General features: G+C 71.0%; 54 protein-coding genes (2 of these 54 running past the window's edge). 25 read left to right on the top strand and 29 right to left on the bottom strand.

Annotation, left to right across the window (positions count from 1 at the left end; all coding sequences use genetic code 11):
* A protein-coding gene (locus GPA03_RS18075) for a cation diffusion facilitator family transporter (RefSeq protein WP_156253447.1) crosses the window boundary here: on the top strand, positions 1–526 show its 3' portion. It extends 203 nt beyond the left edge of the window; 526 of the gene's 729 nt are visible here — the last part of the coding sequence; its start codon lies beyond the left edge, outside the window; its stop codon occupies positions 524–526.
* A gap of 14 nt (positions 527–540) precedes the next feature.
* Positions 541–882 (top strand): YnfA family protein, encoded by a 342-nt coding sequence (locus GPA03_RS18070; RefSeq protein WP_156253446.1) that lies wholly within the window; start codon positions 541–543, stop codon positions 880–882.
* Positions 883–1011: 129 nt separating this feature from the next.
* On the opposite strand, the gene GPA03_RS18065 is transcribed toward GPA03_RS18070, so the two are convergent.
* The 15 genes from GPA03_RS18065 to GPA03_RS17995 all read right to left on the bottom strand — a co-directional run bounded on the left by GPA03_RS18065 (position 1012) and on the right by GPA03_RS17995 (position 18254).
* Positions 1012–2457, bottom strand: coding sequence for an ATP-binding protein (locus GPA03_RS18065; protein ID WP_156253445.1), 1446 nt, complete (start codon positions 2455–2457; stop codon positions 1012–1014).
* Between the two features lie 117 nt (positions 2458–2574).
* A complete protein-coding gene (locus GPA03_RS18060) occupies positions 2575–4356 on the bottom strand; it encodes a beta-L-arabinofuranosidase domain-containing protein (protein WP_162458422.1) in 1782 nt (593 codons plus the stop codon).
* A 32-nt stretch (positions 4357–4388) separates the two neighbouring features.
* Positions 4389–5075: a YesL family protein gene (locus tag GPA03_RS18055; protein ID WP_156253443.1), complete on the bottom strand. Its 687-nt coding sequence runs from the start codon at positions 5073–5075 to the stop codon at positions 4389–4391.
* Positions 5075–5980: a carbohydrate ABC transporter permease gene (locus tag GPA03_RS18050; RefSeq protein ID WP_156253442.1), complete on the bottom strand. Its 906-nt coding sequence runs from the start codon at positions 5978–5980 to the stop codon at positions 5075–5077. Before GPA03_RS18050 ends, GPA03_RS18055 begins: the two co-directional genes overlap by 1 nt.
* A gap of 5 nt (positions 5981–5985) precedes the next feature.
* Positions 5986–6933 (bottom strand): ABC transporter permease, encoded by a 948-nt coding sequence (locus GPA03_RS18045; protein ID WP_241681372.1) that lies wholly within the window; start codon positions 6931–6933, stop codon positions 5986–5988.
* Between the two features lie 85 nt (positions 6934–7018).
* Positions 7019–8653, bottom strand: coding sequence for a type 2 periplasmic-binding domain-containing protein (locus tag GPA03_RS18040; protein ID WP_156253441.1), 1635 nt, complete (start codon positions 8651–8653; stop codon positions 7019–7021).
* Between the two features lie 43 nt (positions 8654–8696).
* Entirely contained in the window at positions 8697–10577 is a 1881-nt protein-coding gene (locus tag GPA03_RS18035; RefSeq protein WP_156253440.1) for a glycoside hydrolase family 127 protein, read from the bottom strand.
* A gap of 270 nt (positions 10578–10847) precedes the next feature.
* Positions 10848–11861 carry a LacI family DNA-binding transcriptional regulator gene (locus GPA03_RS18030; protein WP_156253439.1) on the bottom strand — a complete coding sequence of 338 codons (1014 nt, stop codon included), beginning with the start codon at positions 11859–11861 and terminating at the stop codon, positions 10848–10850.
* Positions 11858–12811, bottom strand: a complete 954-nt coding sequence (locus GPA03_RS18025; protein ID WP_241681371.1) for a LacI family DNA-binding transcriptional regulator — start codon at positions 12809–12811, stop codon at positions 11858–11860. Before GPA03_RS18025 ends, GPA03_RS18030 begins: the two co-directional genes overlap by 4 nt.
* A 20-nt stretch (positions 12812–12831) precedes the next feature.
* Positions 12832–13644 (bottom strand): ABC transporter permease, encoded by an 813-nt coding sequence (locus GPA03_RS18020; RefSeq protein WP_156253438.1) that lies wholly within the window; start codon positions 13642–13644, stop codon positions 12832–12834.
* Positions 13641–14546, bottom strand: a complete 906-nt coding sequence (locus GPA03_RS18015) for an ABC transporter ATP-binding protein (RefSeq protein ID WP_156253437.1) — start codon at positions 14544–14546, stop codon at positions 13641–13643. The genes GPA03_RS18020 and GPA03_RS18015 overlap by 4 nt, the downstream gene beginning before the upstream one ends.
* Positions 14543–14848 (bottom strand): transcriptional regulator, encoded by a 306-nt coding sequence (locus GPA03_RS18010; RefSeq protein WP_156253436.1) that lies wholly within the window; start codon positions 14846–14848, stop codon positions 14543–14545. Before GPA03_RS18010 ends, GPA03_RS18015 begins: the two co-directional genes overlap by 4 nt.
* A complete protein-coding gene (locus tag GPA03_RS18005; protein ID WP_156253435.1) occupies positions 14845–15501 on the bottom strand; it encodes a hypothetical protein in 657 nt (218 codons plus the stop codon). Before GPA03_RS18005 ends, GPA03_RS18010 begins: the two co-directional genes overlap by 4 nt.
* 93 nt (positions 15502–15594) lie before the next feature.
* Complete coding sequence (locus tag GPA03_RS18000; RefSeq protein ID WP_156253434.1) at positions 15595–17265, bottom strand: alpha-amylase family protein; 1671 nt, start codon at positions 17263–17265, stop codon at positions 15595–15597.
* Between the two features lie 29 nt (positions 17266–17294).
* A complete protein-coding gene (locus GPA03_RS17995; protein WP_156253433.1) occupies positions 17295–18254 on the bottom strand; it encodes a TIGR03885 family FMN-dependent LLM class oxidoreductase in 960 nt (319 codons plus the stop codon).
* A 127-nt stretch (positions 18255–18381) separates the two neighbouring features.
* Between GPA03_RS17995 and GPA03_RS17990 the strand changes: the two genes are divergently transcribed.
* The 5 genes from GPA03_RS17990 (at position 18382) to GPA03_RS17970 (ending at position 23876) form a co-directional block, all read left to right on the top strand.
* Positions 18382–19743 carry a BNR-4 repeat-containing protein gene (locus GPA03_RS17990; RefSeq protein ID WP_156253432.1) on the top strand — a complete coding sequence of 454 codons (1362 nt, stop codon included), beginning with the start codon at positions 18382–18384 and terminating at the stop codon, positions 19741–19743.
* 4 nt (positions 19744–19747) lie between these two features.
* A complete protein-coding gene (locus GPA03_RS17985; protein ID WP_156253431.1) occupies positions 19748–21091 on the top strand; it encodes an alpha-L-fucosidase in 1344 nt (447 codons plus the stop codon).
* Between the two features lie 29 nt (positions 21092–21120).
* A complete protein-coding gene (locus GPA03_RS17980) occupies positions 21121–22284 on the top strand; it encodes a GNAT family N-acetyltransferase (protein WP_206673628.1) in 1164 nt (387 codons plus the stop codon).
* A complete protein-coding gene (locus GPA03_RS17975) occupies positions 22281–23087 on the top strand; it encodes a CPBP family intramembrane glutamic endopeptidase (RefSeq protein ID WP_156253430.1) in 807 nt (268 codons plus the stop codon). The genes GPA03_RS17980 and GPA03_RS17975 overlap by 4 nt, the downstream gene beginning before the upstream one ends.
* 96 nt (positions 23088–23183) lie before the next feature.
* Positions 23184–23876, top strand: a complete 693-nt coding sequence (locus GPA03_RS17970; protein WP_156253429.1) for a histidine phosphatase family protein — start codon at positions 23184–23186, stop codon at positions 23874–23876.
* 95 nt (positions 23877–23971) lie between these two features.
* On the opposite strand, the gene GPA03_RS17965 is transcribed toward GPA03_RS17970, so the two are convergent.
* From GPA03_RS17965 to GPA03_RS17950, 4 genes are all read right to left on the bottom strand, one after another.
* Positions 23972–25216 (bottom strand): RNA polymerase sigma factor, encoded by a 1245-nt coding sequence (locus tag GPA03_RS17965; RefSeq protein WP_156253428.1) that lies wholly within the window; start codon positions 25214–25216, stop codon positions 23972–23974.
* 17 nt (positions 25217–25233) lie between these two features.
* A complete protein-coding gene (locus GPA03_RS17960) occupies positions 25234–25596 on the bottom strand; it encodes a YciI family protein (RefSeq protein WP_162458421.1) in 363 nt (120 codons plus the stop codon).
* Positions 25593–25970, bottom strand: coding sequence for a YciI family protein (locus tag GPA03_RS17955; RefSeq protein WP_162458420.1), 378 nt, complete (start codon positions 25968–25970; stop codon positions 25593–25595). The genes GPA03_RS17960 and GPA03_RS17955 overlap by 4 nt, the downstream gene beginning before the upstream one ends.
* Positions 25971–26268: 298 nt before the next feature.
* Complete coding sequence (locus GPA03_RS17950; RefSeq protein WP_206673627.1) at positions 26269–27165, bottom strand: DMT family transporter; 897 nt, start codon at positions 27163–27165, stop codon at positions 26269–26271.
* Positions 27166–27205: 40 nt separating this feature from the next.
* Between GPA03_RS17950 and GPA03_RS17945 the strand changes: the two genes are divergently transcribed.
* The 4 genes from GPA03_RS17945 to GPA03_RS17930 are packed head-to-tail and all read left to right on the top strand — an operon-like array spanning position 27206 to position 32418.
* Positions 27206–27736 carry a MarR family winged helix-turn-helix transcriptional regulator gene (locus tag GPA03_RS17945; RefSeq protein WP_156253425.1) on the top strand — a complete coding sequence of 177 codons (531 nt, stop codon included), beginning with the start codon at positions 27206–27208 and terminating at the stop codon, positions 27734–27736.
* 55 nt (positions 27737–27791) lie between these two features.
* Complete coding sequence (locus GPA03_RS17940; protein ID WP_156253424.1) at positions 27792–28448, top strand: Pr6Pr family membrane protein; 657 nt, start codon at positions 27792–27794, stop codon at positions 28446–28448.
* 60 nt (positions 28449–28508) lie between these two features.
* Positions 28509–31205 (top strand): lysylphosphatidylglycerol synthase transmembrane domain-containing protein, encoded by a 2697-nt coding sequence (locus tag GPA03_RS17935; RefSeq protein ID WP_156253423.1) that lies wholly within the window; start codon positions 28509–28511, stop codon positions 31203–31205.
* 58 nt (positions 31206–31263) lie between these two features.
* Positions 31264–32418 carry a PP2C family protein-serine/threonine phosphatase gene (locus GPA03_RS17930; RefSeq protein ID WP_156253422.1) on the top strand — a complete coding sequence of 385 codons (1155 nt, stop codon included), beginning with the start codon at positions 31264–31266 and terminating at the stop codon, positions 32416–32418.
* Here GPA03_RS17930 and GPA03_RS17925 read toward each other — a convergent pair.
* Positions 32408–33778, bottom strand: coding sequence for an LssY C-terminal domain-containing protein (locus GPA03_RS17925; RefSeq protein ID WP_156253421.1), 1371 nt, complete (start codon positions 33776–33778; stop codon positions 32408–32410). The two genes, GPA03_RS17930 and GPA03_RS17925, sit on opposite strands and share 11 nt — an antisense overlap.
* A 138-nt stretch (positions 33779–33916) precedes the next feature.
* On the opposite strand from GPA03_RS17925, the gene GPA03_RS17920 reads away from it, so the two are divergent.
* Complete coding sequence (locus GPA03_RS17920; RefSeq protein ID WP_156253420.1) at positions 33917–34996, top strand: DNA glycosylase AlkZ-like family protein; 1080 nt, start codon at positions 33917–33919, stop codon at positions 34994–34996.
* 1 nt (position 34997) lies between these two features.
* On the opposite strand, the gene GPA03_RS17915 is transcribed toward GPA03_RS17920, so the two are convergent.
* Positions 34998–36092, bottom strand: a complete 1095-nt coding sequence (locus GPA03_RS17915; RefSeq protein ID WP_156253419.1) for an LLM class flavin-dependent oxidoreductase — start codon at positions 36090–36092, stop codon at positions 34998–35000.
* A 51-nt stretch (positions 36093–36143) separates the two neighbouring features.
* Here GPA03_RS17915 and GPA03_RS17910 point away from each other — a divergent pair, with 51 nt between their 5' ends.
* Together GPA03_RS17910 and GPA03_RS17905 are read left to right on the top strand one after the other, a co-directional pair.
* Positions 36144–38117 (top strand): ABC1 kinase family protein, encoded by a 1974-nt coding sequence (locus GPA03_RS17910; RefSeq protein ID WP_156253418.1) that lies wholly within the window; start codon positions 36144–36146, stop codon positions 38115–38117.
* 167 nt (positions 38118–38284) lie between these two features.
* Positions 38285–38749 carry a MarR family winged helix-turn-helix transcriptional regulator gene (locus GPA03_RS17905; protein WP_206673626.1) on the top strand — a complete coding sequence of 155 codons (465 nt, stop codon included), beginning with the start codon at positions 38285–38287 and terminating at the stop codon, positions 38747–38749.
* A gap of 25 nt (positions 38750–38774) precedes the next feature.
* Here the strand turns inward: GPA03_RS17905 and manD are convergent, their stop codons facing one another.
* From manD to GPA03_RS17875, 6 genes are all read right to left on the bottom strand, one after another.
* Complete coding sequence (manD, locus tag GPA03_RS17900) at positions 38775–40010, bottom strand: D-mannonate dehydratase ManD (protein ID WP_156253417.1); 1236 nt, start codon at positions 40008–40010, stop codon at positions 38775–38777.
* 124 nt (positions 40011–40134) lie between these two features.
* Positions 40135–40521 carry a VOC family protein gene (locus GPA03_RS17895; RefSeq protein ID WP_156253416.1) on the bottom strand — a complete coding sequence of 129 codons (387 nt, stop codon included), beginning with the start codon at positions 40519–40521 and terminating at the stop codon, positions 40135–40137.
* The gene (locus GPA03_RS17890; RefSeq protein WP_156253415.1) at positions 40521–40829 is read right to left on the bottom strand and encodes a hypothetical protein; all 309 of its coding nucleotides are present in this window, start codon (positions 40827–40829) and stop codon (positions 40521–40523) included. Before GPA03_RS17890 ends, GPA03_RS17895 begins: the two co-directional genes overlap by 1 nt.
* A gap of 9 nt (positions 40830–40838) precedes the next feature.
* Positions 40839–41450 carry a methylated-DNA--[protein]-cysteine S-methyltransferase gene (locus GPA03_RS17885; protein WP_156253414.1) on the bottom strand — a complete coding sequence of 204 codons (612 nt, stop codon included), beginning with the start codon at positions 41448–41450 and terminating at the stop codon, positions 40839–40841.
* Entirely contained in the window at positions 41447–41923 is a 477-nt protein-coding gene (locus GPA03_RS17880) for an RNA polymerase sigma factor (RefSeq protein WP_156253413.1), read from the bottom strand. The genes GPA03_RS17885 and GPA03_RS17880 overlap by 4 nt, the downstream gene beginning before the upstream one ends.
* Before the next feature lie 61 nt (positions 41924–41984).
* Entirely contained in the window at positions 41985–42560 is a 576-nt protein-coding gene (locus GPA03_RS17875) for a 1-acyl-sn-glycerol-3-phosphate acyltransferase (RefSeq protein WP_241681370.1), read from the bottom strand.
* 48 nt (positions 42561–42608) lie between these two features.
* Between GPA03_RS17875 and GPA03_RS17870 the strand changes: the two genes are divergently transcribed.
* The 8 genes from GPA03_RS17870 to GPA03_RS17835 all read left to right on the top strand — a co-directional run bounded on the left by GPA03_RS17870 (position 42609) and on the right by GPA03_RS17835 (position 51343).
* A complete protein-coding gene (locus GPA03_RS17870; protein WP_156253412.1) occupies positions 42609–42914 on the top strand; it encodes a thiamine-binding protein in 306 nt (101 codons plus the stop codon).
* On the top strand, positions 42911–44923 hold the full coding sequence (locus tag GPA03_RS17865) for a DUF5107 domain-containing protein (protein WP_156253411.1): 2013 nt from the start codon (positions 42911–42913) through the stop codon (positions 44921–44923). The genes GPA03_RS17870 and GPA03_RS17865 overlap by 4 nt, the downstream gene beginning before the upstream one ends.
* Before the next feature lie 39 nt (positions 44924–44962).
* Positions 44963–45943 (top strand): aldo/keto reductase, encoded by a 981-nt coding sequence (locus GPA03_RS17860; protein ID WP_156253410.1) that lies wholly within the window; start codon positions 44963–44965, stop codon positions 45941–45943.
* Positions 45944–46394: 451 nt separating this feature from the next.
* A complete protein-coding gene (locus GPA03_RS17855) occupies positions 46395–47417 on the top strand; it encodes a siderophore ABC transporter substrate-binding protein (RefSeq protein WP_162458419.1) in 1023 nt (340 codons plus the stop codon).
* A 15-nt stretch (positions 47418–47432) separates the two neighbouring features.
* Positions 47433–48452, top strand: a complete 1020-nt coding sequence (locus GPA03_RS17850) for an ABC transporter permease (RefSeq protein WP_206673625.1) — start codon at positions 47433–47435, stop codon at positions 48450–48452.
* Positions 48442–49470: an iron chelate uptake ABC transporter family permease subunit gene (locus GPA03_RS17845; protein WP_156253408.1), complete on the top strand. Its 1029-nt coding sequence runs from the start codon at positions 48442–48444 to the stop codon at positions 49468–49470. Before GPA03_RS17850 ends, GPA03_RS17845 begins: the two co-directional genes overlap by 11 nt.
* A complete protein-coding gene (locus tag GPA03_RS17840) occupies positions 49467–50225 on the top strand; it encodes an iron ABC transporter ATP-binding protein (protein WP_156253407.1) in 759 nt (252 codons plus the stop codon). Before GPA03_RS17845 ends, GPA03_RS17840 begins: the two co-directional genes overlap by 4 nt.
* Before the next feature lie 122 nt (positions 50226–50347).
* Positions 50348–51343, top strand: coding sequence for an aldo/keto reductase (locus GPA03_RS17835; protein ID WP_156253406.1), 996 nt, complete (start codon positions 50348–50350; stop codon positions 51341–51343).
* Between the two features lies 1 nt (position 51344).
* Here the strand turns inward: GPA03_RS17835 and GPA03_RS17830 are convergent, their stop codons facing one another.
* Positions 51345–52241: a phosphotransferase gene (locus tag GPA03_RS17830; protein ID WP_156253405.1), complete on the bottom strand. Its 897-nt coding sequence runs from the start codon at positions 52239–52241 to the stop codon at positions 51345–51347.
* Positions 52242–52472: 231 nt separating this feature from the next.
* On the opposite strand from GPA03_RS17830, the gene GPA03_RS17825 reads away from it, so the two are divergent.
* Positions 52473–54035, top strand: coding sequence for an HNH endonuclease (locus GPA03_RS17825; RefSeq protein ID WP_156253404.1), 1563 nt, complete (start codon positions 52473–52475; stop codon positions 54033–54035).
* 20 nt (positions 54036–54055) lie between these two features.
* Here the strand turns inward: GPA03_RS17825 and GPA03_RS17820 are convergent, their stop codons facing one another.
* Positions 54056–54823: a sulfite exporter TauE/SafE family protein gene (locus tag GPA03_RS17820; protein ID WP_156253403.1), complete on the bottom strand. Its 768-nt coding sequence runs from the start codon at positions 54821–54823 to the stop codon at positions 54056–54058.
* 167 nt (positions 54824–54990) lie between these two features.
* Here GPA03_RS17820 and GPA03_RS17815 point away from each other — a divergent pair, with 167 nt between their 5' ends.
* Both GPA03_RS17815 and GPA03_RS17810 read left to right on the top strand, forming a co-directional pair.
* A complete protein-coding gene (locus tag GPA03_RS17815; protein ID WP_156253402.1) occupies positions 54991–55371 on the top strand; it encodes an SHOCT domain-containing protein in 381 nt (126 codons plus the stop codon).
* A gap of 59 nt (positions 55372–55430) precedes the next feature.
* Positions 55431–56215 carry the 5' end (the start) of an SLC13 family permease gene (locus GPA03_RS17810; RefSeq protein ID WP_156253401.1) on the top strand. Its footprint extends 1012 nt past the window's final position, so only the first 785 of its 1797 coding nucleotides appear in the window; the start codon lies at positions 55431–55433; the stop codon falls past the right edge of the window.

Genomic DNA, 56215 nt, shown 5'->3' with positions numbered 1-56215 from the left:
TGCCGCCGTCGCGTGGCAGTTCGCGGGCCCGGACCACGAGCGCCGCGAACGGCTCGCGATGCGACTGATCGCAGTCTCCTTCTTCGGGCTGGCAGCGTTCGTCTCGGTCGACGCCGCCCGGACACTGCTCGGCGCCGCCCAGCCGGACCACTCGATGGTCGGCATCGTGCTCGCGGCCGTCAGTCTGCTGGTGATGCCGTTCCTCTCCTGGTTCGAGCGGCGCACCGGCCGCGAGCTCGGCTCCGCCAGCGCCGTCGCCGACTCCAAGCAGACGCTGCTGTGCACGTATCTCTCCGCGGTGCTGCTCGTCGGGCTCGTGCTCAACTCCGCACTGGGGTGGACCTGGGCCGACCCGGTCGCGGCCCTGGTGATCGCCGTCGTCGCCATCAAGGAAGGCGTCGAGGCCTGGCAGGGAGAGGGCTGCTGCGCCCCGCCCCCGGGAACGATCACCCGAACCGAGGACGACGGCGCGTGCACCGATGGCTGCTGCACCGCATCAGGAGAATCGACGTCCGAGATCCGCTGACCCAGGAGCCACCCGTGACCCTCGCTCGCTCGATCGCGCTGTTCGGAGCCGCCGCCCTGTTCGAGATCGGGGGCGCCTGGCTGATCTGGCAGGGCGTCCGCGAGAACCGCGGCTGGGCGTGGATCGGCGCCGGGGTGGTGGCGCTCGGGCTCTACGGCTTCGCCGCCAGCCTGCAGCCGGATGCCCACTTCGGCCGCATCCTCGCGGCGTACGGCGGGGTCTTCGTGGCGGGCTCGCTCATCTGGGCGCGCCTGGTCGACGACTACAAGCCAGACCGCTGGGACATCACCGGCGCGCTGATCTGCCTCGCCGGCGTCGCCGTCATCATGTACGCCCCGCGCCCCGACGCCGACTGACCTCTCAGATGATCCGCGGGTCGTCGAGGTCGACCATCGCCCACGGCGTAAGCAGCGAGACCGGTGTCGGCCAGTCTGCGTTCTACGCCAGCACCATCGGACTTCTGCGACGAGGTCACGTGGCGAGCGCTACCGTTCCCACGCCGCCACGAGGTCGGCCGCTGAAAACGCCAGATCAGCTTGCTCGGGTGCCTCACCACTAGGGCAGATCGCAGCCAGAGCGGCGTCCGCTGCGCGTGGGACACGCGATCGGAGAGCGCCGAGCTCAGCCATCTCATGGCGACTGATGCCACCCACCTCGCGCCACTTGATCGTGCCGAGCACACGCGTCCGCGCGCGATCCGCAGCCACAACATCGACCTCGACCTGTCCGTCTCTGGTCCACCACGGCAGCACGGACTCGACACCTGCGAGCCGACCGTCTGTCGCACCTAGCAGCTCGATACCTCGACGCACCAGCGGCTCCACTGCACGACCGCGCCAGCTAGCCCAATCGCGATCAAACGCTGCGGTGGCGATGTCTCCCCGCCCCCTCACGATGACGTCGACCTGCCGTTCGACGTAGCGAAACCAGAACCGCAGGTAGGTGTCGGTCAGGCGGTAGCGGCGCAGCCGGGTCGATGTCGCCCACGCCGGCAGCTCTCGCTCCACGACGCGCTTGTCGTCGGCCAGCATCGCCAACGCCCTCAATGCCGCGGTCTCTACGCTCTTGGTGGCGCCCCCTGGGTCAGAGATCTCTGCCGCGATCTCACCGAGTCCGAGGCGAGCCGGTTCGGCTGCACCGATGGCCGAAAGCACTCGGTAGGCCGCCTCCCGGTCAGCGAACTCGGCATCCAGAGTCAACCGGCCCGTCGCCACCAAGGGGCTGAGGTCGTCGCCGAAGGAAGCACGCACCCAATCCCGCACACCCAGCCCACTTCGGCGAAGATCGGCGACGAGCCGCGGGTAGCCGCCTGTGACGAGATAAGCGTCGACCGCTTCGAACGCAGTCATCCCCGGCAGTGCTGCCGATACTTCAGCCGGGTTGAGTGCGGGAACGACGAGTTCTCGAAGCCTTCCGTACAGCGGGCGGTCATGCTGCGCAAGCCGCTCCATCATCGCGATATCTGAGCCGATCAGGATCAGTACCACCGGCAACTTCTCGAGTACCCGGTCCCACATCGCCTGCACGACACCTTCGAGACCGGCGCTGTCACCCGCCGCAATCCATGGGAACTCATCGAGGACGGCGATCACTGGCCCCTGCGACGCCGCCAGTGCGATCTGGCCGAACCAGTCGCGCCACGACCCCGGCACACCCGGAAGACCGGTAAGCACGGGATTGCGAGAGGAACCGAAGGCTTCGGCTGCCGCGTCCAGCTGCACGCGTTCTGGCATCCGATACATACCGGTGACATAGACATAGGGGACCCCGGAGGCCTCGACGAACGATTCGACCGCAGTCGACTTGCCCGCCTGACGGCGTCCGCGGACCGCGATTAACTGTCCTGTCCCCGTGGCTCGCACCTCCTCGAGCCGACTCGACAACCAGCTTTGCACCGGCGCCCGGACAAACCGAGCCGCGCCCTGCCTCACCGAGCATCACCCATATGCACAACACTATCGAGATGTAGCCAACATGCAAGTAGCCAACATCCGTGTGGGCTAATTCGACATGTCGGCGACTGGTTGTGCGTAAGCCGCTTGCGCCCCTCAGATGATGCGCGGGTCGTCGAGGTCGGTGTAGACCCGGTACGGGATCCGGTCGGGCACATCGGCGAGCGGGCGCAGGCTTCCCAGCGGCAGCCGTGCCGTCCCCACGCCGACCGGCCGATAGCCCAGCCCGTTCTCCTCCCGTGTGAACGCGGCGTCGAGGTCGACCATCGCCCACGGGGTCGGCAGCGAGAGCGGCATCGTCCAGTCGGCGTTCTGCGCCAGCACCACAGGACCGTGCGCGAACGCGACCCGGTTCGGGTGCCACCGGTCGACGGGAAGCACCTGCAGCCCGGCGCCGAGCGTGATCGTGACCTCGTCGCCGTCCGACCAGTCGCGATCCAGCTCTCGCCAGCCACCCTCGACCGTGCCGGCGTCGACGCGCCGGCCGTTGACGCGCACCTGGAAGTCGTTGCTCCACGGCGGCACCCGCAGCCGCAGCGAGAACGCTCCAGAGCCACTCACCGTCAACGCGGTCACGTCCTCAGCAGGGAAGTCGGTGCGCTGCGTCAAACCGTGCTCCGCCCCACCCTGGGACCACGTGACCTCGGAGGGGACGTACAAGGCGACCGCGATCCCGCCGTCGTGCTGGTGGTACACGAGATCCGGCAGGTGCGAGACACCCTGCACGTACGTGCCCGAGCAGCACGGCCAGTCGTCCCAGTGCGGCAGCTTGGTCGCGATCCCCAGCCGGTAGTCGTGGTAGTACGGCGACCGGCCACCGGGCTGCACGGGCGTCACCGCTCCCAGCCCGGAGAACACCAGCTGCTCCACCCAGTCCGCGTAGCGCGCCTCACCCGTGAACCGCAGCAACGCCGTCGAGAGCTTGAAGGCGGCCCAGCTGCCGCAGACGACCTCCGCGGTGTCGGTGCGCCACTCGAGGCTTCGCCCCAGCGCGCCGTCCTCGGGCAGCGTGAGCTCGCTGGGCCCATATCCGCCCGTGGCATAGGTCTGCGTGGTCGTCAGGTGCTCGTACGCGCTGCGCAAGACCTCGAGATGGTGCGGATCACCACTCACCTCGTAGGCCGCCGCTGCGGAGGCGAACGTGTTGACGTGCGAGTACGCGTGCAGCCAGACCGGCACGTCCCACGGCCGGCCTGGCTCCGGCCGTTGCGCGAAGGCGTCCCAGTAGGAGTCGTAGTGCCACACGCGGGCGAAGTCCTCGACCGCCGTGCTCGCCCCCGCCAGGTAGCCGCGGTGAAGGTTCTCCGCCAGCGTGTACCACTCGATCGTGCGCGCGTGCGAGTGCGGCGTGATCACGCCGCCGGCGAAGTTCGCGGCGTGCGCCGGGGGGCGATCACGCTCGAAGGTGCGCGCCGCCCACTCCGCGGTGCGCTCGAGCAGCGCTAGCGCCTCGTCCCGCCCCTGGGGCGCATAGCGGGCCACGTCCACCAGACCGCACACGAGCTTCTCGTAGCCGTACAGGCTCATCCGGGTGTCGCCGTCGGGGTCGACGGTCTCGGCGTAGCCGGCCACCAGCTCGACCGCGCGGGCACTCGCCTCAGCTACCCCGGCGGTCACGCCGAGCCTCGCCAGCCCGCTCACCCACTGCCCGAACGTCGGCTGCGTGGTGACGCTCGACCAGCCGGTCATCGCCTGCCCCGGCGAGGCCAGCCCCGCCTGGGTACGGAACCCGTGCAGCACGTCCTCGGGCGGCATGCCGAGGTAGGTCTCGACGGCATCCGCCACCCGTTCTCCGAGCGCGCCCGAGAGTCGTACCCGCCCCTCGTAGCCGAGGGACCGGAGCACGGGTTCGACAGCCGCGCGAGAGGGCGGAGGCATGCCCGCAGGGTGCGGCTGGCCGCGCTGCCCGGTCATGCTTGCGCCCTGTGGGGGACGGCCGCCGGGGCGGGGCCGCCGAGGCGAGGTGACGGTGCTCGCGCCATGAGCACCCCGGTGCGCCACAGGCAGGCCGTAGCGATCGCTGCCGTGGCAGGGACCCCGAACACCGGGACAAGGCCCGGCAGCAGGTAGTAGGCGCACAGCACCAGGCCCACCCCGGCACCGGCGAGCAGGCTGATCGCCGGCCGGCCGAGCACGAGCACGAGGGCGCGGCGCAGCAGTGCCGGTGCGCCATCGTCGAAGTGGGCCTGCAGGGGCCAGGCGAGCATCGTGACGAGCCCGAGCAGCACGCCCAGGATCGTGTGCCCGCCCGCCAGGAGCGGCCCCGGCGCGCCGAGGTCGACACGCTCCACCACCGCCCGCGAGGCCAGCAGCACGGACCACATCAGGCTGAGCAGCAGCCCGAGCCGGTTGGCGGGCCAGAGCTCGCGGCGCCAGTGCTCGGCGAACGCGGTGCGCAGCGGTCGCCACCGCGGCAGCTCGTCGTCGTCACCGTCGCGCTCCTGCTGACGCAGGACGGCGTGCACAGCGGCGGTGGCGGGGAAGATCCCCAGCACCACAGCGCCGCGCAGCGTGTAGCCCAGCCACAGCAGCTGCAGGAACAGCAGCCGCAGCCCGAGCCGGCCGAGACGCTGGTGAAGATCGAGCAGCTTCTGCATCAGCCCTTCACCGACCCGATCATGACGCCCTTCTCGAAGTACCGCTGCATGAAGGGGTAGAGGATGATCACCGGCAGCGTGGAGACGACGATGACGCCGTACTTGATCTGATCGGCGTACTGCTGCGCGTAGGAGCCGCCCGAGCCGCCTGCGCCGCCGGCGCCGCCCGCAAACGCTTGGTTGGAGATCAGGATGTCACGCAGCACGATCTGCAGTGGTTGCTTGTCGTATGTGCGGACGAACACGAGACCAGTGAAGAAGTCGTTCCAGTGCTGGACCAGGTAGTACAGACCGATGACCGAGATGATGGCCATCGACAGCGGCAGCGCCATCTTGATGAAGAACTGGAAGTAGCTCGCGCCGTCGATCGAGGCGGCCTCGTGCAGCTCCTCGGGCAGGGAGTGTTCGAAGAACGCCCTCGCGATGATGAGGTTGTAGACGTTCACGGCGCTGGGCAGCACGAACACCAGCCAGTTGTCCAGCAGGCTCAGGTCGCGCAGCAGCAGGTACATCGGGATGAGGCCGCCGTTGAAGAACATCGTGAAGGCGAAGAAGAACATGAGGATCTTGCGAGGCCGGAACTCGCGCCGGGACAGCGCGTAGGCAGCGGGCAGCGTGACCAGCAGGTTCACCGCGGTGCCCACGACCGTGTAGAGGATGGTGTTCCGGTAGCCGGTCCAGATCCTGGAGTCGCCCAGGATCTGCTCGTACCCGAAGAGCGAGATCCTCCGAGGGAAGGCCCACACCTGACCGGTGGCGACCATGGTGGCATCGCTGATCGAGGCGATCATCACGAAGTAGATCGGGTAGAGCGTCACGAACAGGATCGCGGCGCAGACCACGAACAGCCCGATCGTGAAGGCGAGGTCGGCAGGGCTCCGCCTGCGCAGTGCGTTGAGTCTCATCGAGGTCACCACAGGCTCGTGTTGGACACCCGCTTGGCCACCTGGTTCGTGACCACCAAGAAGGTGAAGTTGATGAGGGTGTTGAACAGCCCGATCGCGGTGCCGTAGCTGAACTGGTTCGAGAGGATGCCGATCTTGTACACATAGGTCGCGATCACCTCCGAGACCCCCAGGTTGAGGGGGTTCTGCATGAGGAAGATCTTCTCGAAGCCCGTGTTCAGCACGTTGCCCATGTTGAGGATCAGCAGCACGATCATCGTCGGCACGAGTGCGGGCACATCGATGTGACGGATGATCGTGAAGCGCCCTGCGCCGTCGATCCTCGCGGCCTCGTACAGCTGGGTGTCCACGCTCGCGAGCGCAGCCAGGTAGATGATGCTGTTCCACCCGCAGTGCTGCCACACCTCGGAGATCACGTACACCTGCACGAACGCCGAGCTGCCGAGCAGGTTGCCACCCGAGGCACCGAAGAACTCCGCCACCCGGGTGATCAGGCCTGAGCTCGGCGACAGGAACACCTGCAGCATGCCCACGATCACCACGATCGAGATGAAGTGCGGCAGGTAGGTCGCCGTCTGCAGGAACTTCTTCCGACTTCGATTGACCACCTGATTGACGATCAACGCGAGCGCGATCGGCGCCACGAAGCCCACCACCAGCGTGGTCATGCTGATCACCACGGTGTTGCGGATCAGCGTCCAGAACTGCGGGCTCTCGAAGAACTGCTGAAAGTACTTCAGACCCACCCACTCACCACCGGTCAGGCCGGCGGTGAAGTCGAACTCGCGGAACGCGAGCTGCAGGCCGTACATCGGTACGTAGGCGAACACCGCGACGAACGCGATCGCCGGGGCTGCCATCACCCACAGCTGCCAGTAGCGCCGCGCGTGCCGCGCGAGCTGTGCACCCGCACCGGGCCGGGGCCGCGCTTGTGTCGGCGAGGCTGCCGTCACGTCGATCTCCTTCGGTCGGGGTGCGGCTCACCCACCTGCGTGGGCGAGCCGCACCGGGATCAGCGCTGCGGGCTGACGAGTCGACTCAGCCCTGCGAGGCGCTGAACTCGTCGTAGTAGCCCTGGTGGATCTCGAGGTTCTGGGTCATGCCCGAGTTCTCGATCTCGGTGACGTAGCCGTCCCAGTCGTTCTCGACGCCGCCCTCGGTGATCCACGTGGCCCATCGCTGCATCGCGATGCTGAAGATCGCGGTGTTGTTGATCGACAGCGCGCTGAGATCCTCCTGGGACATCTTGATGAGAGCGCTCGGGAAGATGTCCGTGGCGGGGTCGACGTTCGCGATCGCCGCCTGGAGCGGCTCCGACTGCTCGACGGCTTCCGCGAGGTCGGCGGGCAGCGCCACCTCGATGTCGTCGCGGATCCAGCCCGGCCCGTTGTCGGCCAACGTGGTGGTCCATTTCCAGGTCGAGGGGTCCGTGGACTCGTCAGCGGGCGGCAGCACCTCATACGTGCTGTCATCGACCTTCGTGATGTTGTCCTCGAAGTCGCCCCACAGCACCTGGAGCGAGATGTCCTGGTCGTAGAAGGCGTTGATGACCGCGAGCGCCCCCTCCTTGTTGTCGCTCTGCGCCGACATGGTGATCGAGTTGACGCCGTAGTTGAGCAGGTAGGAGTCGTAGGACCACGTCAGGTCGGACTCAGCGATCGAGTCGTCGGCACGCAGCGGTGCCATGGCGGCGTACTGGCCCGCGAGCTGCGCACCCACGCGGTCCGAACCGGCCCAGCCCCAGGTGAAGCCGACCTTGGCGGTGTCGCCGTCACCACGAGCTACCGACTGGTAGGCCGAGTAGTCCTGGGTCATGACGTCCTGGCTGATCAGACCGTCGGCGTAGAGCTCGTGCAGGAAGGCGATCAGGTCGCGGTACCGCTCATCGACGAGGAAGTTCTTGACCTCACCGTCCTCGACGAAGTAGCCGTCACCGCCGCCGTCGGAGATCGGCAGGCCCAGGCTGCCCAGCAGCACGGTCGGCTGGAACAGACCGAAGCCGGCGTCGCCGGCGGGAGCCCAGTCCATCGGGATCTCGTCGTTCGGGTCGCCGTTGCCGTTCGCGTCCTCATCTCTGAAGGCCAGCAGCACCTCGTGCAGCTCGTCCCACGTGGTCGGCTGCTCGAGCCCCAGGTTGTCGAGCCACTGCTGGTTGATGAACTGCCGTGTACCGGTCTCGGGCCAGAACCGCCGGTAGCTCGGCAGCGAGAAGATCGTGCCCTCGGGCTGGGTGGCCATCGCCTCGGTCGCGGGGACCGCCTCGAACATGCCGGTCACGTTCGGCAGCGAGTCGAGATCGTCGCTGAGGTCCTCGAACAACCCCACGAAGGTGGCGAGGTCGGAGTTGGTGATCGTGTTGGTGCCCACGACGAGGTCGGGGATGTCACCAGCGGCGAGCATCGTCGACTTCTTCTGCTCCCAGTCGGCCGACACCTCTTCCCACTCGATGGTGACGCCCGCGGCCTCCTCGATCTGGCCCACCCAGGCCATGTCGGCCATCGGACCGGTCAGCGCGTGCTTGAGCACGAGGATCTGGATGGTGTCGTCGCCTCCGCCGCCACCTCCGTCGCCACCGTCTCCTCCACCGCCGCACGCGGTGAGCGCGAGCGCCCCCACGGTCAGCGCGGCAAGCGCCGGAACCGCGCGCCGCCGAATCTGTCCTGCTCGGGTCATGACTCCTCCTCGAGTCCGTGCACGACCGCTCGGTCGTGCAGGTCTAGACGACTGGCAACCACACCCGCATGGCGGTGCTGCCTCGGTTCCCCCAGGTCGCGAACGGGATGGCGACGATCGCCACCCCGTCCTTCTGCTCACCCGGGTCGTTCTCGGGCATGGCGTAGAGCCCGCCCGACGGCGACCGGACCGCACCCGTGAGGCTCACCGTGGGTGAGCCCTCCTGGGTGCGCAGGTCCAGCGCCGCGCCTTCGATGACGACGACGTCGTCAAGCGCCACGCCGTCGGGCAGGTCGACCTGCTCGACGCAGTAGACCCGCGGACCGACCTCGATCGCACGGGCGCCGCGGAGCGCGTCGACGCGGTGGTGCGCCTGCGTCCACCGCGGAGTCAGGTCGAGCGCGAGGGTGCGCGCCCCGCTCAGGTCGACGCGGAGGTAGCGATCCGCGTCCGGCTGGGCCGGTTCGCCGTCGAGCGTGGTGACGGCCGACCAGCTGGGCACCCGCAGAGCGAGCCGGAGCGGCGCGGGACCGTCGTACGAGAGCGCGACCTCGCCGTCGTCCGGGTAGCGGGTCTCCACCTTCAGCACTCCACCGCCCAGGTGGGCGGGGACGTCGATCTCGGCGTCGGCGTACAGGTGCAGCGCAAGCTCGGACTCGGTGCTGGTGGCGAGGTAGGCCGACATCTGCGCGAACAGCCGCGCGAGGTTGGGTGGGCAGCACGCGCAGGAGTACCAGTGCTGCCGCTCGCGAGGGGCGTTCTCCTCCGAGAACCGGTCCGGTCGCAGCTGCAGCGGGTTGGCGTAGAAGAACGTGGTGCCGTCATCGCCGACCGCGGCAGCGAGCGCGTTGTGCAGCTCCCGCTCGATCGTCTCGGCGTAGGTGGCCGGCTGGTCGCTGGCGAGCAGCATCCGCCAGGCCCAGTGGACGTCGGCGATGGTCGCGCAGGTCTCGGCATAGGCGCGGTCCGAGGGCAGCTCGTAGTCGGAGCCGAACGCCTCGTCACGGTGGCGGGAGCCGAACGCACCGGTGAGGTACATCTTGCGGTGGTGCGCGCTGTCCCACTGCGCGTGCATCGCGTCGAGGAGCGCGGGCTCACCGGTCTCGAGGTACACGTCGGTCGCGCCGGCGTTGAGGTAGAGCTGGCGCACGGCGTGCCCGGTGGCGTCCTTCGACTCGCGCACCGGGGCGTGGTCCTGGAAGTAGGAGGCCCCGAGGCCGCCGACCTTGAGCAGGCCCTTGCCACGCAGGTCGATCATGCGCTGCGCGAGGTCGAGATAGCGCTGCTCGCCGGTGTGTCGATAGAGCTCGACGAGCGCCGTCTCGATCTCCGGGTGCCCGCAGATGCCCTCCTCGCGACCGGGGCCGAAGCGACGGTCGACCAGGTCGGCGAAGCGGCGCGCGATGCCCAGCAGGTCGTCGCGGCCGGCCGCGCGGTCGAGGGCGACCGCGGCCTGGATCATGTGACCGAGGACGTACATCTCGTGCGTCCAGTCCAGTTCCGCGAACTTCTTCTCCGGGTGCAGGCCCTGGATCCAGGTCATGACGTAGCCCGAGGACTCCTGGACCCGGCCGACCAGGCCGATCACGTCGTCGAGCCAGGCGTCCCAGCGGTCGGCGCCGCTGCGCGCGATCTCCCAGGCGATCGCCTCGATCGTCTTGTAGAGGTCCGAGTCGGCGAACACGAAACCCCGGTAGCCGGCCCCCGACTCCCCGATCACGCGCCGGAAGTTGTCCAGCACGCCCGAGCTCTCGAGGTTGCTGATCAGGTGGTCGATCGTGGCGTCGGCGTTGCGCTGCTGCCAGGCGCCGAGCGGTCCGCCCTGCCCGAGGCGAACGGCGGGCACGCCGAGCGGGCGGTGCGATCCACGGCTGGCGCGCGGCAGCGCGGGGGTGACGCCCGATGCACTGGCTGAGTTGGTCAACGTCCGCTCCTTCGTGGGTGACGCGCCGAGGTTACGAGCCTTCGTTCAGCGTTGTCAATAGCAGGACATCGACTGGATGTGATCGTTAACAACCGCGCTGGCCCTCCGCGACCTGAGCCCCGCCGGCACTCGATGCCGCCGAACGCGCAGAATCCTGCCGCTCCGAGCCCGGGCCACCCGACGAGCACCACCCCGGCCCGGCCCGGATGGGGGCAGCACCCAGGCGAGGCGCGTGACCGGCGCCTGACCGGGGCTTGGCGGACCCGACCGTCAGGCTGGGGCAGGGGCGGCGCTGGAGGCGCGCGGCACCAGGTGGGCGCCGGTGCGGCGCACGCGCGCGGGGGCGGCAAGCCCGTCCAGGCGTTCGACCAGCATGTCGACGGCGTTGCTCACCATGTCCTCGCGCTCGGGGCTGACCGAGGTGAGGGGTGGCACGGTGAAGCCGGCCTCGTCGGTGTCGTCGAAGCCGGTGAGCGCGACGTCCTCAGGGACGCGGATGCCATGGCTGACGAGGGCCCGGAGCGCACCGACGGCGATCGCGTCGTTGACCGCGACCACGCCGTCGAAGTCGACGCCGGTGCGGATGAGCCCCGTCATCGCCTCGTACCCGGACGCGCGGCGGTCCCAGTCGGAGCCGGAGACCATCAGCGCCGGGTCGGGCTCGAGCCCGTGGGCGGCGTGCGCTGCGGTGAACCCCACGTACCGCTCGCCCTCGGGCTTGCCGCTGCTGGTCGAGTTCCACACGAGCGCCAGCCGGCGGCGGCCGGTGTCGAGCAGGTGGCGCGTGACCGCCTCGAACCCCTCGCGCTCCCCCATCACCACGGTGTCGACGACGCCGTTCGGGGCACCACCCAGCTGCACGATCGGGCGCTCGGGCGGGCTGGATCCGAAGAACGAGGCCACGAAGAAGTGCGGGCAGATGATCACCGCGTCGGCATCGGTGGTGGTGCGACCGAGGATGGCATCGCGCTCGGCCGCCTCGTCGGGGGCGATGCGCAGCGTGCTGGTGAAGCCGCGTGCGGAGAGCTCGAGGATGAGCCGCTCGGCCGTCTCGGCGAAATAGGGCTGGTGCAGGTTCGGGACCACGACGGCGATCCGCCCGCTGCGCCCGGAGGCCAGCCCGCGCCCCGCGTGGTTGACGCGGTAGCCCACGGTCTTCACCGCGGACAGCACCCGGTCCCGGGTCGCCTCTGCGACATGCGGCCGCTCGAGCAGCACGTTGGAGACCGTCTTGGCCGAGACGCCGGCGAGGGCCGCGACGTCGTCGAGGGTCGGGCGTCTCATCGCGCCCCCGCCCCGAGGGTCGACTCGCGGCGGATCAGTGTCACCGGCACGCGCACCTCTTCAGGACCACCGGCGACCTCACCGGACAGGCGCCGGGCGAGGAGGTCGACGGCGCTGCGTGCCAGTGCCCGCGGCTCGGGATCGATCGTGGTGAGCGAGGGGGTGGCGAACCAGCCGTCGTCGAGGGCCCCGAACCCGATCACCGCCACCTGGTCCGGGACCGTGAGCCCGGCGGCATGCAGACCAGCGAGCGCGCCGAGCGCGACCTCGTCGGTGCAGCAGACCAGCGCGTCCACGCCCGGGTTGGCGACGACCGCCCGCTGCGCGGCGCGGTACCCGGCCGTGCGCCCGACGTCGTCGCCGAGCTCCACCACGGGCGCCGCGGTCCGCCCCGTCAGCGGACCGGCGCCCACCTGGACGGGGTGGCTGCGGCCCATCACCGACAGGTGCCGCTCGATAAGGTCGGCCGCCTGCGCGAGGTCCGTGCTGACGCGATCGCAGCCATCGGTGGCCGATGCCTGGGTGACGTCGACGCGGACCACCGGGCCGCCGTCGGGGCCTACCTCCGGGAGGTGCGGCAGATCGACGGCGAGCAACGCGTCGAAGGTGTCCCCCCGCTGCGACCAGACCTGGGCGAGCCGGTCCGCGTCGTCGTGGACCGGCTCGACGGCTGCGTTGAGGCCGCGCGCGTTGACCTCGGTCACGAGAGTCTCCACCAGGGCCGCGAGCAGCGGTCGCCGCAGCTCGGTCACGACGATCCCGATGACGCCGGTGCGCCCGGTGCGCAGGCTGCGCGCGGAGGAGTTCGGGGTCCATCCGAGATCGCCGATCGCGGCGTTCACCGCCTCCTGGGTCTCGGGGCGGATGTGCGGCTCGCGATTGACCACGCGCGAGACGGTCTTCAGCGAGACGCCCGCACGAGCGGCAACGTCCCGCATCGTCACGCGCATGGGGAGCATCGTAGGGCCGCTCAGCGGAAGCGGCGCCCCTCGTCACGCCGGTAGGCCCAGACCGTGAGCGCAGCGAACAGCACACCCCATCCGATGAGCACCGGCAGCGCGTAGGCGTAGATGTCCGTGCCGGCGAACGCGCCGATCACGAGATCGCGGCCGGCACGGCTGGGGAGGAAAGTGCTGAGCGTGGCGAGCCAGCTCGGGAACATCTCGGCCGGCATGAACAGCCCACCTGCGAACGCCAGCGGGAACAGCACCACCTGCACGACGGCGATCGCCGCCTTGCTGCTCAGGCTGTAGCCGATGAACAGGCCGAGCATGAGGAACGGCACGCCCGCCGCGAGCAGCGTGCCCACACCGAGCAGCAGCCGCGGGAGCTGCGGCGCGGCGGCGGTGAAGATCGCGGCCACGAGCCCGAGCGGGATCAGGGCGACGAACGCGAACAGGAAGGCCGAGAGGAGCCGCCCCACCATGCGCGGCCCCGCACCGGCGGGCATCGTGCGCAGGTAGGGGTCGAACGGCAGCTGCCGGTCCTCGGCCACGCCCACGCCGAACGTGAACAGGAACGTGCTCATCACCGAGAACATCGCGAGCCCGGCCACGGAGATCAGCGACCACAGCGGGTCGCTCGTGACGCTCGACTGCGGCACCACGAAGAAGAACATGGCCAGCGTCGGGAACAGCATGTTCCCGACGACGGCGATCGGGATCCGGATCGTCTCAAGGATGTTGTACTTCGCGTGCAGCAGCGCGAGGCGCGTGAACCCGGGAACTCTCGCGGCTGCGATCGGGGGCGTGCGCACACGGTCGATCGTCTGGGGGGATGTCATGCTGCGACCTCCGAGTCGGTGTCGGTCAGGCTCAGGAAGGCCTCCTCGAGCGAGGCGCCACGCACCTCGAGACCGGAGAAGGGTGTGCCGCTGGTGACCAGGGCCCGCACGAGCGCATCCGAGTCACCGGTCAGCAGCGAGTAGCGCCCGCCGTCGCGCTCGACGGCGCTCACGGCGGGCAGGGCTGCCACCTCGCGCTCGGCGGCGTCGCTCCGGAACGTCACGCGGTGCGTCTGCACGCGAGCGACCACGGCGCCCAGGGTGTCGTCGGCGAGGATGTGCCCGCCGCCGATCACCACGACCCGCTCGGCGAGCGCCTCGATCTCCTCGAGGTAGTGGCTGGTCACGATGACCGTGGCGCCTTCGCGGTGGTAGTCCCGCAGCGCGGTCCACAGCGCCCGGCGGCCCTCGACGTCGAGCCCCGTCGTGGGCTCGTCGAGGAGCACGAGCCTCGGCCGCCCGGCCAACGACAGCGCGACGGCGAGGCGCCTCTTCTGCCCGCCCGAGAGCCCGCCGGTCTGGCGATGGGCAAGGTCGGTGAGCTCGAACCGCGCGAGCAGCTCGGCACGGGGCATCGGGTCCGGGTAGTGCCCGCTGACGAAGTCGACGACCTCGCCCACCTTCAGAGACGCGGGCAGGCCGGTCTCCTGCGGGGTGACGCCGAGCCCGATCCGAGCGCGCGGCGTACGGGGGTCCTGCCCGAAGATCTCGATCGTGCCGCCGTCGGGCCTGCGCTGGCCGTTGATCAGGGACAGCAGCGTGCTCTTGCCGGCCCCGTTGGGGCCGAGCAGGCCGACGATCTCGCCGGCGTCGACGGTGAGCGAGACGTCGTCGAGCGCGACGACCTCGCCGAACGTGCGGCGGGCGTGCGCAACTTTCACGACTGGTGCGGAGGTGCTCATTCAACAGCTCCCTTCAGGAGCGCCTCGAGCGAGGCGGTGTAGGTCTCGAATGCCTGGCGACCCTTGCTGGTCAGGGCCACGGACGTGACGGGGCTGCGCCCCTCGAATGCCTTCTCGACGGCGACGTACCCGACGTCCTCGAGCTTGCGCAGGTGCGTGGACAGGTTCCCGGCGGTCATGCCGAGCACTTTCTGCAGCCGAGTGAAGACGATCTGATCCCCGCTGGCGAGCCCTGCCAGCGTGGCGACCACGCGCAACCGGGCCTGGACGTGGATGACCGGGTCGAGCTGGAGGTCGGTCACGCCGACCGCCACCTCTCGATGACCCGAGCGGCCACCGCTCCGACGAGGAAGCCGCCACCGCCGGCGATCGCTTGCACCAGGTACCCGGCCGGCGGGGCGACGATCGCGGCGACCGAGCCGATCACGGCGAACCAGGCGCCGAGGGCGAACATCCGCCACTCCTGCCAGATCGCGCCGCCCGCCATGTAGAGCGCGGAGACGATCAGCAGGCTGACGGCGTTGGTGAGGATCGACATCGCGATCGGCGGTGCCCCGGCCGCACCGACGGCGCCGAAGATCACCATCGCGAACAGGAAGCACAGGCACCAGGCCCAGCCGTACATGGCCCCGACCCTCGCGCTCGTGCCGCGGATGCCTCGGGTACGGCGGCCGATGTGCACCCCGGTGAACACCATCGCGCCGACCACGCACACCGCGAGCACGAGCATCGACGCGCCCTGCGGCGTCTGTGCCTCCTCCGACCAGCCGAGGTAGAGGGCGGTGTAGGCGACGAGGAACGCGACGCCCCAGACCGCGAACATCGCGGGCGCGCTCGGCCGGGTCTGCTGCCGCACGGTCTCCTGCGAGGCCTTGATCGCCGCGAGCGCCGCGGCGGGCGATGCGGTCTCCTCGGCATCGTCCAGCGCGTCGTCGGGCTCACGCGGGTCGGTCATGGCAGCTCCTGGCGGCGGCAGAGTGGTTTGTACTGCAAACCACTCTGCCGTGGGCCTCCTCCCGTGTCAACCCCGAGCGCGCCCGGGGTCACCTCACGGGATAAGCGCCTCCCCCTCGGGCCGCAGTCGCAGCCATCGATGTCCGTAGCCGGCGAGCGCGATCTCCAGCGGCTCGGTCACGGGCCCCACACGCTCGTGGGTGAAGGCGTCGATCACCTCGTGGCCGTCGCTCTCGCGCGCCGCCGGGATCGTGACGACCACCGGGTCGGGGCTGAGGTTGTGCAGGGCGATCGTCGTCGCCTGCTCGAGATCGCACCGGTGCGCGACGACCTGGGATGCCCCGACGTCGAGCACGGTGCAGGTACCCCACCCCACCTCGGGACAGGCACGGCGCACCCAGATGAGGGCGCGCAGGAAGGTCCACAGCGAGTCGGGGTCTTGCGTCTGGTCGGCCACATTGACGTGCTCGGGCGCATACCCGTCGCCCACCACGGGCCGGGCGAGCCGGCGCGCCGGCGCCGTGGAGAAGCCACCGTTGTCATCGGGCGCCCACTGCATCGGCGCGCGCACCGCCAGCCGTCCGGGGATGTCGAGGTTCTCCCCCATCCCGATCTCCTCGCCGTAGAACAGCGTGGGGCTGCCCGGCAACGAGAACAACAGGCTGTACGCCATCCGGATGCGGCGCGGGTCGCCGTCGAACATCGGGGGGAGGCGACGGCGCAGCCCGCGCCCGTAGAGCTGCATGTGCTCCTCGGGACCGAACGCGTCGAAGACCTCCTGCCGCTCCGCAGGGTCGAGCTGGTCGAGCGTCAGCTCGTCGTGGTTGCGCAGGAAGGTCGCCCAGGCGCAGGTCGGATGGATCTCCGGCCGGCGGCCCAGCGCGGCGACGAGCGGCGCGGCATCGGCGCGCGCGAAGGACAGGTACGTGGCCTGCATGAGCTCGAAGTCGAACATCATCTGCAGCTCGTTGCCCTCGCTGCCACCGAAGTAGTCGAGCTGCTGGTCGTACGGCAGGTTCACCTCGCCGAGGATCACGGCATCGCCACGGCGCCGCCCCAGGAACGAGCGCACCCGCTCGAGCAGCTCGTGAGGGTCGCCGGCGTGCGCGGCATCCCCGGTCTCGACGTCCGCCACGAAGAACGGCACCGCGTCGACCCGGAACCCGTCGAGCCCCAGCTCGAGCCAGAAGCCGATCACCCGGACGATCTCCTCGACCACGGCCGGGTTGGCGATGTTCAGGTCCGGCTGGTGGCGGTAGAAGTGGTGCAGGTACCACTGGCCGGTGCGCTCGTCGAGCGACCAGATGCCATCCTCCTTGTCGGGGAAGACCACCTGGTCGGAGGTGTCGGGCGGCTCGTCCTCGCGCCACACGTAGTAGTCCCGGTACGGCGAGCTCGTGCTCCTGCGCGCGGAGACGAACCAGGGGTGCTTGTCCGAGGTGTGGTTGACCAGCAGGTCCGCGATCACACGCATGCCGCGGTCGTGCGCGGTGCGGACCACCTCCACGAGGTGACCGAGGTCGCCGAACCTCGGGTCGACGCCGTACATGTCGCTGACGTCGTAGCCGTCGTCACGCTGCGGGCCGGGATAGAACGGCATCAGCCACAAGCACGTGACGCCGAGCTCGGCGAGGTAGTCGATCCGCTGGGACAGCCCGGCGAGGTCGCCCACGCCGTCGCCGTCGGAGTCGAGGAAGGTCTCGACGTCGAGACAGTAGGTGATGGCGTTCTTCCACCACAGATCGCTGGTGTCGGTGATCCGCACTGGGCACCTCTCGTCGGTCGGTCGGTCGGTCAGGACACCAGAGCGGGGATCACCTCGCCGGCGAAGGCGTCGATGAAGTCGGCCTGCTGCTGGCCGACGTGGTGGAGGTAGATGTCCTCGAATCCCAGCTCGGCGTACTCGCGCAACCAGGCGATGTGCTGGCCGAGGTCGGCCGAGGCGCGCACCGCTGCCAACGTGGACGTGCGCGGCAGGTGCGCGGCGATCGTGTCGAAGCCCGCGGGGGTATCGATGTCCCAGGTGAGCGGCGGGCCCACCACGTTGCCACGCCACTGCTGCACAGCGATGTCCTCGGCCTGCTGCTGCGTGGGCGCCCAGGAGAGGTGGACCTGCAACGACAACGGCCCGCTGCCGCCGGCGCCGCGATAGGCGTCGACCACCTCTCGCAGCCTCTCGTGCGGCTGGTTCAGCGTCACCATCCCCTCGGCCCAGGCGGCCACGCGTGCCGCGGACTCGACCGAGACCACCGGTGCGATCAGCCGGGGCCGCGGGTCCGCACGCTCCCACAGCCTGGCCCGGTCCACGGTGACCGCCCCGGTGTGGCTGACCTCCTTGCCCTCGAGCAGCCGGCGGATGATCGAGACGCACTCGTCGAGCCGCTGCTCGCGCTCGGCCTTCGCAGGCCAGCGCTCCCCGGTGACATGCTCGTTGACCGCCTCGCCGCTGCCCAGCGCCACCCAGAACCGGCCGGGGAACATCTGCCCGAGGGTCGCGATCTTCTGCGCGTGCACCGCGGGGTGATAGCGCTGGCCGGGGGCGCTGACGCAGCCGAGCTCGAGGTCCGTCGTGGCGAGCGCCGCGGCGAGCCACGACCACGCGTAGCCGGAGTGACCCTGCTCGACGCTCCAAGGAGCCAGGTGGTCGGAGCACATCGCCATCTGGAACCCGGCACGCTCGGCGTGCTGGAGGTCCACGAGCAGCTGCCGGGGCGAGATCTGCTCGTGCGAGGCATGAAACCCGACACGCACCATGGGTCCAGCAGACCACATCCGCGACGGCCGCGAGGGCGCCTCCGCGCGATCGCTGCCTCTCAACCCGTGGTGGCCGCGGCGCGGATAGCGCTTCCCACGCGCGCGGATCCGTGACAGGGTTGGTCGCATGTTCGACAAGGTCGGCGTCGTTAACGCCAACGGTGGCTGGTGCTGGTTCCAGGACGAGCGCTCGGTGGTCGACGCCGCGAGCGGCACGGCCGTGATCGGCTCGGTGGCCTCGCCGAGCGGGGTCGACGGCGAAGCCCGGGGCGGCGACGTGGAGGTCACCGTGGTGGACCTCGACGCCGCGGAGCTCACCGGTACCCAGGCGGTCCTGCACGCCGGCTTCGAGGCCGACGACCACGACGACCCGGCGCTATGGCTGCGCGCCGACGGCCGCTGGGTGGCCGTGTACTCGCGCCACAAGAGCGACGAGTACACCTTCTGGCGACTGTCGGAGCCGGGTGACCCCACCCGCTGGGGGCCGGAGCAGTCGTACGAGTGGACCCCGCACTTCGGCGCCGAGTTCACCGGCCGCGCACCGGGCCGCGGCGTGACCTATCAGAACGTGCACCCGCTCGGTGAGAAGCTCGTCTGCTTCGTGCGCGCCGTCAACGACGACCCCTGCTACCTGATCTCCACCGACGACGGCGAGACCTGGGGCTTCGGGGGCCGGCTGCTGACGCGCGAGAAGATCGGCTACGTCAACGGGTACGGCCGCTACACCTCCGGCCCGCACCCGAAGAACGCTGAGGGCAGGATCGACCGCATCGATCTCGTCATCACCGAGCACCACCCCCGCGACTTCCCCACCTCGATCTGGCACGGCTACCTCGCCGGCGACGGCCTCTACCGGGCCGACGGCTCGCTCGTGGGCCCACTCGGCCGCAACGTCGAGGACGAGACGCCGCGGGCCGAGGACCTCACCCGGGTGTTCGCCAGCGGCACCGAGGTCGACGGCCAGGTGATGACGCACTGCTGGACCGCTGACATCCGCCGTGACGACGCCGGCCGCGTGGTCGTCCTGTTCACCGCCCGCACCGACGACACGCTCGGCCTCGACGTCCCCCGCACCACGGACGAGCCGCTGCCCCACGCGCTGCTGCGCGCCGAGCTCGCACCGGGCGCCGACCAGTGGCAGGTCACCAAGGTCGGCGATGCCGGCCCGCAGCTCCTCGCGCACGAGACCGACTACACCGGCCTTGGCTCGATCGACCCCGACGACCTCGACGCGCTCTACTTCTCCACCCCGGTCGACCCGCGCGACGGCACCGACCTCGGCGTGCACGAGATCTTCCACGGCACCACCTCCGACGGGGGCGCCACCTGGACCTGGACCCCGGTCACGCAGGGCTCGGAGGTCGCCAACTTCCGCCCGATCGCCGTCCCCGGAGACCCTGCCCGCCGCGTGCTCACCTGGTACCGCGGCGACATGGAGTCCTCGCAGAAGTACGCGACCGAGGTGGTTCTCGCGGTCGGGTCGCGCTGACCCGATGCTGATCGATCGCCCGACGGCGGCCCTCGCCTCGGTGCCGCGGCTCGCCCCTGCCGCTCGGCCCAGCCGTGCGCAGCTCGCCTGGCAGCGCGAGGAGCGCGCGATGTTCGTCCATCTCGGGATGAACACGTTCACCGACCGGGAGTGGGGCGAGGGCACCGAGGACCCGGCGCTCTTCGACCCGCAGGGGCTGGACGCGCACCAGTGGGCCCGCACCGCGCGCGAGGCGGGGTTCGGCACGATCGTGCTCACGGCCAAGCACCATGACGGCTTCTGCCTGTGGCCGAGCGACACCACCGGGCACACGGTCGCCGCGAGCCCGTGGCGCGGCGGCGCCGGCGACGTGGTCCGGGAAGCCGCCGACGCCTGCGCGGCCGAGGGCGTCCGCCTCGGCGTCTACTGCTCGCCCTGGGACCGCAACGCACCCAGCTACGGCAGCGGTCGCGCCTACGACGACCTCTACCTCGCGCAGCTCACCGAGCTGCTCACCGGCTACGGCGACATCGCGGAGGTGTGGTTCGACGGCGCCGTCGGCGAGACCGCGCGCGGCCGCCAGGCCTACGACTGGACGCGCATCTTCGGCACCGTGCGGCAGCTTCAGCCCGAGGCGGTGATCTTCTCCGACGCGGGCCCGGACGTGCGGTGGGTCGGGAACGAGGACGGCGCGGCGGGCGCCACCTGCTGGTCGAGCATCGACCCCGCGCGGGTGCCCACGCCGGGCCGCTCCGACCCCTGGACGCTCGACTCGCTGCGCCACGGCGACCCCGAGGGCTCGGTGTGGCGGCCCGCCGAGACCGACGTGTCGATCCGACCCGGGTGGTTCTGGCACCCCGACGAGCAACCGCTCGACGGCGCAGCCCTCCTCGAGCTGTACCTCACCTCGGTGGGCCGCAACAGCAAGCTGCTGCTCAACGTGCCGCCGAACCGCGACGGCCGGCTCGAGGATGCCGACCTCGCGGCGCTGCATGCCTTCGCCGCGCTGCGCGAGGAGGTACTCGGGAGCGATCTGCTCGCGGGCTCGACGATCGAGGCCGACGGCCACACCCTCACGATCACCCCGCCCGCACCCGTGCGCACGAACCTGATCACGGTGCGCGAGGACGTCGAGGAGGGCCAGCACATCGCGGCGTTCCGGCTGCAGGTCGACGCCGGCGCGGGCTGGCAGCCGCTCGCCTCCGGCACCACGATCGGCCACCTGCGAGCGCTGCAGATCCCGCCCACCACCGTGCACCGGCTCCGGCTGCTGCTCGACCTGGCGTACGGACCGGCCCGGGTGACCCATCTCGGGGCGCACCTCGATCGCCGCGGCGAGCACCGCCGTCGGGCGGACAGCCACGACTGAACGGCTCGCTGCGTCAGAATGTGCACCTGATGAAGCCCCGCACCGCGCCACCGACGCCGCCGCCGCTGCGGCCGCGGCCGCCGATCCCTCACGTGCCGCGTGAGCCCGGCGTGATCCCGGAGGCGGAGCGGGCGTTCTTCGTCGAGGAGTTCCGCGGCGTCACGATCGTGGTGTCGCTGCCGGCGCTCACGGACGCGGGGGTGGCTGCGGTGGGCCGGGTGGTCTCCGGGTTCGAGCCCGGCGACACGCGGTTCGTGCTGGTGGTCAAGGACCTCGAGGATGCCGAGCGGCTCCGGCAGGAGTTCCCGGCGCCGGCCGCGGTGGTCACGTCACCGACCGTGTGGGAGGACGCCGGCATGGCCGGGCTCTGGCTCACGGTCGCCGACGAGGACCGGGTGATCGTGGTCGCGAACCCCGACGGCGTGGCCGAGACCGCCGGCTTCCTGGCCGCGGGCCTGCGTGCCTCGAAGGTCGTGCTCACCGACCCGGGCGGCGGCTGGGGCTCGCCGCCGCGCAGCTTTGCGGATCTGGAGATCCTCCGGCTGGGGCTGCTCGGCGAGCTGACCCGCCGCGGTATCGGCAACCTGCTGCCGGCCGCCGAGGCCGCGCTGCGCGGCGGTGCCTTCAGCGTCAACCTGTGCCGAGCCGAGGACCTCGAGCTCGAGCTGTTCACGTTCGACGGCGCCGGCACGCTGCTGACGCTCGGCGGCTACGTGACGCTCGCGCAGCTGCGCGTCGACGACCTGCCGGCGGTCGAGGCGCTCGTGGCGCAGGGCGTCACGGACGGCGTGCTCAAGCCGCGCAGCCGCGCCGAGATCGCGCGGATGGCCGTCGGGGGGTTGGGTGCCCGCGTGGTCCGCACGGGTCACCTCGCGGGAGTCGTGGGCCTGGAGACCGACCTGTACGCGGGCGAGGGCGTCGGCGAGGTATCCGGCCTGATCACGGTCAGCGAGTTCTCGGGCGCGGGTGCGGGCGGCATGCTGCTGGAGGGTCTGCTGGGCCACGCGGCCAACCTGGGGCTGCGCGCCGTCTTCGCGGTGACGGTCTCCTCCGACGCCGCCACGTTCTTCGCCCACCGCGGCTTCCGGGAGGTCAGCCGTGAGGAGCTCCCCAAGGCCAAGTGGCGCGACTACGACACGGCTCGCCTCGCCGTCGCCCGCTGCTTCTGGCGTGACGTCGAGTCCGACCGATGACCGAGGCCCTCGCGCCCGCGGTGGCGGCCGACCCCACGCCCGCGCGCCGGCGGCGGCTGACCGCGGAGATCTGGATCGTCATGGGTCTCTCGCTCGGGCGCTCGGGCGTCTACGCCGTCGTCAACATCCTCGACCGGCTCACGCGGGGCCCGCTCGGTGACCAGACCGCGGAGATCAACACGCCGCAGGCCGACCGGTCGCTGCTCGACCTGACCTACCAGATCCTGTCGATCGGGTTCGCCCTCGTGCCGGTGGTGCTCGCGCTCTACCTGCTCTCCGACAGCGGCCGCAGCGCGGTCAGGCGCATCGGACTCGACGGCACCCGGCCCGGCAAGGACGCTCTGTGGGGCCTCGCGCTCGGCGCGGTCATCGGCATCCCGGGGCTCGCGATCTACCTCGGCGGCCGCGCGCTCGGCGTCACGGTCTCGGTGTCGGCCTCCGGGCTCGACGACTACTGGTGGACCGTGCCCGTGCTGATCCTCGCCGCCCTCAAGAACGGGCTGATCGAAGAGGTCCTCGTGGTCGGCTACCTCGTCGAGCGGTTGCAGGAGCTGCGCTGGCGAGTGGTCTCGGTGGTGGCCTGCTCGGCGCTGATCCGCGGCTCCTACCACCTCTACCAGGGCTGGGGGCCGTTCGCCGCGAACATCGCGATGGGCGTGATCTTCGCGTGCTTCTACCTCTCGAGATGGGGCCGACGGCGGGTGATGCCGCTAGTCATCGCGCACACGCTCCTCGACGTGGTCGCGTTCGTGGGCTACGCCTACCTGCCTGACGCCTGGCTCACGGCGCTCGGCGTCCTCTGACACCCCGCGCCGCCAAGGGCGCAAGCGTGACCGCGGGGCGCAGTGAGCCGTGGTCCCGTTTGTGCCCTGGGGGCTTCGGCACGGCAGGATGGGCGCGTGCGCTTCGTGGTGATCAGACATGCCCAGTCCGCCAACAACCTGCTGTGGCAGCAGACCGGTGACTCGGTCGGCAGGCACCACGACCCCGAGCTCACCGACCTCGGCCACCGGCAGGCCGCGCTGCTCGCGCAGGCGGTGGCCGACGGCGTGCTCCCGTGGGACATCACCCACATCCACACCAGCCTGATGACCCGGGCCGTGCAGACCTCCGCACCGCTCGCGGACGTGCTCGACCTGCCGCTGCTCGGCAACCTTGACGCCTATGAGACCGCCGGCCCCTTCATCGAGGACGAGGAAGGCGTGCGCAACCCGCACCCCGGCGCCTCGGACGAGGCGCTGCTCCGGGTGAGCGCGCGCCTCGTGCTGCCCGACGGCGCCGGCCCGGAGGGTTGGTACACGCTCCCCTACGAGGCCGAGCACGAGAGCCGCGCCGAGCGCGCCCGCACGCTGGTCGCTGACCTCCGACAGCGGCACGACGACGATGACGTGGTCGCCCTGCTCACGCACGGCGCCTTCTTCCAGCACCTGTTCCGCGCGTTCCTCGGCATCGAGCAGATGACCGGCTGGGTGACCAAGCACAACACGGCGATCAGCCTGTTCGCCGACGAGCCCCTGACCGAGGAGGAGACCGTCACCGCCCAGGCGGTCGACTGGATGCCGCACCTCAGCCCCGAGCTGATCTCGGAGTAGGGCGACTGCACCAAAGTCGTGGCCAGATTCCGGGTGAGCGTTCACATCAGGGCGATTCGGCGATCTGGACCCGAATCTGGTGCAACGCCGCCGCCTCAGAGCGAGGCGAGCCGGTTCCGCAGGTAGGTCAGCTCGACCTCGTGCTGGCAGCGCTCGATGGCGACCTGCAGGGCCGCGCGCGCGGCGTCGACCTCCCCGGCCCGGACCAGCAGCTCGCCACGGACCGCGGGCAGCCGGTGCGACAGGGGGAGCACCTCGTCCAGCCCGTCGAGGAGCGCGAGCCCGGCGCGTGGGCCGTCGGCCTCTGCCACCGCGACCGCGCGGTTGAGCCGCACCACCGGGGATCCGGTGAGCTGCTCGAGCCGCGCGTAGTCGGCAGCGATCGCGGACCAGTCGGTGCCGTCGGGGTGCACGGCGGTGGCGTGGCGGGCCGCGATCACGGCCTGCACCCGCAGCTCCTCCGCCCTACCGGTGGTCGCTGGCACGGACGCGAGCAGCGCCAGGCCCTCGGAGATCTCGTCGTGGTGCCAGGCCGACCGGTCCTGGTCGGCCAGCAGCACGAGCTCGCCGTCGGCGCTGACCCGCGCGTCGCGGCGTGAGTGCTGCAGCATCATCAGCGCCAGCAGCGCGACCACCCCCGGCGCCCGCTCGCCGCGCCGCTCGAGCAGGCGCACCAGCAGGCGCGCCAGCCGGATCGCCTCACCGGCGAGATCGGCACGCACCACCGCGTCCCCGAACCCGGGCGCGTACCCGGCCGTGAAGCACAGGTAGATGGCCTGAGCGGCGACCTCCACACGATCACCGAGAGCACCGTCGTCGGGCATCGCGAAGGGCAGACCCGCCGTCGCGATCTTCTTCTTCGCCCGCGTGATCCGGGCGGCCATGGTCGGCTCGGTGACGAGGAACAGCCGCGCGATCTCCGCTGTCGGGATACCGAGCACCAGCCGCAGCGCGAGCGCGGCCTGCGACTCGGGCGCCAGTGCCGGGTGGCAGGCGAGGAACAGGAGCTTGAGCTCGTCGTCGCCGACGTCGTCGATGTCCACCTCGCCCCGTTCCTCCTCCCGCAGGTGGTCGACCACGAGCAGCGGCAGCTTGCGGCGTGCGGTGTCAGCACCGCGAAGCTTGTCGAGCGCTCGCCGACGAGCGGTGGTGAGCAACCACGCCGCGGGATTGCTGGGAACGCCGTCGGTCGGCCACGTGCGGGTGGCGGCCTCGAAGGCGTCGGCGAGCGCGTCCTCCGCGAGGTCGACGTCGCGGAAGCGACCCACGAGCAGGCCGAGCAGCCGCCCCCACTCCTGCTGCCAGGCCTGCTCGACGGCGGCGCTCGCCCGGTCGGTCATGCAGCCATTGTCGGCGGTCAGCCCTCGATCGAGTCGTCGACGGGGCGGATCTCGACCACGTACGGCGTGAGCACCGAGAACATCTCGACCGCGGCGTCGATGTTCGGCGCCTCCAGCAGGTAGAAGCCACCGATGCCCTCGGTCGCCTCGCTGAACGGCCCGTCGGTGAGCGTGACCTCGCCGCCGACCTGTCGCAGCACGGTCGCGCTGTCGCCGTCGGTCAGCGCCTCACCGCCGAGGATCGTGCAGTCCTCGCGCTTGGAGACGGCGACGCTGAAGTCACCGTGCGAGGCCATCTCGGCCTGCTGCTCCGCCTCGGAGGCGGTCGCCCAGCTGTAGTCGGGGTCGTTGTAGCTCACCAGGAACCCGATGTACTTCATGGCGCTGTCTCCTCGGACTTGTCCTCGATCGCCGGCCCGACCTCGCGGATCTCGACGGGGAAGTGCTCTGCCAGGATCGCGCATGCCTGCTCGAGGTCCGCAAGGTCGTCCGACTCCACGAGGTAGAAGCCGCTCAGCTGCTCGACGCTCTCGGTGTACGGACCGTCGGTGACCGTGATGCCCGCCGGGCCGGAGCGGACCGTGCGCGCCGTCCGCGGCAGCGTCAGCTCGGCGCCGCCGGTGACGCGGTGACCGCCCTGGGCGAGTCGGCTGGCGAACGTCTCGTGCTGCGCGTAGACCTCGGAGCGCTCCCCCGGCGTCTTCGCCTCCCAGGCGTCGTAGTCGTCCGGAATGATCAACATGTACTGAGCCATCGGTGCCTCTCCGTCTCTCAGGTCATCCTGGTTCATCCGCCCCGCTGGTGGTGCGTCATCATCGTGACGATCGGGGATGCCGGTTCTCGACAACACGCGCGCATCCCTCCAGCACGCGGGCGGTCAGGCGAAGGCCACCGCGGGAGAGCGCCCAGTTCGGTGCAGAACGCCGAGCTCGTCGGGAGCACCAAGCGAACTCGACGATCGTCCGCGAACTCGGCGGGCGGGGGCGGGGCTACGGCCGGGGCGGGCCTGCGGGCGGGTGGGGCCGCGCGCGGGATGGGGCTGCGGGCGGGAGTCAGGCGGCTGTGGCGACCTCGGGCGCCCGACGCCGTCGGAGCCGTTCGGCCACGGCAGGCTGCCCCAGCACCACACTCCCGAGCACGAGCCCGGCACCGAGGGCCTGCATCGGGCCGAAGGCCTCGTGCAGGACGATGACGCCGAGCACGGTAGCGACCACGGGGTTGACCAGGCCGATGAGCGAGACGGCGGCGGCCGGGAGGTGCTTGAGCCCGGTGAACCAGCAGACGTACGCCACCCCGGTGCCCGCGACGGCGATCCAGAGGTAGCCGAGCGCGGCGGGCAGGTCGATGGCAGGCGGCGCGCCTTCGACGATCAGCGCGACCGGCACGAGCACCAGGCCGCCCATGACGAGCTGCCAGGAGGTCATCGTGATCATGTCGGTGGGTGCGGGCCAGCGCTTGACGAGCACGAACCCCAGCGCCGAGATCAGCATCGAGGCCAGCGCCGCGAGGACGCCCCACAGGGGCAGCGTCGTCGGGGACCTGAGCACGAGCAGGGCGACACCGACCAGCCCGATCAGGGCGGCCGCGACACGGAGGGCGGTGGGCCGCTCCTTGAGCAGCGGCCACGCGATCGCCATCACCACCAGGGGCGAGGCGGCCTGCAGCGTGGAGGCCAGCCCGCCGGGCAGCAGGTATGCCCCGAGGAAGAGCAGCGGGAAGAACAGCCCGATCGTGCACAGCGCGAGCACGGCGGTGCGCCACCACCAGCGCCCCTGAGGCAGCCGGCGGCGCCACGCGAGCATGACGAGACCGATCGGCAGCGCGCGGATGGCAGCCGAGAACAGCGGCCGGTCCGGGGGCAGGAGCGCACCCGTGACCACGTAGGTCGTTCCCCATGCGGCGGCTGCGAAGGCGGCCATGAGAGCGGCGCGCATCGAGTTACCTTCCACGGAAGACAATGTACCTTCCGCGGAAGATATAGTCCAAGCCATGGGTCGCACCGACGCCGATGACGGCAGGGCAGGCGAAGGCACTGCGGACTTCGTGGACGAGGTCATCGAGCAGTGGCGCCGCGAGCGCCCTGACCTCGATCCCTCGCCCATCGCCGTCGTCGGGCGGATCAGCCGCGCCTCGCGCGCGATCGACGTCAGGCTGCGGGAGCGGTACGCCACCTTCGGTCTCGGCGAGGGCGACTTCGACCTGCTGGTCACGGTGCGGCGCAACGGACCGCCCTACCGGCTGACGCCCACGCAGCTCGGGACGCGGATGATGATCACGAGCGGGGCCGTCACCAAGCGCGTGGACCGGCTCGCCGAGATGGGGCTGGTGCGGCGCGCCGTCTCGGAGGGGGACGCCCGCTCCCTGCCGGTGGAGCTCACCGATGCCGGGCTCGCCCTCACCGGGAAGGCGATGGCCGCGCACATGGCGAACGAGGAGCGCATCCTGGCCGCGCTCACCCCGGCCGAGCGCACGCAGCTGGCCGGCCTGCTGCGCAAGCTACTGGTCTCGTTCGAGCTGTAGCGCACGGTGGCACGCCCTATCGCGGTCAGCGTTCGCACCGATAGCGTGACGCCTCATGAATCGCGCGCGGGTGTGGCACGGCGTCACCTTCGTGGTCGTGCTGGCGGCACTGGTGCTGCAGGCGGTGCTCGTGGTGCAGGGCGGTCGGGTCCTCGACGACGCCGACATGCCACCGCTCGCCACGAGACTGCTGCGGCTCGTCAGCTACTTCACGATCCAGTCGAACATCGCGGTCGCCGTGGTCTCCGGGATCCTCCTGCGCCGACCCGACGCCGACGGTCGTGGCTTCCGGGTGCTGCGCCTCGACGCCGTGATCGCGATCACGGTGACCGGCCTGGTCCACTTCTTCCTGCTGCGGCCGCTGCTGGATCTCGAGGGCGCCGATGCGATGGCCGACCTGCTGCTGCACGTGGTCGTGCCACTGCTGGCGTTCGTGGGCTGGCTGCTGCTCGGACCGCGCCCGCGGATCACGGCCCGGACGATCGGCCTGGCCCTGATCTGGCCGGTTCTGTGGCTCGGATACACGCTTCTCATGGGTGAGATCAACGGCTGGTACCCCTACCCGTTCATCGATGTGGGCACCCTCGGCTATCCCCGCACCCTGCTCAACGCGGCCGGCGTGACCCTGCTGTTCCTGCTGCTGTTCGCCCTCGCTGCCCTGGCCGATCGCTTGCTCCCGGCCGCGCCGACGGGTCCTTCTCCCCGTCCCTGAACGGCCACACCCCGCATATCAGGCGCGGGTCCGCAGGCGGTGCAACCTACTATCGGTGACATGTCCGGGTCGGGTGCGCCGCATCACGCGCCCACGCGCACCCCCGGCAAGGCGCGCGTGGTCGATCTTCCGCCTCGCCGAGTGCGCCGACCGGCCGACCTCGTGCTCATGCTCGTCTCGGTCGTCGGGATCGCCGCTGTGCTCGTGCTCGGCATCTACGCGAGCCGCACCACGACGGGCGTGATCGACGACATCGAGGCGTCCCCGTTGCAGACGATCATCGAGGTGATCAGCAACATCCTGCTGCTCCCGGTCAACGTGATCGAGGGCTGGCTGACGCTGATCCTCCCGGTGGTCGTGATCGTCGAGCGGCTGATCCGGCGCAACCCGCGGGCGGTGCTCGAGGCGCTGGGCGCCGCCGTCGTGGCCGCGATCCTCGCCGTGCTGATCTCGTGGTTGGTGCTCGAGCACGCCCCCACGGTGCTCGTGGACGAGCTGCGCGTGTGGCAGGTCGATCTCGACGGCTCGGGCCAGTGGGTCATCACGATCACCCCGACGGTCGCGGCCCTCTCGGCACTGCTGACCGCCACCGGCACCCGTGACCGCAGCCGGATCGTGGCGATCTCCTGGAACCTGCTCTGGATCGTGCTGGTGGTCGCGGTGATCACCGGTACCTCGACGATCGTCGGTGGTCTCGTCTCGGTGCTGATCGGCCGCGCCGTGGGTCTTGGCGGCCGCTACCTCTTCGGTGTGCTGTCCGAGCGCGTGCACGGCGAGGACCTCGTCAAGGCGATCAGGAGGGCCGGCGTCGACCCGGTCAGCGTGGTCCGGATGGGTGGCACGGGCGACGTCGAGCACATGCGGGTCGAGACCATCGACAGCTCGACCGAGATCGGGTACACGACCAAGGACACCCGGCCGGACCCGTTGGAGCCGGAGGTCACGACCGCGCCGATCCCGAGGGTCACGCTGGATCCCGGCGCTTCCCAGGAACCGACGCGCGCCACGCAGGAGCCGATGACCGACACCGCGCTGCGCGGGATCGCGGCCGTTCTCCCCGAGTCGGCCACGGTCGCGATCGAGCGCGAGGGCTTCAACCGCGTCTACGCGGTGCTGGACCGCGACGGCGAGCGGTGGGACGCCGTGGTCCTGGACCGCGACCGGCAGGTGATCGGTCTGCTCGCCTGGCTGTGGAACGCCGTCCGGCTCCGCGGGTTCGGACGGCGCAACGCCGTCTCGCTGCGGCAGGCCGCCGACCGCGCGGTGCTGATGACCTACGCCGCCTCCGCCGCCGGCGTGAACAACCCGCAGCTGCGGGGCATCGCGCGCTCCGACGAGTCGATCGTGCTGCTCGGGGAGCACATCGACGGCGGCCAGAACCTCTCGGACTACACGATCGAGCGCGTCACCGACGAGGTGATGGACAACGCCTGGGAGCAGCTCGGGCGTGCCCACGCCGCCGGCCTCTCGCACCGCAACCTCTCCTCCGAGACCGTGCTGCTCGTGGGCGACGGCCCCGACGAGGGCACCGTGTACATCAACGGCTGGGAGCAGGGCGACATCGCCTCCTCCACGCTGTCCCGTCGCATCGACGAGATCCAGATGCTCACCCTGTTCGCGGTGCGGGTCGGGGCGGAACGAGCGTGCGAGGCCGCAGCTCGCGCGCTGGGCACCGGCCACCTCGCCGCGCTCGCGCCGCTGCTGCAGACCGTGGCGCTGCCGCCCGAGACGCAGGTGGAGGCACGCAAGGACAAGACCGTGATGCGCGACCTGCGGAACAAGCTGGTCACGTACCTGCCGGAGTCCGAGTCCGCGGTGCAGCCGATGCAGCTCACCCGGTTCCGGCCCCGCACGATCGTCACGATCATCGTGGCGGTCGCCGCCGGCTGGGTGCTGCTGACAGCCGTCAACTTCCGCGAGATCCTCACCTACGCCGCCAACGCGAACGCGATGTGGCTGCTCGCGGCGTTCGGTCTCGGGCTGACCACGTACGTCGGATCGGCGCTGGGACTGGTGGCGTTCTCGCCCGAGAAGCTGGGCCTGTGGCGCACCACGCTCGTGCAGGTCGCGGCCTCGGTGATCGGCATCGTCGCCCCGGCCGGCGTGGGTCCCGCCGCGCTGAACCTGCGCTTCATGACCAAGCGTGGCGTCGAGACGCCGATGGCGGTGGCCACGGTCGCGCTGCTGCAGGTGTCGCAGTTCGTCACCACCGTGCTGATGCTGATCGCGATCGCGCTGCTCACCGGCAGCCAGGGCGCGCTCGCGTCGCTGCCCTCGGGCACGATCGTGGTGATCCTGCTCATCGCGATCGTGATCATCGGCGTGCTGTTCGCGATCCCGCAGCTGCGCCGCTGGCTGATCGCCAAGACCCGCCCCACCCTGCGACAGGTCCTGCCCCGGCTGATCTGGGTGCTCGGCCAGCCGAGCCGGCTGCTGATGGGCATCGGCGGCAACATCATCATGACGGCGGGCTACCTGGCGGCGTTCGGTGCCACCCTGGCCGCCTTCGGGCAGTCGTTGCCGCTGACGACTCTCGCCGTCATCTACCTCACCGGCACCGCGATCGGGTCCGCGGTCCCCACCCCCGGCGGTATGGGTGGTGTCGAGACCGCGCTCACCACGGGGCTGCGCACGGCCGGCATCGCCACCGCTGCGGCGCTCCCCACCGTGCTGATCTACCGCGTCCTCACCCTCTACATCCGGGTGCCGCTCGGATGGGTCGCGCTCCGTCACCTCCAGAAGCAGAACGCCGTATGAATCGGCACTATCGTGAGGACGTCCAGCGAAGCCGGGGGACGAAGGCGAGAGGCGAGTGATGGAGCTGACCTTCCGCTTCGCCGTGCGCTCCGACCTGGGCACCGTGCGCACCAACAACGAGGATTCGGCGCTGGCCAGCCCGCAGCTGCTCGTGCTCGCCGACGGCATGGGCGGCCACGCCGCCGGCGAGGTCGCCTCGACCGTGGCCACGCGCGTGTTCGCGCAGCTCACCGATGACGTGCCCGACGGCGATCCCGCGGGCACCGAGGATGTCGCCGCCCGCATCACTCGCGCCGGCAGGTCCACCCGGTCCGCGCTGCAGCAGATGTCGGACGCCGACCCGATGCTCGAGTCGATGGGCACCACGCTGCTGGCAGTCGTCGGGCACGGCGATCACGTGACGGTCGGGCACATCGGGGACTCCCGCGTGTACGCGCTGCGCGGCTCCTCGCTCTACCAGGTGACCACGGACCACACCCACGTGCAGCGGCTGGTCGACACCGGCCAGCTCACCCCCGAGAAGGCGCGCACGCACCCGTACCGGGCGATGCTGCTGCGCTCGCTCGACGACCAGCCCGGCGGTCCGGACCTCGACGTCATCGCGCTCGAGATCGAGCCGGGTGACCGGCTGCTGCTGTGCAGCGACGGCCTGTCCGACTACCTCGCGCCCGAGGAGATCGGCGAGGTTCTCGCCGATCCCGACCGCGAGGAGGCGGCCGACCGCCTCATCGACGCCGCGCTGCGGGTGGGCACGCGCGACAACGTCACGGTGATCGTGGCCGATGTCGTCGCCGACGGCGAGGCGGCCGTGGCCGCCTCCGCCCTGCTCGCTGGTGCCGTGGTCGACGGGCTCGACCTGTCCGAGCCCGCGAGCGCCGCGCTGCACGAGACCCTGCCCGCGCTCGCCCCGCTGATCGTGCGCGAGACGATCGGCGAGCACGGGCCCGAGCCCGAGCCCGAGCCGGAGCCAGAGCCAGAGCCGGAGCCCGAGTCGGAGCCGCTGCCGGACGACGGCGCCGACGAGGAGCCCGCATCAGCGGCAGCGCCCGAGCCCGAGCCCGAGCCGACGGCGAGCGTGCCGCGCGAGCCGAGCCCCGCCGTCGAGAGCACCCGGCAGGATCCCGCCGAGAGTCAGCCGGACTCGCTGCTCCCGGCGGCCCTGGCCTCGGCGTTGCTGGTGCTGGTGGCACTGGCGGTGTGGTTCATCCTGTGACATCGCCGCTGGTGTCGCGCTCGGGCTCACCGGGTCGGCTGCCCACGTAGATGCGGGCGGTGTCGCTGGAGAGCGCGAGGATCGCGAGGATCTCCAGCGCCGTGCCGAGCAGGCTGATCACGGTGGCGCCGCGCAGGTCGCCCAGCCACCACAGGACCGCCCACACGATGACGCCGAGCGTGCTGAGCAGCAGCGCCGCCGTCCGCGCCCAGCGGTGCCCGCGGTACACGAGGACGCCGAGCACCCCGAAGAGCACGTAGTAGGCGATCAGCAGCCCGTGGCTGATGCCGACGAGGACACCCAACGGCAGGCCGCCGTCGAGCCAGTCGACGACGAGGGGGATGTCGAGCAGCCCGCCGCCGTCCGGCGGCACCGTCCAGGCGAGGCTGAACAGACCCACGATCGCCCGGACCAGCACGAGCCCGACGGCGAACGCGACCGTCAGCGGGACCGGCCGCAGGTAGGCGGCCTCCTCGTGGTCGACGTCGATCTGCGCCTGGAGCTTCTCGGACGGCGTGGCGAGCGACCGCACGTCGATGATCGGCATGTCGCCGTCGGTGGTGATGTGGTCGCCGCCGCCGTTGCGGTGGTGGTAGCCGGAGGAGAAGTGCCGCAGGTGCTCGACGCCCACGCCCTCGTTGCCCGCCGCGGGTGCGGTCAGCGTCGCGATGATGTGGTCGCGCTCGGCGTCGATGTCGGCGTCGATGCGGTGCGTGATCTGGCCGGTGAACAGCGACAGCCCGACCGCACGGTCGAACGTCCCCGCGGCGAGCCACTCGACACGGCGACCCCCGGGGAGCAGCCAGCCGTCCGGCGTCGGCCAGAACCGCACGTGGTGCCGCTTGGCGGGGTTGCCCTCGACCTCCTGCTGGTAGGTGAAGGCCTGCCGGCGGCCGAACAGGAACAGCGGGCTCACCGGCGCCTCGGCGTAGGAGCGGCGACTCAGCGTCGCGCGCACGGTGCGCCAGCCGGTGAAGAGGTTGAGCTCGTCGGCACGGTGCCAGCCGGCGCGCAGCATCGCGGCGTGGATCTGGTCCTCCTGGCCGAGCAGCGCCAGGTTCACCGGGTCACCGAGCACGCCCTCGCGGGTGCGGGTGCGGCCGATGAAATAGTCGGGCAGGTAGATGCGCGACAGCAACGAGTGGATGCGCGGCAGGATCAGGTAGGTCACGAGCAACCAGAACGGCAGGAAGGCCCACAGGCTGGTCCAGCCCTCGGTGGCCAGCTGGTAGATCAGCAGGAACGCGAGCCAGGCCGCTGCGAGGGTGGCGAACCCCGTGAACACCCGGTCGATCGTCCTCACCGGCACGTGCAGGTTCTCGACCGCCGCCTGAGCGCGCTCGGTCAAGGAGGGGGCCATGGCAGAAACCGTAATCGCCCCAGCACCGATCCGGCATCCTGGTTTGTCCCCATCCTCACCGGGGGCATCCCCCACCCCGAGGCGCACGACGGCGCTGCGTGCGCCCTGCTTGTCGCAGGCACCCCATAGGTTCTCGCCATGCACGAGCTGTCGAAGCAGGACGCCAGGCGCATCGCGGTGACCGCCCAGTGGCTCGGCGCGAGCCGACCATCGACCCTCCTCGCGTTCGTCGAGCGCGCCACGCTGCTGCAGCTCGATCCCACCAACGCGATCGCGCCGAGCGCGCACCTGGTCCTGTGGAGCCGGCTCGGCGGCGACTACCGACACGAGGACCTGGCCGCGGCGCTGGCGCAGCTCGAGCTCATCGAGCTCGATGCCCTGCTGCGGCCCGCCGCCGATCTCGCGCTCTACACGGCGTCGATGGCGGGCTGGGCCGAGCGCCACCAGGGCACCGCGATCGCGCAGTGGGCGGAGGCGAACAGGGCCTTCGCCGACGACATCGTCGCCCGGCTGCGCGACTTCGGGCCGATCACCTCGCGCCAGCTGCCGGACACCTGCGTGGTCCCGTGGCGATCGACCGGTTGGACCAACGACCGCAACGTCACGCAGATGCTCGAGGTGCTGGTGGCCCAGGGAGTCGTGGCCGTGGCCGGCCGCTCGGGCAAGGAGCGGCTGTGGGATCTCGCCGAGCGCGTGTACCCGGACGTGCCGCCGGTGCCGCTGGCGGAGGCCGCTCGACGGCGGGACGAGCGCCGCCTCGGTGCGCTCGGCATCGCGCGGGCCAAGGCCGCGAAGCAGCCGATGGAGCCGGTCCACGTCGGCGAGGCCGGTGAGGAAGCCGCCGTCGAGGGCGTGAAGGGCACGTGGCGGGTCGATCCGACCTACCTGGCGCAGCCGCTGGAGCCACGGGCCGCGCTGCTGTCCCCGTTCGACCGGCTGCTCCACGATCGCAAGCGCCTCGTCGAGCTGTTCGGCTTCGAGTACGTGCTCGAGATGTACAAGCCGGCAGCCGCACGCCGATGGGGCTACTACGCGCTGCCGATGCTCTACGGCGACGCGCTGGTGGGCAAGCTCGACGCGGTCGCCCGTCGCGACGACGGCGTGCTCGTGGTCAACGCGGTGCACTGGGAGGGTGAGCCGAGCGCGAAGGTGCGCTCCGCCGTCGAGCAGGAGATCGAGGCGCTCGCCGGGTGGCTCGGCCTCTCGGTGCGGCGCTGAGTCAGCGCGGCCAGGCGGCCGCGATCGCCTCGAAGCTCGCGATGCGGGCGGCCCGATCGAGGCCCGGCGTGACGATCACGACCTCGTCGCTCTGGCTCTCGCGCTGCAGCTCCTGCAGCCGCTCGACGACCTGCTCGGCGGGGCCGATCGCCATCCGGTCGGGGTCGCGAGGGGTGTCGCGGAACTCGGAGGAGGCGGCGAACGCGTCGACGGCCTCGGGGCGGATGGGCTCGCGGATGTTGCGGCGCAGGTTCAGCATCGTGAGCGCCCAGCCGGCCTCGAAACGGGTGACCTCCTCGGGATCCTCGCTCGCGAACGCCAGCACCGAGATCGCCGACCACGGCTCCTGCTCGACGCCGGGCTGGAAGTCGGCGCGGTAGCGGCGCAGCACCGAGGTGGCGATCTCCGGGCTCATGTGGTGCGCGAACACGGCGCGCATGCCGTTGACGGCGGCGAACTGCGGGCCGTACCCGCTGGAGCCGAGCATGAAGACGTCCGGCTTCTGCTCGACGACGGGTGCCGCGATGAGGCGGCTGTAGGGGTGGCCCTCGGGGAAGCCGTCCCCGAGGAAGCCCAGCAGCTCGGAGACCTGGCCGGGGAAGTCGGCGGCGGGGTCGCCCTTGGTGCCGCGGCGGAGCACCAGCGCGGTCAGCGGGTCGGTGCCCGGTGCCCGGCCGAGCCCGAGATCCACCCGGTCCGGCGCGATCGCCAGCAGGGTGCGGAACATCTCCGCGACCTTGAAGGAGGAGTGGTTGGGCAGCATGATCCCGGCCGCACCCACGCGGATGCGCTCGGTCAGGGTCAGCAGGTGGGCGATGAGGATCTCGGGTGCGCTGCACGCGAGCGAGCTCATGCTGTGGTGCTCGGAGACCCAGTAGCGCCGGAACCCGGCGGTCTCGACGGCGCGGGCGAGCTCGACGGCTCCGGCGATCGAGTCGGCCGCGCTCTCGCCGTACTCGATGCCGACGAAGTCGAGCACCGCCAACGGGAGCGTCGAAGGGGCGGTGGGCTCGGGCGTCGCGGCGTCAGTCACATCCTCGACAACCCGCAGCGCACCCGATCGATTCCGCTCCTCGGGTACGCGGAGGTGGTGCATGCCCCGTCCGGGGGAGGCGGCGCCGCGGCGAGGCTGTCAGACTCAGTGCCGATGGACGCCGCCAACGCCGTGCTCGCTCTCCTGGCAACCCTGCTCAACGCCGTCGTCTTCGCACTGCTCGTGAGGCGGATCGCCGGTGCGCCGATCAGCCTGGTGCGAGCCACGGTCGCCGCGCTGATCGCGACACTGATCGCCCGGCCTGTCCTCGGCGCGCTCGTCGGCGAGCCCATGGGCAGCGACGGTGCACCCACCGTCGCGCTCGGGCTCTACCTGGCGCTCCTGATGGCCTTCTCGGTGGTGCTGGCGATGCTGCTGCTGGTCCTGGCGGAGATGGTGATCCCGGACGGGAGCCTGCCCGGACCGGTCGAGCTGTGGCGGAGCTGGCGGTCACGGCTCGCACGCGGGCGCCGGTACGCGGAAATCGTCGGCATCGTCACCAAGCACGGCCTGAGCCGGTTCCTGCGCGGCCGGCGGCCGGCGGGGGCGTCGAGCGCCTCGGAACGGCGCGAGCTCGCGCGGTCGCTGCGGCGCACGCTCGAGGATGGTGGGGTCACGTTCGTCAAGCTCGGGCAGCAGCTCTCCACGCGACGCGACCTGCTGCCGCCGGAGTTCATCGACGAGCTCTCGCTGCTGCAGGACGCCGCGCGCCCGCTCCCCTGGGCTCAGGTCCACGCCGCCATCAGCGCCGAGTGGGGGAAGCCGCCGGAGTCGGCGCTGGCCTCGATCGAGCACGAACCGCTGGGCTCGGCCTCGGTCGCCCAGGTCCACGCCGCGGTCCTGCGTGACGGCACGCCGGTGGTCCTCAAGGTCCAGCGCCCGGGCATCATCGACACCGTCGACCGCGACCTCGACCTCGTGAAGCGCCTGGCCGCCACGCTCTGCGCGCGCACCGAGTGGGCGAACCGCATCGGCCTGCGCTCGCTCGCGGACGGCTTCGCCGACGCGCTGCGCGAAGAGCTGGACTTCACCGTGGAGCTCACCAGCACCGCGCTCGTGGCCACCGAGCTCGCAGGTACCCCCGGCGTCCGCGCCGCCCGCACCTACCCGGAGCTCTCCACGATCCGCGTGCTCGTGATGGAGCGGCTGCCCGGCGTGCCGCTCGGTGCGGCCGAGCCGCTGCTCGCGCGGCTCGGTCCGCAGCGACGCGGCGAGATCGCCGACACCCTCCTCGACGTCGTCATGGGTCAGGTGCTCCGCACCGGGGTGTTCCACGTCGACCTGCATCCGGGCAACATTCTTCTCGACGACGATGGCACGCTCGGTCTCCTCGACCTCGGCTCGGTGGGTCGGCTGGGCGAGGCCACCCGAGAAGGTCTGGCGCGGCTCTTCGGTGCGATCGGCACCGGCAGCTCGCAGGCGGCCACCGATGCCCTGCTCGACGTGGTCGACCGGCCCGAGGACGTCGATGAGCGCGCCTTGGAGCAGGCCGTGGCGGAGGTCATCCTGCGGTTCGGCTCGGGCGGACCGGGCGCCGGCGCTGCGGCCTTCACCGCCCTCTTCCGGTTGGTGTCCGATCACGGGCTCGGCATCCCGCCCGCGGTGGCCGCTGTTTTCCGGGCCGTCGCCACCTTGGAGGGGACGCTGCTCGTGGCCGACCCCTCCTACGACCTGGCCGACAGGGTGCGCACGATCGGCCGGGACCAGCTGGGCCAGGCCGCCACGCCCGCTCGGCTGCGGGAGAGCCTGGAGCGTGAGGCGATCACGCTGCTGCCGGTGCTGCGCCGGCTGCCGCGACGGCTCGACCGCCTCACGGACGCCGCCGAGCACGGCCGGCTCTCGGTCGGGGTGCGGCTGCTGGCCGACCGCCGCGATCGCGAGCTCGTCACCCGGCTGTGGCACCAGGGCATCATGACCGTGCTGGCCGCGACCGCCGGCATCATGGCGACGCTGCTGTTCACGGTCGGCCCAGGGCCGACGGTGGCGCCCGGGATCGGGCTGTTCTGGGTGCTCGGCGCCACGATGCTGTGCATCGCGGTGGTGCTCGCGCTGCGTGTGCTGATGGCGGTTCTGCGCCGCTCGGAGTGACCGCTCAACTAGCTGAGTGAGCGCTAGGTCACATGGGTAGTTCTGCCCCTCACCCCCGTTTTCGCCACGGTCATCCCGTGTGGACTGTCAGGGTGCCGCAGGCGCACGCTTACGCTGTGCCGGAAGTTCCGGGGGGAACTGTCAGAACTGTGGTGGATGGAGGGGACGTGGTGACGAAGCAGTGGCTCACCGAAGACGAGCGCGAGGCCTGGGTGGCACTCACCGGGCTGCTCATCAAGCTGCCGACCGCGCTCGATGCAGCCATGGCCAAGGCGGCCGGCCTGACGTACTTCGAGTACCTGGTGCTCGCGATGCTGGCCGAGGAAGGCGATGGCAGGCTCCGCATGAGCATCCTCGCTGAGCGCACCAACGGTTCGCTGTCCCGGCTGTCGCACGTGGTGCGCCGGCTGGAGAAGCAGGATCTGGTCCGCCGCGAGGGCGCACCCGAGGACCGCCGCGCGACCAACGCGATCCTCACGGGCTCGGGGCGCCACCTCGTCGAGCAGGCGGCACCCGCGCACGCGAGGTACGTCCGCGACATCGTGATCGACGGCACGTCGGCGAGCGACCTCAGCTCGCTGGCACGTGTCGGCCAGGGCATCCTGGACCGGCTCGAGGAGTCGGCAGGCTAGCGCCTCCTGACGGCACCGTTGCCGGCTACCAGTCGTGAACGGTGCCGTCCGAGAGCCGGTTGAACGGCAGATAGGCCTGCTCGTAGGGGTACTTGCCGGCACCGTCGACATCGAGCTCGACGCCGAGGCCGGGCTGGTCGCCAGGGTGCAGGAGGCCGTTCTCGAACGTCATCGACTGCTGGAACACCTCGTTGGTGCGGGTGCCGTGCTGCATGTACTCCTGGATGCCGAAGTTGTGGATCGCCAGTCCGACATGCAGCTGTGCAGCGAACCCCACGGGCGAGATGTCGGTGGGGCCGTGGCAGCCCGACTTGATCTGGTACTGCGCCGCGAAGTCCATGACCTTCTTGAGCGGTGAGATGCCGCCGAAGTGGGTCGAGGCCGTGCGCACGTAGTCGATCAGCTGCTCGCTGATCAAGCCCTGGATGTCCCAGATCGTGTTGAAGATCTCCCCGATCGCGAGGGGGGTGATGGTGTGCTGGCGGACCAGCCGCAGCGCGTCCTGGTTCTCGGCCGGCGTGCAGTCCTCGAGCCAGAACAGGTCGTACGGCTCCAGCGACTTGCCGAGCTTGGCGGCCTGGATCGGGGTCATCCGGTGGTGGCCGTCGTGAAGCAGGGGCAGATCGGGGCCGAACTCGTTGCGGACCGCCTCGAACACCGTCGGCAGGTGACGCATGTACTTCTGGGTGTCCCAGTCCTCCTCGGCGGGCTTCGGACCGCGGCGCGCGGGCTCGTGGTCGTAGCGCTCCTCGCCGCCGTCGAGCATCGACTGCGCCGCGATCCCGTAGATCGCCTTCAGTCCCGGCACCCCGGTCTGCACGCGCACCGAGCGGTAGCCGAGCTCCTGGTGCTGGCGGATCGAGTCGAAGAGCTGCTCGGTGTCGACCCCGGAGGCGTGCCCGTACGCCATCAGCCCGGTGCGGCTCGCGCCGCCCAGCAGCTGGTACACGGGCATGTTCGCGGCCTTGCCCTTGATGTCCCACAGCGCCATGTCGACGGCCGCGATCGCCGCCATCGTGACCGGGCCCCGGCGCCAGTACGAGCTGCGGTAGAGGAACTGCCAGGTGTCCTCGATCTTGTGCGCGTCGAGGCCGAGCAGCAGCGGGACCACGTGGTCCTTCAGGTACGCCACCACCGCCATCTCCCGGCCGTTGAGCGTGGCGTCACCCAGCCCGACGTGCCCCTCGTCGGTCTGCAGCCGCAGCGTCACGAAGTTCCGGTTGGGGCTGGTGACGATGACCTCTGCCCGCTCGATGATCACGGTGGGTGCTCCTTCGCTCGGATACGCACCGCCAGCGGTGCCCTGCGGATCATCTTCCCCCGCCACGCACGCACGGTGGCAACCGATTGCCAGCCGTTGCTCGACGGCGGTCCTGCGCGCCGGCTCAGCGGGTCAGGCAGAACTCGTTGCCCTCGGGGTCGGCGAGCACGATCGTGTCCGGTCCCTCCAGGACCACGGCGGCGCCCAGCGCCAGCAACCGCTCGACCTCGGCGCCGACGTCCTTCGCCGTGAGATCGACGTGCACCCGGTTCTTCACGACCTTGGCCTCCGGCACCTTCTGGAACCAGAACCGCACATCGCTGCCACCACCGACCGGTTGCACCAGCACGGTCGGGTCGTCCTCGAGATCGGTGATCCCGAGCGTGGCGAGCCGCGCGCGCTCCGCGTCGTCGTACGGCGCGATCTCGTAGCCGTCGAGCACCTGTGCCCAGAACCGTGCGAGCCGCGCCGGCTGCGCGCAGTCGGTCACCACGTCCCGCAGCGACGCCATCAGGACCCCTCGACCGTGCCGCGTCGTCGCTCGGGCCGGATCGTCACCGAGCCGGAGCGGCCGTCCTCGAGGTCGACCTCGAGCCACGGCGGCTCCTCCGCCACCGGCGCCGGGGCGGTGCGGTCGTACTGGTCCTTCAGCTCGTTCGCCGCCTCGTGGCGGGTCGGGGCGAAGACCTCGTCGATCACCCCGAACGGCCCACCGCCGCCGCTGCCCGACCACGGGTGCCTGCTCAGGTCACGCTGGAACAGCACCACGGCCACGAGGCCCAGCGCCATGATCCCCAGCACCACCAGCAGGGTCTGCATGCCTGATCCTCACACGGCCGGGGCCGGCCCGGACGCCTTCTCGAGCGCGAGCAGCGCGATCTTCGCCTCCGGGCCACCGCGATAGGCGCCGGTGGCGCCGTCGGCCCGCACCACCCGATGGCAGGGCAGCACCAGGGGCACGGGGTTGCGCGCGCACGCGGTCCCCACGGCCCGCGTCGCCCCGGGGTTGCCGATCATCTCGGCCACCTGTCGGTAGCTCGCCGTGCTCCCGTAGGCGATGCGCGGGAGCAGCTCCACGACCTCACGGCGGAACCCCGCGGCCAAGGAGAGATCGACCGGCACATCGAAGCTGCGCCGTCGACCCTCGAAGTACTCGCCCAGCTCCCGCGCCACCGGATCGAGGCGCGGCCGGTCCTCGAGCACGCGTGGGCTCACGCGCGAGGCGAGCTCGCCGAGGACCTCGTCGGTGGCCTCGATGGAGAACGCGACCCGCACGAGCCCGCGCGGGGTCGCGGCGAGCAGCAGCGTGCCGAGCGGCGAGTCGATGGTGCGGTAGGCGACGTCGAGAAGGTCGGCCTCCGCGGCCGCCTGCCCGAGCCGGGCGCTCAGGCGCCGCAGCGTGGCGTCGTCGTCGGGAAGGCCGAGATCGGTGAGGCTCATCGAAGTTCTCCTGAGTAGGTGCGTCGGAGCGCGGCGATGCCGTCGGCGCTCGCGCGTCGGGCCGCTGCCGGAGTGCCGCCGAGGATCGCCGCCACCTCGCGGTGCGGCAGGCCCGCCACGTGGTGATAGACGACGGCGGATCGTTGCTTGGGCGGCAGGGTCGCCAGGTCCTCCCAGAGGTCGCGCTGCCACCCGCCTACGGCCGGGGCCGCCCGGCTGTCCTCGGGGAGCTCCTGCGTCGGCAGTGGCGCCTGGCGCCGGGCCCTGATCTGGTCGATCGCCTTGCGGTGGGCGATGGTGACCAGCCAGGCCTCGACGTTGGCGTCGTCGGGCAGCTCCGGGTAGGCCCGCAGGGCGGCGAGGAACGCCTCGGACCAGGCGTCCTCGGCGTCGTCGGGGCCGGCGACCGCCCGGCACACGCGGAGCACGGTGGCGCCGTGGGTGCGGACGAGGGCCTCGAACGGTGTCTTCATCACACCTAGCAGACGCTCAGCGGCGCACAGATGTGAGATCGGGGCATGAGGGGGCGGCGTGTCAGGCGGTGCCGGACTCGTCGCGGAGCCGCGGCTCGGACTCGAAGCCGGGGCGCACACCCACGAACCCGTCGTAGAAAGCGCGGATCCGGTCCATGTCCGCCGACACGTCGCCCGTGAGGTCGACGCGCGGCCCGATCCCGCACGCCATCCGGCGGCGGTCGAGGAACCCGAGGATGACCGGCAGGTCCGCATCCTTGGCGAGCCGGTAGAAGCCGGACTTCCAGTACTCGACCTTGCCGCGGGTCGCCTCGGGGGTGATCACCAGCATGAAGTGCTCGCCGCGATCTGCCATCTCCACGAGCCGCCGGACCAACCCGGAGTCGGCACCACGGTCCACCGGGATCCCGCCCAACGCCCGCATCAGGGACCCGAGCGGCTCCCAGAACACCGACTTCTTGGCGAGGAAACGGAAGTTCACGCCCACGTGCCAGCTCACCATGACCATGAGCACGAAGTCCCAGTTCGAGGTGTGCGGCGCGCCGAGCAGGACGCCGCGCGGAGGCAGCGGCTCAGCCTCGGGCGTCCACCGGCTGAACCGCCAGTAGATCCTCGCGAGCCACCGACGAATGCGCACGAGGGCTACCGTACGGCGCCCCAGCCCTTGGTGTGGCACGCTGCCGCCATGCTCGCCGCCTTCAGCATCGCTCCGCTCACGTCCGACCCCGCCGGCAGCGTCACCGACGCCGTCGCCCGCGCCGTCAAGGTGGTGCGCGACTCCGGGCTGCCGAACGAGACCACGTCGATGTTCACCACGGTCGAGGGCGAGTGGGACGAGGTGATGGCGGTCGTCAAGGATGCCGTCGACGCGGTGGCCGAGGTCTCGCCACGTGTCAGCCTCGTGCTCAAGGCCGACATCCGCCCCGGCTACTCCGGGCAGCTCACCGCCAAGGTCGAGCGCATCGACGAAGCCCTGGGGAAGGACGCTTGACCACGACCCTGAGGGCCACCACCCTCCACCTCACCGGCGCCCTCCCCGGCCCCGAGAGCCCGCTGCCGGCGTTCACGCCGATGCGGGCGCTGCCGGCCATCGAGCCCGGCGACGGCGTCAGCCCAGAGATGGCGTCCCGGATCACGCAGGGCCGGCTCGCCACCCCGCTCCCCTACGCACGGCACAGCGACTACACCAGGGCGAGCGACGCCGTCGAGATCCCCGCTCTGGTGCTGGACAACGGGACGCTGACGGCGACCGTGCTGCCGACTCTGGGCGGGCGGGTCTGGTCGCTGCGGGACCGGGTGCGCGACCGCGAGCTGCTGTTCGTGAACCCGCAGCTGCGGCCCGCGAACTTCGGGCTCACGGACGGCTGGTTCGCGGGCGGTATCGAGTGGAACCTCGGCTCGACCGGGCACTGGACGCTCTCGAGCCGACCGCTGCACGCCGTGCGCATCCAGACCCCGAGCGGTGACGGCCTGCGGCTGTGGGACTGGGAGCGCACACGCGACCTGATCCTGCAGGTGGACCTGGAGCTCGAGGGCGACCGGTTGCTGGCGCACACGCGCGTGATCAACCCGGACCCGGAGCCGAAGCCGCTCTACTACTGGACGAACATCGCGGTGCCGGAGACGCCCCGCACCCGCGTGCTCAGCGCGGCGGACTCGGCGTGGCGCACGGACTACACCGGCCGGCTGGCGAAGGTGCCGGTGCCCCACCCGGACTCCCCCGACGTCGACATCAGCTACCCGGCGACCGCCTCGCACGCGGCGGACTACTTCTTCGACTCCCCTGCGCCGGGCCGGTTCGTGGCTGCTGTCGAGCCCGACGGCACCGGCTTCGCCCAGACCGCGACCGACGCGCTGCGCGGGCGCAAGCTGTTCCTCTGGGGCACCGGTCCGGGCGGGAACCGTTGGCAGGAATGGCTGTCCGGCCCGGGCGCTCGGTATGCCGAGATCCAGGCGGGCTGGTGCACCACCCAGATGGAGCATGACGTCATCGAGGGGCACGCCGAGCTCTCGTGGACCGAGTCGTTCGGCGGGATCGACCTCGATCCGGAGGCGGTCTCGCTGCCGTTCCGCGAGGCTGCCGAGGCTGCCCGGGACGCCGTGCTCGACGGCGCAGCTCCCGCCGATCTGTCGGCTCGCCACGCGCAGTGGTCGGCCGAGGTGGCCGACGCCGCCCCGCTGGAGATCCTTCACGTGGGCTCCGGCTGCGGCCACGCCGAGGTCGAGCTGCGTCGTGCGGCCGGCGAGGAGCCGCGCCTGCCGGCCGAGGCCGTCCCCTTCCCCGCTCACCCCACCCCCCAACACGCCCCCACCCCCCAACCCACTCCTTCCGCCGAACAGGAGGTTCTGCCCGGTTCGGGCACCGATACCGCGCAGAATCCCCTGCTCGACGCCCCTGCGGCGATGCCGAGAGCTGCCGTTGGTGCCGTGCCGGGGGTGTCCGACCGGTGGCAGGCCGCGTACGCCGACCCCAGCCTCGCCGCCGAGCCGTGGGTGCGGTACGCCCGCGGGGTCAACGCGCACGTGCGCGGGGACGCCGACGGAGCGGACGCCGAGTACGCGATGGCCGAGGATCTGGCGGCCTCACGGGGTGAGCCGGTGCCGTTCCAGGCCGTGCGCGGGCGGGCGCTGCTCGCGGCGCAACGCGGCGACGTCCACCAGGCGCGCGCGCTGTACGCGACTGCGGTGGCCGCCGCCCCGCAGGAGCGGACCCTGCTGACCGAGGCCGTGGCCTACCTGCTCACGGTGGGCGATGCCGCGGCGGCGCTGACGGTGCTCGACCAGGCACCGGCTGCGCTCAGCGACCACGGCCGCAGCCGGCTCCAGCGTGCGCAGGCACTCCTGGCGGCGGGTGATCGGGAGGGCGCGGCCGGCATCCTCGAGGGTCTCGAGGTGCCCGACCTGGCCGAGGGTGGGCGCGAGCTCGACGCGATCTGGGCGTCGGTCCATCCGGGTCAGCCGCTGCCCGCCCGGCTCGACTTCCGGATGCACTCCGACTGAGGCGTGACTGACCAGCGGTCGGAGGGCTAGGTTCGAGAGATGGACTACCGCCATCTCGGCCGCACCGGCCTGCAGGTCTCCCCGCTCGTTCTCGGCACGATGAACTTCGGCCCTCGCACGAGCGAGGCCGACAGCCACGCGATCATGGACGCCGCGCACGACGCGGGCCTGAACTTCTTCGACACCGCCAACCGCTACGGCACCCAGCCGGGCGAGACCGAGGAGATCCTCGGCCGCTGGTTCGCCTCGGGCGGCGGGCGGCGCGAGCGCACCGTGCTCGCGACCAAGCTCTACGGCGCCATGGGCGACTGGCCCAACGAGGGCAAGCTCTCGGCGCTCAACATCCGCCGCGCCGCCGACGCCTCGCTCAAGCGGCTGCAAACCGACTACATCGACCTCTACCAGATGCACCACATCGACCGGGAGACTCCCTGGGACGAGATCTGGGAAGCGATGAGCGTGCTGCGCCAGCAAGGAAAGATCCTGTACGCCGGGTCCTCGAACTTCGCAGGCTGGCACATCGCCACCGCGCAGGGCGCAGCTGCGGCGCTGGGGATGGTCGGGCTGGTCAGCGAGCAGTCGCTCTACAACCTGATGTCGCGCTGGGTCGAGCTCGAGGTGCTGCCCGCTGCCGAGCACTACGGGCTCGGCGTGATCCCGTGGTCGCCCCTGGCCGGCGGGCTGCTGGGTGGCGTGCTCGCCAAGGAGCGCGAGGGCGTCGAGGGTCGCGGCACCGCCAACGCCGAGGGCATCGAGAAGAACCGCGAGGTGCTGACCACGTACGAGGCACTGTGCGAGGAGATCGGCGAGAAGCCCGCCGACGTCGCGCTCGCGTGGCTGCTCACCCGCCCCGCCGTGACCGCCCCGATCATCGGGCCGCGCACCATCCAGCAGCTCAACGAGAGCCTGCGCGTGCCAGACATCGAGCTCGACGACGCCACGCTCGACCGCCTGGAGGAGCTGTTCCCGGCACCCTTCCCCAAGGGCAGCAACCCGGCCCCGGAGGCCTACGCCTGGTAACCACCAGCCACCCGGGAAGCGGTGCACCAGCGTCCATAGACAGGGCGCCAGTGGACGCTCAACCACCAGCCACCCTGGGATGGTGCTCCAGCGCCCATAGGGCCGGTGCCGGTAGACGCTCAACCACCAGCCCCCGGGAAGTGGTGCACCAGCGTCCATGGACAGGGCGCCAGTGGACGCTCAGCCACCGCTTTCCCCGGGCAGCGTGGACGCTGGCTCACCGCCGGGCCTGAGGACGACCAGTTCGGACCTGTGCCGGCCGCCCGGGGGTAGCGGCGTCTCATTTCGTCACGCTCGACTTGCGGAATCCCGCCGTTGTTGGTTAGGTAAGGCTTGCCTTAGGCGAGCGCTCGCTCGTCGCCGCGTCAGCGGCGGGCAGCCAGCCGACGGTGGCGTGCGCCTTCGTCGCGCACCCACCGTGGGTCGACCAACCACTCGGGAGAGCCTTGCCATGACCGTGCACCGACCACTCGCTGCGATCTCGCTGATCGCGGTGTCCGCCCTCGTCGTCGCCGGGTGCGGCGCCTCGGCGGGCGCGAGCTCCGACGCCGACGGCGCAGGAGACGACGCGGCCGAGACCATCACCTACACCTGGGACCGCAACGTGGCGGGCGAGGACGAGGACCCGGTCTACGAGGCGACCACCGTCGAGGTGCCGCTCGATCCCGAGCGGATCGTCGCCTTCGAGATGGCCACGGTCGACACGGTCGGTTCGCTCGGCGGCGAGATCACCGGTGCACCGCTGGAGTCCGTGCCCGAGTACCTGCAGGGCTTCCTGGCGGACGACGCCTTCAACGCGGGGACCTTGTTCGAGGCCGACCTCATCGAGATCGAGGCACAGCAGCCGGACCTCATCATCATCGGCGGTCGCTCCTCGGGCCTGTACGAGGACCTGAGCGAGATCGCCCCGACGATCGACCTCGGCATCCGTGGCACGTACCTCGAGACCCTCGAGAACAACGTCACCTTCCTGGGTGAGGTGCTCGGCGCCGAGGACGAGGCCGCCGCGGCCCTTGACGAGCTGAACGCCGGCATCGAGGAGGCCAGGACGGCGGCCGCTGCGGCCGGCACGGGCCTCGGCCTGATGGTCTCCGGCGGCCAGCTCAACGCGCTCGCGCCGTCGGGCGCCGAGGGTGGCAGCGCCAACGTGCGCGGCGGCCTGCTCTACGACGTCTTCGGTGTGACGCCGGTCGTCGAGGACGTCCGTTCCGCCACCCACGGCGAGCCGGTCTCGTTCGAGTTCCTGCTCGAGCACGACCCGGACGTGCTGTGGGTGATCGACCGCGACGTCGCCACCGGCGAGGCCGAGCAGGGCGCAGCGGCGCAGGTGCTCGACAACGAGATCGTGCATCAGACCACCGCCTCCACCACGGACTCGATCGTCTACCTCGACCCGGTCGCCTGGTACATCGTCTACGGCGGCATCGCGACCACGCAGCTGCTGATCGACGACGTCATGCAGATCGCGAAGTAGAGCCCCGCTCCGCACGTGACCACCGCTGTCGCCGAGACCGTCAGCGCCCCCGCCCCGCCCCGTCCCCGACGGGCCTGGGTGGGGGCGCTGATCGGCGTGCTGCTGGACACGTTGACGATCCTGAGCCTGTTCATCGGCGTCTCGGACGTCTCACCCGCCTCCCTGATCAGCGGCGGCAGCGAGGGAACGGCGGCGTTCTTGCTGGTCGTCAGCAGGGCGCCCCGCACCGTCGCGGTGGTCCTGGTGGGCGCATCGCTCGGCATCGCCGGCCTGATCATGCAGATGCTCGTGCGCAACAAGTTCGTGGAGCCCGGCACCACGGGCGTCACCGAGTTCGCGACCTTCGGGATGTTGCTCACGATCGTGCTCTGGCCAGGGTTGGCCGTGATGGGGAAGATGGCCGTCGCCGCCGTCTTCGGGCTGCTCGGCACCTGGGTGTTCCTGCGCGTCATCCGCGCGATCCCGGTCCGACAGCTGGTGCTCGTGCCGCTCGTCGGCATCATGCTCGGCGGCATCATCGGCTCGGTCACCACGTTCTTCGCCTACCGGCTCGACCTGCTCCAGTCGCTCGGGCAGTGGGCGCAGGGCAGCTTCTCGACCGTGATGCAGGGCCGCTACGAGCTGGTCTGGGTCGCAGCCGCGATGGTCGTCGTCGCGTGGTTCGCGGCGGACCGCTTCAGCGTGGTCGGCCTCGGTGAGGAGTTCGCGACCAACCTCGGCCTGCACTACCAACGGGTGGTCGCCGTCGGCATGGTGATCATCGCCGTGATCACCGCGGCGGTGCTGGTGACCGCGGGCATGATCCCGTTCCTCGGGCTCGTGGTGCCGAACGTCGTCAGCCTGATCATCGGTGACAACGTGCGGCGAGCCATCCCGTGGGTCGCCGGTCTCGGCGCGCTGTTCGTGGTCGCGTGCGACATCCTCGCCCGGCTCATCCGGTTCCCCTACGAGATCCCGCTGTCGGTGATCGTCGGGGTGATCGGGGCCGCGTTGTTCCTCTGGCTGCTGCTGCGCAGGAGAACCCGTGCCCACTGACACCTTCGAGGTCGGGGCACCCGAGATCCCCGCACCATTGCGCCGCGGCCGCGGGCTGCGCGAGCTGTGGTCGCAGCCGTGGGTCCGGCTCACCGTGCTCGCCGCGGTCATCGCCGTGGCCGTCGGGATCTACCTGTTCACCGACGTGCCGGGATCGCTGGCGTTCGCGTTGCGGATCCGAGGGCTCACGGTGGCGGCGATGCTCGTGGTCGCGACCGCCGTCGGGGTCTCGACGGTCGTGTTCCACACGATCACCGCGAACCGCATCCTCACGCCGTCGATCATGGGGTTCGACGCCTTCTACGTGCTGATCTCCACGATCATCGTGTTCTTCCTCGGGTCGCAGTCGTTCCTCACGTTCGACCCGCTGACGCTGTGGCTGGTCCAGGTCGGCGTGATGATGACGTTCAGCTCCGCGCTGTTCACCTGGCTCTTCGGGGGCCGTCGCCGCTCGGTCCACCTGATGCTGCTGGTCGGCATCGTGCTCGGGGTCTTCTTCCGCAGCTTCGCCGAGTGGATGCAGCGGATGCTCGACCCCCTCGACTTCCAGGTGCTCTCCGACGCGATGTTCGCGTCGCTGACGCGACCCGACGAGCTGCTGCTGACGCTCACGGGCGCCCTCGTCGTGGCCGGCGCCATCGCCACCGTGCCGCTGCTGCGCACGCTCGACGTGCTCACCCTCGGCGCGCCGGCGGCGATCGGCTTGGGCGTGGAGCACCGGCGCGTGGTGCTCGCCCTGTTCACGATCGTCTCGCTCATGGTCGCGGCGTCGACGGCGCTCGTGGGCCCGATTCTGTTCTTCGGCCTGATCGTCGCGAACCTCGCGTACTCCTACGCCGGCTCGTTCCGGCATGCGTGGACGCTGCCCTGCGCGGTCGGCATCGGCATGCTCTGCCTGATCGGGGGCCAGCTGGTCCTCGAGCAGGTGTTCGGCTACGGCGGCACGCTCTCGACGATCATCGAGTTCGCCGGTGGCCTCTTCTTCCTCTACCTGGTGCTACGAAAGGGGGCGCGATGATCGCGCTCGAGAACGTCACCAAGCGCTACGGCTCCACGACCGTCGTCGACGACGTCTCCCTCACCTTCGGGGGCGAGGGCATCGTCGCGCTCATCGGACCCAACGGCGCCGGCAAGTCGACGCTGTTCTCGCTGGTCGGCCGGCTGCTCAAGCCAGATGCCGGGACCGTGAGCGTCGACGGCCTCGACGTCGCGACCGCCTCCTCGCCCGAGCTCGCCACCGCACTCGCGGTGCTGCGGCAGGACAACCACGTGGGGGCGCGGCTGACCGTGCACGACCTGGTCGAGTTCGGGCGGTTCCCGCACTCGCGCGGCCGGCTCACCGAGGTGGATCGTGACCACATCGAGCGCGCGATCGACTACCTCGAGCTGGACGCCTACCGGGGCCGGTTCCTCGACGAGCTCTCGGGCGGTCAGCGCCAGCGGGCCTTCATCGCGATGGTGCTCGCGCAGGACACCCGGTACGTGCTACTCGACGAGCCGCTCAACAACCTCGACCTGCGGCACATGACCGAGATCATGAAGTTGCTGCGGCGGATGGCCGACGAGCTCGACAAGCGGATCGTCGTCGTGCTGCACGACATCAACTTCGCCGCCACCTACGCCGACCGGATCGTGGCGATGCGGGAGGGTCGGGTGGTGGCCGACGCCCCCGCCGCCGAGGTGATGGACGCCGCCGTTCTCGAGCGCGTGTACGACACCCCGGTCGACGTCCACGAGATCGACGGCAGGCCGGTCGCGCTCTACTACTCCTGAGGGCGGGTCTCGTTCTGTGGCGCCGTTCTCGGACACCCCGGGCGGGACAGTACGGTGCGGCGTACGAGCTCGCCGCCCGGGTCCGAGCTCGCCGATCCCCTGGACAGGCAGCCGAGGCAACGATGCAGACACGCCCCCTTCCCAAGCGACCTGATGTACACCTGACGGCGATCGGCTTCGGCGGCGCCCAGGCCGGCAACCTCGGTCGCCCGCGCACCGACGAGGACATCGCGGCCGCCGTCGGGACCGCCTGGGACAGCGGCATCCGTTACGTCGACACCGCTCCCCACTACGGGCTCGGGCTGTCGGAGCGGCGGCTCGGTCCGCTGCTCGCCGAGCTGCCGCGCGAGGAGCTGGTGCTCTCGACCAAGGTGGGGCGGCTCATCGTCGACTCCCCCGAGACCGCCGGTGGCTCCGATCTGGAGGACGGCGGTTTCGCCGTCCCGACCGATCGACGGCGCGAGTGGGACCTCACGCGGGACGGGATCCGACGTTCGATCGAGGACTCGCTCGAGCGCCTGGGTCTGGACCGGATCGACATCGCCTACCTGCACGACCCCGAGGAGCGCATGGACCAGGCGGTCGCGGAGGCGATCCCGGCTCTGGTCGAGCTGCGCGAGGAGGGCGTGCTGAGCGCCGTCGGGGCGGGGATGAACTTCTCCGAGCACCTGGCGCGGTTCGCGCGCGAGACCGATGTCGACGTGCTCATGTGCGCGGGCCGCTACACGCTGCTCGAGCAGCCGGCACTGACCGACCTGCTGCCCGCCGCGACCGAGAACCAGGTGGGGATCGTCATCGCCGGCGTCTACAACTCCGGGCTGCTCGCGCGGCCGCGACCGCGCGAGGGCGCCACCTACAACTACGCGCCCGCGCCCGAGGAACTGCTGCGCCGGGTGCACGCGATCGCCGATCTCTGCGAGCAGCACGGCGTCACGCTGCCCGAGGCTGCGGTCGCCTTCGTGAGCGGTCACCCCGCCGTGGTCTCGACCGTCGTCGGGATGAGATCGGCGCAGGATGTCACCGACGCCGTCGCCCGGGAGCGGGCCGAGGTCCCGGCCGGGCTGTGGGACGACCTCCGAAGCGCTGGCCTGCTCGCCGAGGACGCGCCGACGCCGTAGCTCAGGCCTCGGCCGCGATCAGGGCCAGCGCACGCTCAGCGAGCCCGGCCATGCCCGGGTTGGTGCCCTCGTAGTAGCCGCGCGCGTTGAGCGCCTGCAGCTGCGCCCAGCCACGCGCCCTGCGCACATCGGCCTCGGTCGCCTCCAGAGCAGTGAGGTAGTGCTGCCCGGCAGGCGAGGCCACGCCGTCGAACAGATACCAGCAGGGCGTGAGGTCGAGCGCGGGGTCGGTCACGTTGAGGGCTCCGAAGTCGATGACGCCGCTGAGCCGCCCCTCCGCGAGAAGGAGGTTCCCGGGGAGGAGGTCGCCATGAGTCCATGCCGCGCCCGAGGGGCCGACGGCGGAGCGCGACTCCTCCCACGCCCTCACCATGGTCTGTGCCTCCACGCGCTGCCCGAGCTCGGCGATCCGCAGGCCGACGACCTCGTCGTGCAGGGCCAGCTCGCCACCTCGCGCCGACGCCGGGAGCGGCGGCGCACCCTCGATCGGGACGGTCCGCAGCGAGAGCACGAAGGTGGCCAGATCGGCGGCGAGCAGCTCCGGATCGGCCTGGGCCTCGGTGGCGGCTGCGCCGGGCAGCCATCGCTGCACCGACCAGGGGTGCGGAAACTCCTCGGTCGGTTCTCCGAGGAGCAGGACCTCAGGGACGGGCAACGAGAGACGGTGCGCCATCGCCGCCAGCACCGTGCTCTCCTTCGCAGCCTGGGTGCCCGCCCAGGCGGAGCGGGGAAGCCGCAGCGACATGTCTGCGCCGAGCCGGTAGACATCGTGGTCCGTGCCGAAGTGCTCCACGAACGCCAGCGGGAGGTCGGCCCATTGCGGCGCCTGCTCGGCCAGCAGCCGGCGGGCGAGCGGGGCATCGGTGAGGGTCTCGTCGTCGTGCATCGGGGTGCGCATCGGGTCGATCCTGGCGGGCTCGCGCGGCGTGGTCGAGCTGATATGCCCTCGCCCCAGCAGGGCACGGGCATCGTGCCGAGCGGGCCGGCGCGCACGGCGTGCCACGGGCCATGGGCGAACGGGTGCCTCAGCACTGTCAACAACCAGCACGGATGTCGTGCACTCCGACGCGGCAGAAGAAGGTCCACCGAGGGGTTGTGCGGTGTCTGCGGACACGCTATTGTAGAACACATGTTCGACTCATTGGCGACGAGTGGCGGCGGTTCCGCGTCACAGACGACGCAGCATGCCACTGCTGGTGTTGTCACCGCGCCAGCGCTCAGGGCTGCGGTCGCGGCGCTGGCGGCTGCCAGCGGGCCGGAAGGATCAGGTGCCGCGGCCGATGCCGAGCGGCTCGAGCTCATCCGCGCACTGGAGGACCTCAAGAACGCGGCCGCGGGCTGCCAGGCTGCGCTCACGGCAGCCTTCGATGCGTCCCAGCTGGCGCAGCAGCGCGATGCCGGCCTCCCGAAGCACCGGCGCGGCCGCGGGATCGCGGCGCAGATCGCGCTGGCCCGGCGGGTCTCACCGCACCGCGGTCAGCAGCATCTATCACTCGCGCGGATCCTGCAGTCCGAGCTTCCGAGCACGGCGCGTGCCATGCGGTCCGGGCTGATCACCGAACGATCGGCCACGTTGATGGCGCGGGGAACCACCTGCCTCAGTCGTGAGGATCGGCTGCTGGTCGACCAGCAGGTCGCCGGCGATCCCGAGGCGGTCGAGCGGCTGGGTGAGCGCGGGGTGCAGGGTGCTGTCGCGCGGTGGGCGTCCCGGCTGGACCCTGCGGCGGTGGTCGGGCAGCGCCGCCGCGCCGAGTCGGAGCGGTGCGTGACGCTGCGGCCCGCACCGGACACGATGACCTACCTGACGGCGCTGCTGCCGGTCGCCGATGGTGTGGCGGTCTATGCCGCGCTGACTCGCGCAGCCGACAGCGCCACCGCCGCTGGCACCACCCGCACCCGCGGCCAGCTGATGGCCGACATGCTCTGCGAGTCGGTACTGGCCGGCGCGACCGCCGGTCCGGGAGCCGCCGCGGCCGGAGGTGAACGGGCCGACTGTGGGGCGATGCGACCTGCACCGGCTACCGGCACTGGACCGGCTGCCGCGCACACCTCGGATGTCGATGAACCTGCAGGCGTGAGTGTGACCGAGATTCGCGGCGCGCCCGCGGGCACCGGCGTGGTGATCAACCTGCTGATGACCGAGCGGCAGCTTTTCGGAACCGGCGAGGTCAGCGAGGGCGAGGTGTTCATGGAGGGCTACGGGCTCGTCGATGCCGATCTTGCGCGGCAGATGGCAGCACTCACGCCCGCCGACCGAGTCTGGCTGCGCCGGATCTACGCCCACCCGACCAGTGGCGAGCTCGTGGCGCTCGACTCCCGCCGGCGTCGCTTCCCGACCGGAGTCCAGCAGCTGATCCGACTCAGAGACCAGTACTGCCGCACACCCTGGTGCGGAGCACCGATCCGACAGGCTGACCATGCGCGCTCGCACGCCCGGGGCGGAGGCACGTCGCTCAGCAACGGTCAGGGCAAGTGCCAGGCATGCAACCTCGCCAAGGAGGCACCGGGGTGGAGCACCGAGTCCGTCGATGAGGGCGGCGGTCGACATCGGGTCGTCACCACCACGCCCACCGGCCAGCAGTACACGACCGGTCCACCCGAACCGCCCGGCCCCCGATCCCCCAGGTCGGGCACGGACAGAGAGCGCCGGCGCGAGGTCACCTTGACGTTCCGGCCCCGCAACGTGGCCTGAGTCTCGACACCGCGCCGCGGTCAGCGGACCAGCAGGTACACGGCTCCCAGGACGCTGAGTGTGATGACCGTCCACTCGAACATCCGCCGGCTGATCCTGTGGACGATCAGCCTGCCCACCAGCGCGCCGAGCACCACGAAGGGCACCAGCGCGAGGTCGAGCAGCAGCAGCTCGGCGCTGAACAGACCGAGGCCGGCCGAGAACGGCACCTTGCTGAGATTGACCACGAAGTAGAACCAGGCCGATGTCCCGAGGAACACGGTGACCGGGAGCCGCACCGCGAGGAAGTACATGCTCATCACCGGCCCGGCGGCGTTGGCCACCATCGTGGTGAACCCGCCGAGGCTTCCGTAGACAGCGCTCTGCGTTAGCGCCGTTCCGCGACCGGTCTCGGCGACCTCCACGCCCGCCCGCTCGCGCCGCTCCGCACGCCGGCGCTGCACCAGCCCCAGCGCGATCACGCCGATGAGGATCACCGCGATGACCCGCCCCACCAGCGCGTCCGAGGCCTGCGAGAGGAACACCGTCCCGAGCACCAGGCCCACCAGCACCGGAGGTATCAGCCTCCGCAGGATCCGCCAGTCCGCGTGCCGGCGGTAGAAGACCACGGCGAACACGTCGGCCACGATCAGCAGCACCAGCAGAGCCGCCGTGGAGGGCTTCGCCGGCAGGAACATGGCGAACAGGGCGACCGCGATGTTGGCGCCCGGGATGGCGGTCTTGCTGATTCCCACCGTCACGGCGCCCAGGGCGAGAGCGGCCCAGGCGAGCAGCGACAGATCCGGCACCGGTGCAGTGTGTCAGGATCGACACCGAGGCCGTGGAGGCCGGTCGACCACCGAGACCGGGCCCCCTGCCCGGACCCCCTAGTTCTGGGGATATCGGCGGCGACGACGCCGCCACTACGCTCCGACGAAGATGCCACCCACCGACGGGCGACATCCGGGCGGCCTAGGTGTCCACGTTCTGGCATTGGTTCTGGCTCGTCATCGAGATCTTCCTGCTTCTCACCTACCTCACGGTCTTGTTCCAGATCTTCGGCGACCTCTTCCGGGACCGCAGCACCGGCGGCCTCACGAAGGCACTGTGGTTGCTCCTGCTCTTCGTGGCGCCGCTGCTCGGCGCGCTGATCTACCTGCTGGTCCGAGGCAAAGGCATGGCGGAGCGAAGTGCCGCCGTCGCGGAGCGCACGAAGGCGGCCGCCGACGCCTACATCCGTGAGGTCGCAGCCTCCCCCGCGCAGGAGATCGCGCAAGCCAAGCAGCTCCTCGACGCGGGGACCATCACGCAGGACGAGTTCGCCGGCCTCAAGGCCAAGGCACTGGCGACACCATGAGCGTCTCCGCCCGGCCCAGCCCCCCGACCTGAGGGCCGGCGCGGGATCAGGGGGAGACGATGTCCGACGCCACGACCAGCCTGGTCGTCCTCGCAGCCACGGTCGCCCTGTTCATCTGGAACCGGCTCCCGGTCGGCATCGTCGCGGTCATCTCAGCTCTCGCGCTCTACGTCACCGGCCTGGTCGACTCGACGACGGCGGTCGCGGGCTTCGGCGAACCGATCGTCGTGTTCATCGTCGGCCTGTTCATGGTCTCCGAGGGTCTGGACGCCTCGGGCGTCACCGGCTGGGCAGGCCAGACCCTCGTGCGGCGGGTCGGCACCCGGCGGGCGGCGCTGCTGCTCGGGCTGACCGCGCTCGCCGCCCTCATGGGTGCTTTCGTCACCCCGAACGGTTCCGCCGCGGCGCTGCTGCCCGTGACCGTGGTGGCGGCGAGGCGGGCCGGGGTCCTGCCGGCCACGCTGCTGATGCCGGTGGCGTTCGCGGCGAGCGCCGGTGCCCTGCTGGTGCTCTCGGGCAGCACGGTCAACGTGATCGTCTCAGACGCCCTCCACGAGCTCACCGGTGAAGGGTTCGGGTTCTTCGAGTTCGCGCTGATCGGCGGACCGCTGGTGCTGGTGACGATGGTGGTCTGCCTCGCGGGGGCCGGCCGGCTGGTGCCGCACCGCGACCCGATCGAGCAGACCGCGGATCTCAGCGGGCACGTCGACACCCTGATCGAGGGCTACACGCTCGAGCAGGGCTTCTACCGGTTGCTGGTGCCGGCGGGCTCCAGCCTGGTGGGCAAGATCGGCACCAGCGTCGCGACCGCGGCGGTGACCCCCATCGCGCTGCAACGCCCCGA

This window comes from Pseudactinotalea terrae, assembly GCF_009733845.1.
In the GTDB taxonomy this organism is placed as follows: domain Bacteria; phylum Actinomycetota; class Actinomycetes; order Actinomycetales; family Beutenbergiaceae; genus Pseudactinotalea; species Pseudactinotalea terrae.
This window is presented reverse-complemented; position numbering and strand designations above follow the sequence as displayed.

What these genes read in the sequence shown, in the direction of transcription:
- GPA03_RS18060 (WP_162458422.1), bottom strand. Translation starts at nt 4,356, where the DNA reads ATGCCTCCGCCCTCTCGCGCGGCTGTCGAACCCGTGCTCCGGTCCCTC.
- GPA03_RS18055 (WP_156253443.1), bottom strand. Translation starts at nt 5,075, where the DNA reads ATGCAGAAGCTGCTCGATCTTCACCAGCGTCTCGGCCGGCTCGGGCTG.
- GPA03_RS18050 (WP_156253442.1), bottom strand. Translation starts at nt 5,980, where the DNA reads ATGAGACTCAACGCACTGCGCAGGCGGAGCCCTGCCGACCTCGCCTTC.
- GPA03_RS18040 (WP_156253441.1), bottom strand. Translation starts at nt 8,653, where the DNA reads ATGACCCGAGCAGGACAGATTCGGCGGCGCGCGGTTCCGGCGCTTGCC.
- GPA03_RS18030 (WP_156253439.1), bottom strand. Translation starts at nt 11,861, where the DNA reads ATGAGACGCCCGACCCTCGACGACGTCGCGGCCCTCGCCGGCGTCTCG.
- GPA03_RS18025 (WP_241681371.1), bottom strand. Translation starts at nt 12,811, where the DNA reads ATGCGCGTGACGATGCGGGACGTTGCCGCTCGTGCGGGCGTCTCGCTG.
- GPA03_RS18020 (WP_156253438.1), bottom strand. Translation starts at nt 13,644, where the DNA reads ATGACATCCCCCCAGACGATCGACCGTGTGCGCACGCCCCCGATCGCA.
- GPA03_RS18015 (WP_156253437.1), bottom strand. Translation starts at nt 14,546, where the DNA reads ATGAGCACCTCCGCACCAGTCGTGAAAGTTGCGCACGCCCGCCGCACG.
- GPA03_RS18005 (WP_156253435.1), bottom strand. Translation starts at nt 15,501, where the DNA reads ATGACCGACCCGCGTGAGCCCGACGACGCGCTGGACGATGCCGAGGAG.
- GPA03_RS17995 (WP_156253433.1), bottom strand. Translation starts at nt 18,254, where the DNA reads ATGGTGCGTGTCGGGTTTCATGCCTCGCACGAGCAGATCTCGCCCCGG.
- GPA03_RS17990 (WP_156253432.1), top strand. Translation starts at nt 18,382, where the DNA reads ATGTTCGACAAGGTCGGCGTCGTTAACGCCAACGGTGGCTGGTGCTGG.
- GPA03_RS17985 (WP_156253431.1), top strand. Translation starts at nt 19,748, where the DNA reads ATGCTGATCGATCGCCCGACGGCGGCCCTCGCCTCGGTGCCGCGGCTC.
- GPA03_RS17980 (WP_206673628.1), top strand. Translation starts at nt 21,121, where the DNA reads ATGAAGCCCCGCACCGCGCCACCGACGCCGCCGCCGCTGCGGCCGCGG.
- GPA03_RS17975 (WP_156253430.1), top strand. Translation starts at nt 22,281, where the DNA reads ATGACCGAGGCCCTCGCGCCCGCGGTGGCGGCCGACCCCACGCCCGCG.
- GPA03_RS17965 (WP_156253428.1), bottom strand. Translation starts at nt 25,216, where the DNA reads ATGACCGACCGGGCGAGCGCCGCCGTCGAGCAGGCCTGGCAGCAGGAG.
- GPA03_RS17960 (WP_162458421.1), bottom strand. Translation starts at nt 25,596, where the DNA reads ATGAAGTACATCGGGTTCCTGGTGAGCTACAACGACCCCGACTACAGC.
- GPA03_RS17955 (WP_162458420.1), bottom strand. Translation starts at nt 25,970, where the DNA reads ATGGCTCAGTACATGTTGATCATTCCGGACGACTACGACGCCTGGGAG.
- GPA03_RS17945 (WP_156253425.1), top strand. Translation starts at nt 27,206, where the DNA reads ATGGGTCGCACCGACGCCGATGACGGCAGGGCAGGCGAAGGCACTGCG.
- GPA03_RS17940 (WP_156253424.1), top strand. Translation starts at nt 27,792, where the DNA reads ATGAATCGCGCGCGGGTGTGGCACGGCGTCACCTTCGTGGTCGTGCTG.
- GPA03_RS17935 (WP_156253423.1), top strand. Translation starts at nt 28,509, where the DNA reads ATGTCCGGGTCGGGTGCGCCGCATCACGCGCCCACGCGCACCCCCGGC.
- GPA03_RS17930 (WP_156253422.1), top strand. Translation starts at nt 31,264, where the DNA reads ATGGAGCTGACCTTCCGCTTCGCCGTGCGCTCCGACCTGGGCACCGTG.
- GPA03_RS17925 (WP_156253421.1), bottom strand. Translation starts at nt 33,778, where the DNA reads ATGGCCCCCTCCTTGACCGAGCGCGCTCAGGCGGCGGTCGAGAACCTG.
- GPA03_RS17920 (WP_156253420.1), top strand. Translation starts at nt 33,917, where the DNA reads ATGCACGAGCTGTCGAAGCAGGACGCCAGGCGCATCGCGGTGACCGCC.
- GPA03_RS17915 (WP_156253419.1), bottom strand. Translation starts at nt 36,092, where the DNA reads ATGCACCACCTCCGCGTACCCGAGGAGCGGAATCGATCGGGTGCGCTG.
- GPA03_RS17910 (WP_156253418.1), top strand. Translation starts at nt 36,144, where the DNA reads ATGGACGCCGCCAACGCCGTGCTCGCTCTCCTGGCAACCCTGCTCAAC.
- GPA03_RS17895 (WP_156253416.1), bottom strand. Translation starts at nt 40,521, where the DNA reads ATGGCGTCGCTGCGGGACGTGGTGACCGACTGCGCGCAGCCGGCGCGG.
- GPA03_RS17890 (WP_156253415.1), bottom strand. Translation starts at nt 40,829, where the DNA reads ATGCAGACCCTGCTGGTGGTGCTGGGGATCATGGCGCTGGGCCTCGTG.
- GPA03_RS17885 (WP_156253414.1), bottom strand. Translation starts at nt 41,450, where the DNA reads ATGAGCCTCACCGATCTCGGCCTTCCCGACGACGACGCCACGCTGCGG.
- GPA03_RS17880 (WP_156253413.1), bottom strand. Translation starts at nt 41,923, where the DNA reads ATGAAGACACCGTTCGAGGCCCTCGTCCGCACCCACGGCGCCACCGTG.
- GPA03_RS17870 (WP_156253412.1), top strand. Translation starts at nt 42,609, where the DNA reads ATGCTCGCCGCCTTCAGCATCGCTCCGCTCACGTCCGACCCCGCCGGC.
- GPA03_RS17860 (WP_156253410.1), top strand. Translation starts at nt 44,963, where the DNA reads ATGGACTACCGCCATCTCGGCCGCACCGGCCTGCAGGTCTCCCCGCTC.
- GPA03_RS17855 (WP_162458419.1), top strand. Translation starts at nt 46,395, where the DNA reads ATGACCGTGCACCGACCACTCGCTGCGATCTCGCTGATCGCGGTGTCC.
- GPA03_RS17840 (WP_156253407.1), top strand. Translation starts at nt 49,467, where the DNA reads ATGATCGCGCTCGAGAACGTCACCAAGCGCTACGGCTCCACGACCGTC.
- GPA03_RS17835 (WP_156253406.1), top strand. Translation starts at nt 50,348, where the DNA reads ATGCAGACACGCCCCCTTCCCAAGCGACCTGATGTACACCTGACGGCG.
- GPA03_RS17830 (WP_156253405.1), bottom strand. Translation starts at nt 52,241, where the DNA reads ATGCGCACCCCGATGCACGACGACGAGACCCTCACCGATGCCCCGCTC.
- GPA03_RS17825 (WP_156253404.1), top strand. Translation starts at nt 52,473, where the DNA reads ATGTTCGACTCATTGGCGACGAGTGGCGGCGGTTCCGCGTCACAGACG.